The 42878-nt window shown below is 41.8% G+C and carries 35 protein-coding genes; 22 read left to right on the top strand and 13 right to left on the bottom strand.

Annotated elements, in window-relative coordinates; all coding sequences use genetic code 11:
- Window positions 1-730 (top strand): fibronectin type III domain-containing protein (locus G395_RS30400; RefSeq protein ID WP_169720080.1); only part of this gene is annotated, 730 nt, incomplete at its 5' end.
- 1020 nt (window positions 731-1750) lie between these two features.
- Here G395_RS30400 and G395_RS0125045 read toward each other — a convergent pair.
- The 7 genes from G395_RS0125045 to G395_RS32460 form a co-directional block, all read right to left on the bottom strand.
- On the bottom strand, window positions 1751-2941 hold the full coding sequence (locus G395_RS0125045; protein ID WP_026632554.1) for a glucuronyl esterase domain-containing protein: 1191 nt from the start codon (window positions 2939-2941) through the stop codon (window positions 1751-1753).
- A gap of 28 nt (window positions 2942-2969) precedes the next feature.
- The gene (locus G395_RS0125040) at window positions 2970-4829 is read right to left on the bottom strand and encodes a RagB/SusD family nutrient uptake outer membrane protein (protein WP_035361999.1); all 1860 of its coding nucleotides are present in this window, start codon (window positions 4827-4829) and stop codon (window positions 2970-2972) included.
- Between the two features lie 13 nt (window positions 4830-4842).
- Window positions 4843-8253 (bottom strand): SusC/RagA family TonB-linked outer membrane protein, encoded by a 3411-nt coding sequence (locus G395_RS30395; protein ID WP_211237801.1) that lies wholly within the window; start codon window positions 8251-8253, stop codon window positions 4843-4845.
- Window positions 8254-8474: 221 nt separating this feature from the next.
- Entirely contained in the window at window positions 8475-9563 is a 1089-nt protein-coding gene (locus tag G395_RS30390) for a FecR family protein (protein WP_051350392.1), read from the bottom strand.
- A 70-nt stretch (window positions 9564-9633) separates the two neighbouring features.
- Window positions 9634-10242, bottom strand: a complete 609-nt coding sequence (locus tag G395_RS0125025; protein WP_026632552.1) for an RNA polymerase sigma factor — start codon at window positions 10240-10242, stop codon at window positions 9634-9636.
- A 30-nt stretch (window positions 10243-10272) separates the two neighbouring features.
- Window positions 10273-10500 carry a serine hydrolase gene (locus tag G395_RS33155; protein WP_374754390.1) on the bottom strand — a complete coding sequence of 76 codons (228 nt, stop codon included), beginning with the start codon at window positions 10498-10500 and terminating at the stop codon, window positions 10273-10275.
- The gene (locus G395_RS32460) at window positions 10427-10663 is read right to left on the bottom strand and encodes a hypothetical protein (protein ID WP_169720079.1); all 237 of its coding nucleotides are present in this window, start codon (window positions 10661-10663) and stop codon (window positions 10427-10429) included. Before G395_RS32460 ends, G395_RS33155 begins: the two co-directional genes overlap by 74 nt.
- Before the next feature lie 337 nt (window positions 10664-11000).
- Between G395_RS32460 and G395_RS30385 the strand changes: the two genes are divergently transcribed.
- The 3 genes from G395_RS30385 (at window position 11001) to G395_RS0125000 (ending at window position 15015) form a co-directional block, all read left to right on the top strand.
- Window positions 11001-11627, top strand: a complete 627-nt coding sequence (locus tag G395_RS30385) for a recombinase family protein (RefSeq protein WP_051350391.1) — start codon at window positions 11001-11003, stop codon at window positions 11625-11627.
- Between the two features lie 637 nt (window positions 11628-12264).
- The gene (locus G395_RS0125005) at window positions 12265-13227 is read left to right on the top strand and encodes a hypothetical protein (RefSeq protein WP_026632549.1); all 963 of its coding nucleotides are present in this window, start codon (window positions 12265-12267) and stop codon (window positions 13225-13227) included.
- 279 nt (window positions 13228-13506) lie between these two features.
- Window positions 13507-15015 (top strand): DUF8370 family protein, encoded by a 1509-nt coding sequence (locus G395_RS0125000; RefSeq protein ID WP_026632548.1) that lies wholly within the window; start codon window positions 13507-13509, stop codon window positions 15013-15015.
- 188 nt (window positions 15016-15203) lie between these two features.
- Here G395_RS0125000 and G395_RS31375 read toward each other — a convergent pair whose 3' ends face one another.
- Window positions 15204-16295, bottom strand: a complete 1092-nt coding sequence (locus tag G395_RS31375) for a toxin-antitoxin system YwqK family antitoxin (protein WP_157486813.1) — start codon at window positions 16293-16295, stop codon at window positions 15204-15206.
- A 158-nt stretch (window positions 16296-16453) separates the two neighbouring features.
- Between G395_RS31375 and G395_RS0124990 the strand changes: the two genes are divergently transcribed.
- Window positions 16454-17023, top strand: coding sequence for a hypothetical protein (locus tag G395_RS0124990; RefSeq protein WP_026632546.1), 570 nt, complete (start codon window positions 16454-16456; stop codon window positions 17021-17023).
- Between the two features lie 48 nt (window positions 17024-17071).
- Here G395_RS0124990 and G395_RS0124985 read toward each other — a convergent pair whose 3' ends face one another.
- Window positions 17072-17626, bottom strand: coding sequence for a hypothetical protein (locus tag G395_RS0124985; protein WP_026632545.1), 555 nt, complete (start codon window positions 17624-17626; stop codon window positions 17072-17074).
- Window positions 17627-17987: 361 nt separating this feature from the next.
- On the opposite strand from G395_RS0124985, the gene G395_RS0124980 reads away from it, so the two are divergent.
- From G395_RS0124980 to G395_RS0124945, 8 genes are all read left to right on the top strand, one after another.
- Entirely contained in the window at window positions 17988-18920 is a 933-nt protein-coding gene (locus G395_RS0124980) for an Rpn family recombination-promoting nuclease/putative transposase (protein WP_026632544.1), read from the top strand.
- A 426-nt stretch (window positions 18921-19346) separates the two neighbouring features.
- Window positions 19347-22196 carry an NACHT domain-containing protein gene (locus G395_RS0124975; RefSeq protein WP_026632543.1) on the top strand — a complete coding sequence of 950 codons (2850 nt, stop codon included), beginning with the start codon at window positions 19347-19349 and terminating at the stop codon, window positions 22194-22196.
- Window positions 22197-22702: 506 nt separating this feature from the next.
- On the top strand, window positions 22703-22936 hold the full coding sequence (locus G395_RS0124970; RefSeq protein WP_026632542.1) for a hypothetical protein: 234 nt from the start codon (window positions 22703-22705) through the stop codon (window positions 22934-22936).
- A gap of 104 nt (window positions 22937-23040) precedes the next feature.
- Window positions 23041-23340: a hypothetical protein gene (locus tag G395_RS0124965; RefSeq protein ID WP_026632541.1), complete on the top strand. Its 300-nt coding sequence runs from the start codon at window positions 23041-23043 to the stop codon at window positions 23338-23340.
- A 373-nt stretch (window positions 23341-23713) separates the two neighbouring features.
- Entirely contained in the window at window positions 23714-24202 is a 489-nt protein-coding gene (locus tag G395_RS0124960; RefSeq protein ID WP_026632540.1) for a hypothetical protein, read from the top strand.
- Window positions 24203-24269: 67 nt separating this feature from the next.
- The gene (locus tag G395_RS0124955) at window positions 24270-25427 is read left to right on the top strand and encodes a DUF3800 domain-containing protein (protein ID WP_026632539.1); all 1158 of its coding nucleotides are present in this window, start codon (window positions 24270-24272) and stop codon (window positions 25425-25427) included.
- Window positions 25428-25727: 300 nt separating this feature from the next.
- Window positions 25728-25979 carry a hypothetical protein gene (locus G395_RS0124950; RefSeq protein ID WP_026632538.1) on the top strand — a complete coding sequence of 84 codons (252 nt, stop codon included), beginning with the start codon at window positions 25728-25730 and terminating at the stop codon, window positions 25977-25979.
- Window positions 25979-26377, top strand: coding sequence for a hypothetical protein (locus G395_RS0124945; protein WP_026632537.1), 399 nt, complete (start codon window positions 25979-25981; stop codon window positions 26375-26377). Before G395_RS0124950 ends, G395_RS0124945 begins: the two co-directional genes overlap by 1 nt.
- Before the next feature lie 175 nt (window positions 26378-26552).
- On the opposite strand, the gene G395_RS33150 is transcribed toward G395_RS0124945, so the two are convergent.
- From G395_RS33150 to G395_RS0124935, 3 genes are all read right to left on the bottom strand, one after another.
- Window positions 26553-26768 (bottom strand): aspartate/glutamate racemase family protein, encoded by a 216-nt coding sequence (locus tag G395_RS33150; protein ID WP_051350390.1) that lies wholly within the window; start codon window positions 26766-26768, stop codon window positions 26553-26555.
- A gap of 149 nt (window positions 26769-26917) precedes the next feature.
- A complete protein-coding gene (locus G395_RS31365) occupies window positions 26918-27265 on the bottom strand; it encodes an aspartate/glutamate racemase family protein (protein ID WP_051350389.1) in 348 nt (115 codons plus the stop codon).
- A 332-nt stretch (window positions 27266-27597) separates the two neighbouring features.
- Entirely contained in the window at window positions 27598-28338 is a 741-nt protein-coding gene (locus G395_RS0124935; protein ID WP_026632536.1) for a hypothetical protein, read from the bottom strand.
- A gap of 114 nt (window positions 28339-28452) precedes the next feature.
- Between G395_RS0124935 and G395_RS32605 the strand changes: the two genes are divergently transcribed.
- The 9 genes from G395_RS32605 (at window position 28453) to G395_RS0124880 (ending at window position 42424) form a co-directional block, all read left to right on the top strand.
- Entirely contained in the window at window positions 28453-29754 is a 1302-nt protein-coding gene (locus tag G395_RS32605; protein WP_026632535.1) for a hypothetical protein, read from the top strand.
- Between the two features lie 69 nt (window positions 29755-29823).
- Window positions 29824-30243, top strand: coding sequence for a hypothetical protein (locus tag G395_RS0124925; RefSeq protein WP_026632534.1), 420 nt, complete (start codon window positions 29824-29826; stop codon window positions 30241-30243).
- A gap of 98 nt (window positions 30244-30341) precedes the next feature.
- Window positions 30342-31613: a glycosyltransferase gene (locus G395_RS0124920; protein ID WP_026632533.1), complete on the top strand. Its 1272-nt coding sequence runs from the start codon at window positions 30342-30344 to the stop codon at window positions 31611-31613.
- Between the two features lie 664 nt (window positions 31614-32277).
- Window positions 32278-33510 carry a hypothetical protein gene (locus G395_RS31360; RefSeq protein WP_157486811.1) on the top strand — a complete coding sequence of 411 codons (1233 nt, stop codon included), beginning with the start codon at window positions 32278-32280 and terminating at the stop codon, window positions 33508-33510.
- Between the two features lie 75 nt (window positions 33511-33585).
- Entirely contained in the window at window positions 33586-35259 is a 1674-nt protein-coding gene (locus G395_RS30365) for a vitamin K epoxide reductase family protein (protein ID WP_051350387.1), read from the top strand.
- 939 nt (window positions 35260-36198) lie between these two features.
- A complete protein-coding gene (locus G395_RS31355) occupies window positions 36199-37743 on the top strand; it encodes a TlpA disulfide reductase family protein (protein WP_026632530.1) in 1545 nt (514 codons plus the stop codon).
- Between the two features lie 147 nt (window positions 37744-37890).
- Window positions 37891-38628: a glycosyltransferase gene (locus G395_RS0124890; RefSeq protein ID WP_026632529.1), complete on the top strand. Its 738-nt coding sequence runs from the start codon at window positions 37891-37893 to the stop codon at window positions 38626-38628.
- A 39-nt stretch (window positions 38629-38667) separates the two neighbouring features.
- A complete protein-coding gene (locus G395_RS0124885) occupies window positions 38668-41088 on the top strand; it encodes a peptidase domain-containing ABC transporter (protein ID WP_026632528.1) in 2421 nt (806 codons plus the stop codon).
- Between the two features lie 40 nt (window positions 41089-41128).
- Window positions 41129-42424 (top strand): HlyD family secretion protein, encoded by a 1296-nt coding sequence (locus tag G395_RS0124880; RefSeq protein WP_026632527.1) that lies wholly within the window; start codon window positions 41129-41131, stop codon window positions 42422-42424.
- Between the two features lie 82 nt (window positions 42425-42506).
- On the opposite strand, the gene G395_RS0124875 is transcribed toward G395_RS0124880, so the two are convergent.
- A partial coding sequence (locus G395_RS0124875) for an integrase core domain-containing protein (RefSeq protein ID WP_026632526.1) occupies window positions 42507-42878 on the bottom strand: 372 nt, incomplete at its 5' end.

Here is a 42878-nt window from a genome sequence, read left to right as displayed (position 1 = left end):
GGGGTCAACGGTGTATGCCGCTACCGCTGGCGGGTTATCGATTTCGTCCGACGGGGGCAACAGCTTTACCAACATGACTACCGCCAATGGGCTGGCGGATGATTATGTGTATGACGTGAACGTGATGGGCCAAATGATATATGCCGCTACCCCTGGCGGGTTATCCGTGTGCAGTGCTGATCCAATGCCGGTCAGCCTGATATCCTTTACGGCCAAGGCCCAGCCTAACCGTAAGGTGAGCTTGGCCTGGTCCACCGCCATTGAATGGGACAACGGTGGCTTTCTCATTGAACGCAGTAAGGACCTGCGCACGTTTGAGCAAGTGGGCCAGGTAGGGGAACTGTCGCCCAACAGCAGCAACCGTAAGGATTACCAGCTTATCGACCAGTGGCCTTACCAGGGCACCAGCTACTACCGGCTTACCCAGATTGACCTAAGCGGCAAGAAGACGGTATACTCGGCCGTTTCAGTGGTCATCCGCGATGATGCCTATGGAGTGTACCCCAACCCGGTGGTTGGCGGTGATGAGTTTACACTTCGGCTGGACGAGCCTGAAACGGCGAACGTGGGCTTCTATCACGTGGGTGGCGGCTGTTTTCCCTTGCAAAAGACGGGCGTTCATGGTGGTAACCTGCTGCTGAAAACGACGCCCCAACTATCCGCGGGTGTTTACATCATTACCGTTGAAGAACGGGGCCAACTGCGACAGCACCGCCTATTTGTCGAGTAGTGGCGCGGACTATCAAGAATGGGGGCAGGTGATTCTTCAATGAGTTGTGACAAACTGCGGGCGCAGGAGAAGTCCGACCTACCGGCAAGTGGCAAACGGGTTGCAACGACCGAAGCGGATCAGATTTCAAATTGCATGTTTTAAATCTACAGAAAAGTAAAACAGGGGCCAAAGGCCCCTGTTTTACGCAACTCACCAAATCTTACTTATGTTTCCTGAGCACCATCCACTTGGAATACGGATTCTCTCCATCCAAAAACCGCCCAGCATATGTCGCGCATTCGACCAGCGTATTTTTCGGTAAATAAACTGCATCTGTAATGCGCAGGTAGGAGCGCTCTCTATCTTCCAGTGCGCCATCTCAACGCATCCACTTTACGCATGTACTGATCTCCCATTTGATGAGTTAGGCGTATAGCCTAAGATGATTTTGGACAAAACATCTACAAGGTTTTACAACCAGAAATTAATTCAATTCGAATGACAGCCGGATAATCCGAATCAATGAAGCGCCCTAAAGCATTGAGTTCCTTTGTTTAAACGACCCGGACACAACTGGATTAGGAAAACCACCCTTTCCACCGGTGTCCGGTGCGGTCGCCAACACTTTATAATTAAGATGAAAGTCAAACGGGATTCCCAACCTTTCAAAGACAAACGAGAAAAGGTTATTTGAAAACATCAAACGCGGACCTGATCATAGCGATCAGGTTTTTTAATGCGTCGTCAATAGATAACATCTATAAGACTTTCTATCGAAATTATTCGGTGGTTTTTATGTACTCTCAGCGCCATGTGATTTTCTTCCCGTTTGGTTTTGATCAATAAAGTGATAGGGAAACATCATTGATACTGCAGTTAGTTAACTAGCGTATACTCCATAAGGATTTATCAAGAGTTAATACAGTGAATTCACCAAATAATATTTGTTAATGACAAGATGATTATGTTCAATAGGTTTCAAGTTTAATAATAAAATAGGCTGCCTTAGTCATATCGAGACAGCCTATTTCACGTACTCTATTTTTTGCCGTAATGGGCATCAGCGAACTTTACAAATTGTGCCCAGTCGTAAAACGTTAGGTCGTGCTTGCCCGTGCGGTTGTGGTAACCCATCGGCGGCAGGTTGATCGGCGTATCCAGGGCTGGCGGCTGCTGGGGCAGTTGTGATTTCAATTTGTATAATGCATACACCGGCTCGGCGTGCTTCATGGCCAGGAATGTGCCGGTGGGATCTGCCCAAAGGTCCTCAGAAGCATTGGTTGCGTAAACCAGACGCGGAGCAATCAGCGCGATGAGCATGTGCTGGTCTACCGGCAATGCCTGCTCGTTGTTGTTGTACTTTTTATAATTGTTATTAAACCAATGGGGAAACGTGGTATTGATACGCGCTACCGTTTCGCCAAAATTCCTTTTCGACAATGCGGCGCCTGTGTTACCCGAGCAGTTAGAGAAGCTCATCGCGAAACGCTTGTCCTGCGCCGCAGCCCAAAGCGAGGTTTTGCCGCCCCGCGAATGGCCCACGACACCTACCCGTTTGGCATCAATAGATTTGTCGGTTTGAAGATAATCCATGACGCGGCTGGCTGCCCAGGCCCATGCACCGATGGCTTTCATTCCATTATCTGCCTGTGCCAGTTCCGGATAGAGCCGGAGTACGCCATTTTGATATTTGTCCTTATTATCGGGCGCGGCGTCGCTGTAGTGGAATGCGGCAATGGCATAACCTGCCTCGATCACCTGCTCGGCCGGCCAAAATCCGCTGATTGAGTCGCGGGAAGCAAGCGTGTTTCTCGGGCTGCGGTTGTTGATCAATAAAAATGCAGGTGCCGGCTTTTTGACATCGTTTGGTACAAACATCACCACATTGATTTTGACCGATTCACCTTTCTCGGTCACTGTGACTTCTACTTCCTTCAAAGTAGCTTTGCCGGCCATCGCTTTCCGGTCCTGGCGGGCTACTTTGAAATCGATTTTATCAAATGAAGCAGGCAGTTTACCGTAGACATGATCCTCGAAAAGGCCCAGGATTTCCGGCCGCCGCTTCTTTTCCCAGTCTTTAACGGAAGTTATCTTTTTCCCATCCTGCCCTTCGAGTGCGTCCGGCAACGTGTAAGTGCCTACTTTGCTTTCGTTGTAATTCTGGGCTGCCGCTTCTTGCAAGGCCGTTGCGCCAATGCTCAGTGCGAGTATGATGAATAGTTTTCTCACGATTGAATGTTTAAATGTTCAAGGGTTTCTACTGTGGCAGAGTCGTCAATGCGGGCACGTTCCGCTCAGCACCCGGGTAGCCGATATTCTGATTGATGACCCCTTTCGTATTCGCATTGATTGCCGCCGCAGGTACGGGCCACAGGATGTGGTGGACGCTGATCTTGTATTCTGCCCAGCGGTGTCTGACGCCTTTATTGTAAAAGTTGTTTTTGGCAGTTATCCAATCGTAGTAGAAGTTAACTCCGGATTGCTTCACGTTGGCACCCGCGCCGCCCGGACCGCTAATACCGACAAGCGCATATTGCTTCCCGAAATACTCGCAGTTTTTACCTGTCTTGGCGTAAGTATAGGCGATGCGGGTTAGTTCCACGTGCCTGTTTTCTTCAAAGTACAGTTCGCGCGCACGCTCATCCACGATCGCGCCGATATTGATGTCTGCCGCCGTCATTGGATCGGCGCCGGCTCTGGCCCTTACGACATTCAGCATGGCTGCTGCCGAACTGTTGTCGCCCGCCCAGTAATGCGCTTCTGCCATCAGCAAATACACTTCCGCCGAACGGTAAATGTACATGGGCGTTTGCCCGCCCCAGTTCCAGTCGCCGGACAGCGGATCGGGCACGAAGGTTTTGAAATGAGGCCACTGGTACCACGACCGGATCGAATCTTCCACCGACATAGCCGGATTTTTCACAAGGTTCTTTCCGTAATAGGCATTACCGCGGGCTTTTAATGCAGGATCATTGTACCACATGTCGGCCGGACTTTTCCAGCTGTCACGGTTATAAACACCTCTTAAATCCTTCTTTTCTTTCTGCGTCCAGATCGTGTACTGATAATAATTGGTCGAGCGCGCACGGCCGATGCCACGTCCATAAATCGAATTAATCTCATATTGCTTTTCGACATTAGGCGTGAAGACAATGCCAGTCAGCCCATCGGGAGTAGTAACGCCCACGATCCTTGGAAGCAGGTTCCGCGGGAGCTGTGAAGATACTGATCCTGGAGAATTCGGGAAATTGACAATGTACATTAGCCCTTCTTTATTGCTCATATCCAGCTTCGCCTCCACGCTGTGCAAATCATGCATCAGGTTGGTGTTGGGTTTGGATTGATTTGTGGTGAACCGTTGCGTCACCAAGGGATGAAGTGCCGCAATCTGCTTTCCGATCTCAACCGCTTCATTGAAAAGGCCAAGCGCAATATTCACCTTCATTAGCAGCGTACCGCAGGCCGCCTTGCTAACCCGGCCTCTGTCGACCACCTCCGGCACATTTTGGTAAGCCCAGTCCAGGTCTTCTTTGAGTTTTTGCAAAATCACCCAGCGATCTGTTGAGTAGTAGTCCGTTCTAGGTTCAGCAACTTCTGCCATCAGAAATGGAACATCTCCAAATTGATGTACCAGTTTGTAATACCAATAGGCACGGTGAAAATAAGCCTGTCCTACAATGCGTTTTTTTTCGGCTTCGCTGGCAAATGATGCGTCGTCAGCCCTGGAAATGATTATGTTGGCATACTGAACAGCCTTGTAGCCATTCTCCCAATACCACCCTACCCGCGTAAAATCGGTGCTGTTCAGGTTAGCATCCGGAAGCAGTGATTTGTCCAGGTCCATCTGCGGACCGGCCTTATCAGTCGTGCCTTCTACGGCAATGTCCGAAAGGATCATTTCGGTGATCGCCGGCATGGCATCGCCGTTATATTCGGCGCCCATTTGTTTTTCGCAAGCGGCCAACGCGGCGTCCAACCCTTCTGCATCGATATAAGTGTTTTCAGGCGTATAAAATGATAATGGTTTGGGTTCAAGCCAGCTGTCGCTACAGCTGGTAAGACCAAGCACGCAACACGTTGTGAGAATGCGGGTAATTGAGTTAGTTATATTCTTCATAACAACCAGTACTTTATAATGTGATGTTAAAACCTAAGTTGTATGTACGCGGTGTGACTGTCCCGCTTTCCGGATCCCAAAAATTCCAGTGCGCTGCAAATACACCCGCATTCTGCACGCTGGCCGACACGGTGAGTTTTTGGATACTGGCCTTTTGGATCAGCTTCGAAGGGATGTTGTAGCTCAGCGTCACGTTTTCAACCCGCAGGAATGATTTGTTCACAAAGTTGCGTCCAATATTTTTCGACCCGATACGAGCATAATCATTAATCGGGTTGGTAGCGGTCCATCTAGGGAAATCGTAATCAGAAGTTCGGTCTGGAAAGGCATAATTATTGGCAGCACGCTGAAATTCGCCATAATAGCCCAAGTTCGAGTACATCATCACCGAAAGCCGCAGGCCCCGGTATTCAGCCTCATTGCGCAGCGACCACCTGAACCGCGGTGTCCTGTAGCCCTGGAACACCTTATCGTCATTGTTCATAATGCCGTCGCCATTCCCATCCACATATTTGAAATCGCCAGGTTGCAGACCGTACCTGAGCGCCTCTTCTTTCTCATCCAGCTGCCATACCCCGTCCCGTTTAAATTCCCAGATCCGGTCGGGGTCCTGCCCGATGAACCAGCCATTGGTAGGGTCGTCGGATTCTCTCTGCGAAACTACATTTCCGTTTGCATCCAATACATTCATCATGTCGCCGTAAAGCGAGGCGATCTTGCGACGGTTGAAGCTCATATTTGCCGTGGCATTCCAACTGAATTCTCCCTTTTGAAGCACTACCGCATTTAATGTCAATTCTGCCCCGTGGTTACGCACCTGCCCAAGATTGCTCATCACACTCGAATAGCCGGTGATATTAGGCAATGCGCGAGAAACGAGCAGGTCGTTCGTACGGGATGCGTACACTTCCAGGGTACCGTTGAGCCGGCTTTTGAAAAGACCGAAATCAAGGCCCACGTTGTATGCGGCCGACCGCTCCCATTTCAAGTTATAGTTGGCCATGCGGGTCACATAGATCTCCGAGGTGCTGTATACTTTTCCAGTCTGATCGATGTATGGCCGCAGTCCGGATGTCATTTTGGCCAGCGCCTGGTATTGTCCGATCTCGCGGTTCCCATTTTCACCCCAGGTGAGCCTAAGCTTCCCGTAGTCGAGCCAGTTAAGTGATTTGAGAAATTTCTCTTCTGTGAATACCCAGCCCAGTGCAATGGAAGGGAACACTGCGCGGGGATTTTTCTTTCCAAACGCGGAATACCCATCACGACGGACGGAAGCGGTGAGCATATACTTGTCCTTCAACGAGTAGAACGCCCGGCCCATCAATGCGTCACCGGTCTGGATTGAATCTCCACTAACAACCGTGGCGACTGTACCCGCTTGCAAGTTGTGGTAACCGAGCGCGTCGTTGGGTGAAAAACTACTGGCGTTTGCTGTCGTCCCCCAAATGCGTGCTTTTTCCGCATTGACCAACCCGGTAAGCTCTATACGGTGCACCTTGTTAAATTCTTTACTCCAACGAAATATGTTGTCGAGCTGCCAGTTGAAGCGCTTGCTCGTTGCTCTTTGGGAAACACCTCCGATTGCGCTCCATCTGTCTCCCTGGGAGGAATAATGGTTATAGTATTCGTACCAGTTATAATACGGGGAGAAATTCATGTTATATTCTATCCCGAAAGGCAACTGAATTTTGGTGAACAGCGTAGCGATTACATTTTGCCGTCTATCAATCCGGTCGGTGTACAGGTTATCGTAAAATGGGTTCACTGGGTCCAGGCCTGTCGGGCGCCTGCGAAATTGGCTGGTTGGATCGTCGATGTTATTGGAGCCGTAGGGTGAGATCATGGTCATCTGACCCCAGTCGGCAGGCAGGTACCCCTCGTTGCGGGTAGCGAATTGCGTGTTGGCGCCCACGGTCAGGAACGGCGTGATCTTCGCCTCTACATTCACACGGGCCCGCAGGTTTTTGTAGCGGTCGCCCACCACAATACCTTTCCGGTCGGTGTAGCCAATAGAGAAATATTGCGAAATGTGATCAGTCGCGCTGGAAATCGAAACATTATAGTCTTGCTGAAAGGCCTTTTGAAACACCAGCTCGTCCCATTTCGTGATTTTGCCCGCAAAATAGTTTTCCATTTCAGGGGCAGTAAAATTCAGGCGCGAGAGCCACTGCGTCCGCAGTTGGTCGTCGGTCACACTTGCCAAAGGCACTTTTTGGTCGTAGTTATACCAGTCCAGCTGATTGATACCGTTCAGCCCAGACGGATCAGCAAACATCTGCGGGTATTGCGCCAGATAGGCTTCCGAATTGCGGCCTTCGTTGTAATCCTGACGAAATTTCAAAAAGCCATTTTCATCCAAAATTTTAGGGCGGCTTGCAGACACGGCCAGGGCAGTGTTGGTCGTAAAATTAATGATTGGCTTGCCTTTCACCCCTTTTTTGGTTGTGATCACGATCACCCCGTTGGCAGACCGGGCACCATACACCGCGGCGGCGCTTGCGTCTTTCAATATGTCGACGGAGGCAATGTCGGCCGGGTTAATGTCGGCCAGCGCACCTTCATAAATCACATTGTTTAAAACGATCAAAGGGTTGTTACTGGCTGTGAGCGTCCCCTTGCCCCGGATAGAAAGTGATGCATCGGCCTTGGCGTTAGTAGCAATGCCGATATTCAAACCAGGTGCATTACCCCGCAAAATGTCCTCTACGCTGCGGGGTGCCTGACCAGCCAGGTTTTCCGTTTTTATGCTCGATATGGCGCCGGTCAAATCTCGCTTTTTGGATGTTCCGTAGCCCACAACCACCACTTCTTCCAATGATTTAGAATCCGTCTGAAGCTTCACATCGATCGTCTGTTTGCTGCCGACGGTAATTTCTTGCGTCACAAATCCAACATAGGAAAAGACTAGCACAGCCTGCTCATCGGGCACATCAAGATTGAATTTTCCGTCGATGTCACTGAGCGTCCCCCGCTGACTTCCCTTCACGACAATGCTCACTCCGGGCAAGCCTTCTGCGTTATCGTCCCTGACAGTCCCGGAAATGGTAATGTCCGCGGGCATAGCTACGGAAGGTTTCTGTCCCGCGTTCATCCCGGTCCCGCCCGATTTGGGCAGCAGTACGATCCGGTTGTCGCTAATGCGGTAAGTGATGTCAAGTGGTTCAAGAAACGAATCCAAAATTTGCCTGACCGTTTGGTTACTGGCTACTAGTGACGCGGTCCTTCCGGCCTGGATTACCTCCGGACTGTACATAAACTTAATCCTGGTTTTCGCTTCGAGCGTCGCGATAATCTCCTTCAATGGACGCCCTTCCACGTTAATGCTGATCTTTTGGTTGAGCAGCTCCTGTGCATTGGATTCATTCGCGTAGGCCAATCCGGCCAGACAGACCGTGACCACAAATTGAACAATCGAAACTTTCATGATTTCTGTGATTAAACCATGTATGGATACTTTTCTTTTCATTATTTTTGACTGTTTTCGAAAATTCTTGAGAAAGATTGGACAAAACAATTCCCCTCATTCTTGTCCCAAGAATGAATCCATTAGCTGGTTGAAGGAACCAAGCCGGTAGTGTTGGAGCACTGCCGGCTCTTAGTAAATGATCGTTTTATATTAGTCTCGTCATAGCTGAATTTTTAGGGTTAAAATGGTGACTGCTGTTTCTGGCATCCCGCACCGGAGATCAGGATCTGCCCATCGGCAATTTTGTATTGGGCCTGAATGATCTCGCAGATCAGATCGAGCTTTTTATAGAGCGACTCCTGCCTGAGATCGGCGGTAACCGAGCAATGAGCGAACACCTGCTGATCAAAGGTGATCTGGACGCCGTAGTATTTTTCAAGCATCTGGTACACCTGTTTCAGATTCGTTTCCTGGAAAACAAAGTCCTGCTCCTGCACACGGGCACTTACCGGCTGCGGATTTTCCACCAGCGTTTTTACTAATTGTTGGTCCTGCTGATTGAAGACTGCTTTCTGATTGGGTACCAGGACTATTTCAGCAGAAGAAGTGGTTGCGGCATCAGACGCAGCGGGTTGCCTTGATACGGTAACTTTTCCCGTCACAACCGAAACCCGTGTTTCACTATCCTTTTCGTAGGCAGCCACGTGAAAGCTCGTTCCCAGGACTTTGGTGACCAGTTGCCGGGTGTTGACCACAAAGGGCTTTTGAGGATTTTTGACTACCTGGAAAAAAGCGCCGCCAACCAGGTATACATAGCGGATGCTATCACCGAAGTTTCGACCATAGCGTAGCTCGCTTTGAGTGGCTAGCGTCACCCTACTGCCGTCCGGTAATGTGATCGTTTTTGGGCCCGACTCCTCGTTGAGAACCGTGGTCTGCGTGTTTAAGCCCAATCCAATATCCTTAACCTGGCTTACCGTCCTGCTGTCCAACAGCCACCATCCGATACCGAGCATGATCACCACCGAAGCCGCCAGCCTCAGCCACATAAAATTGAATACCGAACGCTTTTGAGACGAAACAGAAATTTCCGCCAGTATCCTGTTTTTACCATCAAGTATTTCTTGGTCAGTGAAAATATTGGATGTTTCGGCAGTCATGCTAAGTACCAGCAACCGGGCTTGTGCAACCAGCTGGCGGCGCACCGGATTACCTGCCTGCCAATGCTCCCAAAATGTATCCCCTTCATCGGTTTTACCAAAAACCCAGTTTCGGAAATACGAATCTTGCGACAATTGTTCAACATCGAGCAGATCGTAGTCTTTCATAGAATATCTTTTACTTCTCAATGAGATAGAGACATAAAAAGATATTGGTACTGAAAAAAAGCAGAAAAAATTAGGCAAAAATTGAAATAGCCCAAATAAAAGCTATCGTCCAGCTTTTGCGTACGCTCTTGACGGCTTCGTGTACAAGGTTCACCGCCGACCGATAGTTAATGCCCATGGTTGCGGCGACCTGTTCATAGGAAAGTTCTTGGGTATATTTGAGGTACAGCGCCTCCCGCTGCCTGTTGGTGAGCTGATCCAGATGAAATTGCAGCTTTTTCACATTATGTTGCTCGTGTTCCCGGGCGATCATCATGGCTTCGATGTGAAAGCCATCATCGGCCCGAACGTCATCATCCAACGTTTCAACGCCCGTCAGCCACTTCGACCTGCTCTTTTCGCGGATGATATTTTTTCTTAATGAGGCAAACAAATAACCTTTCACCGACCCAACGTCAGCAAGGCGGTCCCTGCTGTTCCACAAGCCTATGAAAAGATCATGCACGCAATCTTTGACAAACTCTTTATCGGGGTACAACTTGTAGCCGTAGCGAAGCAATAGCGGATAATACTGGTCTAGTAGCCGGGCGAATGCATCCATATCGCCAGCTTTGAATGCCAGCCACTGTTCAATTTCACGGGTATTTGTTAAGGCGGTGTCAGCTACAACTTCTTTCAATGCACTGGGTTTACAAGGTGCTACTCGTAGTTAAAAGGTAAAAGCAAGACGCCTTCTGATTCTACGTATGAAGCACATCAACGAAGGGTTTACGACCCGAAAAGGCAGGAATCGGTTAATATCGTCATCGAGGTTAAAATAGCCTTTAGCATTGATTTGCATGATGGCGGCTGCGGTGACTGTTTTAGATATTGAAGCGATATGAAAGACAGTTTCTGCAGTCACAGGTTTTTTTCTGATCGATGTCTTGAAAACCATAATGACGCATCCAGACAATGTTGTCATTCTCAATTTTGGCGGCGGCAAGTCCGGGAATACGTAATTCCTTCATCTGCATTTCAATCAGAGAGTCTACTTCTATCTGGGCCTGTAAGGTGTGGCACAGTAAAAGAAACACGGAGAAAAGTATACGATGCTTCATGAAGATTTGAGGCGTCATCGAAAGCTGAAATTAAACTGTGGTCAGTGCAAACGAAAGTTACAAGGAAAAATGACGCTTTGTCTTTTTGCCTAACCGCACGCCGGCAGCCGCCCCAGCTTATTTGCGTTCGAAAGCAGTCCGAGCAGTTCTCTCCAACTATACGATCTTGCCCCTTCAAAAAATCCGGTGGTTTTTCTGTACTCTTGAACACTTTGAGTTTCTCTCCCTTTTAGTTCTAAAAAGTGCCTTTTTCCACACTTTGAAATTACAGTTTAGTGGTACACTAAAACAAATTACTGTATATTGCAAGCTACCACGTTAAACTGTACTATTTCAGATGGTGATTGGATACATAAGGGTTTCGAAGACCGAACAGAATCAAGACCTACAATTTGACTCCCTCAGAAAGGCAGGTTGTGAGAAAATCTATCATGAAAAAATATCCGGCGCATCCTTGCAAAGACCGGAATATATGAGGATGATTTCGGAGCTTCGAAAAGGGGATGTCATAGTTGTTTGGCGAATTGACCGGCTGGGTAGGACAACTTATGAGTTGATCAAGCTTATGGTTGAGTGGAAAGAAATGGGAGTGGACTTCCGGAGTATTTCGGAAGGGATTGACACTTCTACCAAAATGGGTAGGCTTTGGTATATGCTTAGTTCGGTGTTTGCTGAAAATGAACGAGAGATCTTGACGGAACGCACCTTGGCTGGGATGGAGGCAGCAAGGGCGCGCGGCAGGGTAGGAGGGCGTCCAAAAGGGCTAACTAAAAAATCTAAGGAACTGGCAAGCTTGGCAGCTACTTTGTATCAAAGCAAAAAATATACTACTCTTCAGATATGTGAACAGTTGAAGATAGGAAGTAAGGCAACACTTTATAACTATTTAAGACATGAGGGTATCGAGATTGAAGGTTGGATACGGCCAAAAAAAAATATATCTGAGATTTGGAGCGACCAATAATCTGAAGGTATTTGTCTCTATTTAGTAGCATAATTAAATTAGTTATGTTTGCTGAGTGATTGAAATATGGACAATTTAAAATTATTTAAGCATCTTAGCGGTTGTGTCCAGTTTTTGTGCGATAGGCATCACATTTTATCAAGCTTATTTGCAACGAACTCAACAATACGCATCGGTCATACCAATACTTGACTGGTATCATACGGGCCGACTAGATGACAACATGAGAGGCTCGGCTGCGACCGTAGCTAATTCTGGGCTTGGGCCAACTCTGATTGATAGCATCCAGTATTACTATCAAGATAAACGCTATTACGATATGTACAGCCTTATCAAAGAGATGAAGGCAAAAGCGCATATTAGGGACTCAACTTTATTAATAAGCGATTTATGGGAAGACAAGGTAATTCCGCAAGGAGAGAAAATTTATCTGTATCAAACCACCAATCAGGCGGTAGTAAGCCAATGGCAGCAACAATGTCAATTTATAAGTTGTGTGATCTATTATAGGTCAATCTATGGGGAGCATTGGGTACTTGATCCCCGTAAGCCTAAACACAGCCGTAATCGAAAATTGAACTGATGGTATCAAGATTTTATTCATAAAACTTACTCCGACACTGAAAGCCTGGAAAATATGAAAAAAATTCTCCGTTTAATGATTTTTGTTTTTTTCTCAATTCAAGCACAAGCACAAGAGAAAACGTTCTTAAAATCAATTGACAAAAAATTATGGATACCCTTCAGATGGACGAGTGACAGTTTGGGTGGACGATTCTTTGACCGTTTGTCGATCAATATTGATGGTAAAATCAACAATGTACCTTATCCCCTCGAACTACAATTTGATACGGGGGCTTCCAGCAGCATTTTGTATGGCAACACGCTTAAATCATTGGTTAAAGTACAACCCAGCTTAGCCGCTCAATGGCCTGAGTTAAAAAGCGATACAGTAAACCAGTGGACACAAATCAATGTTGAGTTATCCATGCCACTCACCGGCTCCCGAGTAAGCAAAGCCTACGTAATGAATCGCTATGGTCAAACCGTTTCGGCTGAAGAATTCAAGGAAGGCAAACCAATTCATATCGGTTCATGGGGATTGGATGCTTGTTTAGGAAAGATCGTACTTCTTGACTTTCGGAATCAACGTATTGCTTTCTTAGACCAATCCGTCAATGAAAAACTGGTCAGTTTTGTACCATTTAAATTGGAGAAAAACCGGATCAAAGTTCCGCTTACCATTAATGGAAAGGAGTTTTACTTTCTCTACGATTCGGGTGCCAGTTTATTTCCCATCATGACGGTTAAAAAGGGTTGGGACTCCATTAATCCTGTAGCGACTAGTGATACGATTAAGGGCGTCAGTACATGGGGAAAATATTATGATGTATATGGAGCCCCTCTTGCCGCTAAAGCTTATCTGGGGGATACCCCACTCAGCTCTAAGACAATCTATTACCACCCTGATCCGGATAAGTATCATGAGCCCATTTTTGATGAAGCGGGCGTGGTTGGCAGTATCGGCAATAGCTATTTTTTTGATCAGATTCTAGTCATTGATTTTAGAACCAATCGATTTGGCGTAGTAAAGAAATAATATCACGATTACCATTTTAAATTAAGCTCTCTTTGAACGCATAGCTTTGAGATGCTTTAGCGTACCCTCTCCAGTAAGTTGCACCAAGCTGACAGAGGAAGCTATAACGAATTACTAGCATTGGCACGGTCATAGTTTCGCGTCTGTCAAATAGTTACATTTTCCTTTGCTGGGTGTTAGAGTCTCATCATAAAATTATTTATATTGTTAGAAATGTAATACTTTCAGCAGCTCGATTGGTAGGATCCACGAATAACTTATTTAACGTCGATTTACATCATGGTATATTTTTCAGACTATTTTGGTGTCAATCCTGACGATTTAGAAGAATATGGTGCGTTTGATATATCATTGATTAACGATCTTCCACTTTTTATTGACCCGTTTCTACTATATGGAAGTGAAAAACCGGAGTACGAAGCCTTGCATGACGGTATTCTTAAATATCTTTCATTTCTTCAAGCAAAATCAAAGCGAGGCGCTATTACTGACTCAGAAATAATTTCTTGGTATAAGTTCTCCGAAGTCAAACAGAACTGGCTGGGATTCAGTTTGTTCGGAAATAGCGGTAGTGGCTTAGGTGAGAAATTTGGTCGTGCCATGTCTTCCTATATGCATATCATCTTCGATAATTTATACGAAGAAAATATTTCTCAAACGTCGCACTTAGAAAAGGCTGCTCTCTTTCAAATAGGCGTCGGCAAAGACAATATCAGTGATTTTACTTGTAATCTTATAAAATCATACTTGCTCGACTACACGGAAATATTTGCAAAAAGATATTTACAAAAGGATCAAGTGAAAACTTGTACAGTTCATAAGGCTTATTTCAATTATGAAGCTGAAAGATGGATGGCTAAGGGATGTGTATTGCCAATATATAATGGCGATTATATCATTTTAACTCCACGTGATATACTGACCAAAGATGATAACTGGATAAATAGCAATGACTTACGCGGAGATTTTACCGGAATATGTACCTCAATTCCAAATATCCAGCTCCGCGATGAAATTTTTAATTTCTATCGTACAAAGCTTCCCGCACCGATATTTGTTGGAAAAGGGAAAAGGCGTAGGCAAAAACCCGTACCACAAAAAGATCTTGCTCATGCGATTAACGAAACAATTGTCCAGTTCCCGGAAATTATAGATTACTACATCAAAAAAAAGGAAGAAGATTCAGAAAGCGCAATTAGTATTTCGGACGAGAAGGTTCAGGAGGTAGAGACGATTTTTAGTGAAAATGTTAAAAAGCTTATAAAGTCCTTAACAGAAGAGACAAACTTCTATGGTTTCAAGCCCCAAAGCTCGTTTTCGGAGGCGTTATCTAGGGTTGAATTCCTGAAGGATGTAATTGAAAACAAGGACGGTTATAGATTGTTTTATTATAAGGGAGAACCGATTAAGCGTGAGGCGGATCTGCAAGTAATTTACAGACTTACCTGGTATTCATCGCCCTATGACGTTAACAGAGAAGTAAATAATGGGCGAGGGCCAGTTGATTATACTGTCTCTTTTGGATCAAAAGATAAGGCTTTAGTCGAGTTTAAACTCGCGTCTAATTCGAAGCTCAAAATGAATTTGGAAAACCAAGTGAAAGTTTATCAAGATGCTGCTGATACTAAGAAAAGCGTAAAAGTTATACTTTATTTCGATGACTCAGAATATGCCCGGACAATGAAAATACTCAAGGAATTAAAGCTAGAAAACGATAAAAGCATTGTTTTGATAGACGCGAGTGATAACAAGCCGTCTGCCTCTAATGTGCGAAGTAGTACAGTATGAAAATTTTTGTCTAAATCTCACTTAAAAAATCCTAAGCTTGTAGCTAAATATACCAAATAATATTTTGTTGTATAACAGGCTTTATGTTTAGTGCTTATCGGTGGCTCGGCAAATTGCAAGTCAGGTAGGTGGTTCAAGAGTTAGCTTTTTCGATCGCACAAGATTTTCGGCTCAACCACTCTAGCACATCACTTTTTCATCCAGATACTTGACTTGATTTGCTGCCCGTCTTGATCGTAGTCCCATGATTTGCTCGGCGCACCGTTCTCGTCGTACTCCTGATAGTGGCCATAATCCTTACCGTCCCTTGTATAGCTGATTCCCTTTACGGTCCCATTCTTATGATAATAAATCCGGGTCACTACACCGGGTTCAGGATTATAAATTGATTCGTGTCTGATAATTCCAAGCCGGTCAAACTCTCGAAACACAACTTCTCGCCCAAAAGAATCAAATACATTTTCATGTTTGACTTGAAAGCGCCCATACACAAATCGCAATGAGTCCTCGGATTTATAAAAGTCCCTAATTAATAAGTTTTTATAGGATTGGTCAATTGTTGAATCATAGTAAACCTTTGTCACATTTCTGGGCTGTCCACGCTCAAAATACTTTCGGACGTAGAGCTGCCCGGAAGTATAATACCAAGATGCTTCGCCTTGCAAGGAATCATCTAGATAATTCTCTTTCCCATAAATGCCGCCATTAGGATAGTAAACTGTTCTTTTCCCATTTCTAAGGCCGTTTAAATAATTTTCTTCTAACTCTTTCTTCCCATTAGAATAATGTTCAACATAAATTCCGTCTGTTTTGAATCTGGTTTTATGTCCGTACAATATCCGAAGTTCGTCCAGCTGCCGGAAACCTCGCTGAAACTGCCAATCCCGTAGCCCATCCTTGGCTTTAAATTGGACGTTCCGGTCACAGGGGAACATTGCAGGAGTTCCATTGGGCACCGTTGCAAAAACCAGCCACTCTTCTCCAATGTCGACGCCTATATCACAAGAAGTATTGACTTGATTTTCAATAATTTGGGCAGTTACTTGGCCCTTGAATTGTTCGATAACCTTGATGCTTAGAAGACTTTGAAGCCCAATCGCATTTGGATCGGAAGGTTTGATAACCTGCTCGCTATTAATACGTACCAAAGCAATAAAATTGTACTTTTTCAGGTCATCTAACTGCATTGGCCGGTCAAAATCGGTTAGGCAACTGCATGCAAAGGATGATCGCCAGAAAACTGTGAAAATGAACAGTGAAGTTATTTTGAGTAATTTCATTATTTGAATTTGTATTAATCCAACTTTTGGTATTCCTGTCTATAAGATTGGTTGGCAACATACATTTGTAACTAGCAATTGCCTTATAAGGGATGTTTTCAGTAATAACTCAGAAAAGTCGCTTTTTACTGTTTGTAACGATAAACTTCTCTTTATTCATGAGAAATCTTATAGTTTTAGCATTTGCAATCATTGGGCTTGTATGTAAAAGTGCCAGCCAGGAACTTCCGCCCTGTAAAGAAGTTAAACAGGTTAAAATTGATACGGATCAAAGAAAGAAGAGAATCCTGTCCGATTACATAGATTATTGTGTTAAAAAGGAGTGGAAAAACGACAAAGGGATTGTTATGCTTAGGGAATTCAGAAATGAGCAAGGCCTGGATTGCTGGCTGCTTATACCCTCGATTGATGATAGTTATAAGGACAACCCACCCGAGCGCTTCGCTACTTTTCAAGGGGACATCATTTTGGTTTTCAGCGCTGATTCATTGCAGAACGTTATACCTGCGGAAGGAAACAAAAATCAGCTTAACCAATGCCTCGAACAAATAATAGGTGACCGTGTTTATACAAGGCCAACTCTTAAAGGCCGCTGGACAGAAGGTAGGAGGCCATTTACAAATGAAAAGGTCACAGAAGGGGCACACAGGTACTTTGGAGGCAATGGCGGTACGCTTATCATTGTCTTTGACGCAGATGGTACCTACAAAAAGGTGCTGCCGGTGTAAGCCGCCGCTGGTAATGTATGTTGTGTTTACTGCTTAGGCAGTGGAAAGCTATTGGACCTTTTTTTCAATGTATCCACTTGCGTCCATTCTTACTTGCAGTATATCAAACATTAGCACTGCAAGTTTGGTGAGTATCGTATCACACGACTGGCTGGGCTCAACGGTAAATTCAATTCCTGACGACTCTTCAAATAGCTGAAAGCCTAGTGACGATATGTTTTTCTTCATATAGGGTTGGTAGACGTAGTAATGTGCTCGCTGCATTTCACTTTCCGTAGGTATTTGGCAATAGAGACTGTTATTATCAAGCCTGTGAAAATGCAGGTAAAAGTCTGAGCCTTTTACAAAAATCAATGAAAAGCTTGATATTTGGTTATCGTTCAACTCAATGATTGCGTCCACCAAATGCTGCGTATCAAGTGAGGTTGGGTTTCTGTTGAGGCGGTTGAGCCGCTCGATTCTCCTTTGAATGCGCCAAATCCCTTTTTGATAGTAATGGGCGTATTTATAGTCCTGAAATCGAAGACACTCCTGCAATTCTTCGTCCAGTACCGACATTTCAAACTCCAACTCTTGGATAAGCAATTCAAATTCTGTCAGCATTGGGCACCCAGATATCTAAATGTGTTAAAGCACTCAATTTACTTCACCCATGCTTATTAATCAAAATGGACACACATTATAGATGATATTTTCAAAAATGGGTAAATGAGGTTAATAAGGCATCTAAATCCCTGTCACAATACCTCTATTTTTTTGGAATCTTAATTGTACATTATGGCATTTTACAAACGGACGTTCTTAAAATGCCATATCTCGCTTCCATTCAGTTTAATAGAGCATAATGGTGCGACCTGTCGCCACATTCAGGTTAGCGGTATATCTGGATATGTCTTCGTTAAGATGTCAAGAATGCATGTTGCTTCGGCTGTATAGAGTAAGAGTCAATGCTTATCTTTGTCTCATGAGTGAGCATACATCAAAGCACGATACATTCCTTCGGTCTATCATGGGTAATCAGCAAATTGCTCTTGATTATTTTCATTCTTGCTTGCCTGAACAGATCCTAGAAAAACTAGATTTTTCAACACTCCGGCAGCTTCCCGACACATATGTGTCAAAGGAGCTGAAAAAATCTATTTCAGATATTGTCTACGCATGCAAAAAAGCTGATGGGGAAGAAGAGGTTAAAATTTCACTTTTGATCGAGCATAAAAGCTATATAGACAAATACACGGCGATTCAGATCGGCAGCTACATCTTTTCAGGCTTATTAAAGCAGATTGCAGAAGGGGAGAAGCCATCCCTGATTATCCCGATCCTGCTTTACCATGGCAAAGCCCGGTGGGAATATAAAACTTTGTCATACTTATTCAATGAACTGGAACCGGAGCTATCACGGTTCGTCCCGGATTACCAATACGTTTTTCATAATCTAGGTGAGATTCCTGATGAGCAAATCCAAGCGCTGAATAACAAGTTTCTGGCCGCCTCGCTTCTCGCCATGAAATACAGCGTCTTGAAAGATCGCCTTAACCCATTAATTCCTACAATATTGAAGCTGGCCGGCGAGATAGATCAGAACTTGCAAACTAGCCTGATTGTTTATACATTCGTAAACAGTGAGCTAAGCGAGCAGCAAATCGTTGAACTGATAACATCGTTGCCCACACAAATCAAAGAAACAGTTATGAGCACGTTGGATATTTTTGTTGAGAAAGGTCGTAAAGAAGGCCTGAGAGAGGGTAAGTTGGAAGGTAAAATCGAAGGCCAACAGGAAAAGACTGCAAACGCAGTTCGAAACCTGATCAAGCAATCTTTGCTAACGGACGAACAGATTGCTTCTGCCCTTGAAGTGACAGTTAACTATGTAGCCGACATTCGCAAGCAGTCTTAATTCTTAAAGAAACTGTGCCCTCACTTCTATTAAAATGTCTAACTTTCCGTTGTGATAAAAACTGGCTTACGCAAACAGATACATTGTGTGTGGACCCATCCTCACCTGGTATAGGACGTAACTTGCTACTGGTCTAACACAAGTGCCTGGATTTATTACTGCTAGGAATTTTAAGCTTGGAGTACGGCTTTGCTGGTGTGCTTGAAATTCATTTGCAGCCAGGCATCCTAATTTTCCTTCTCTGTTAGTATGTCTTAATTGAGCGCCATGCCTCTGAATTAACTATAACCTTTCTTGAATGTAACATTGTTGCCTTTTCACACAAAGGGTTGTTTCATTTTCGAGGTAACTCGACTATACAAATGATGGAAAGTAATTTACATTCAAAAGTCACTTTAATCAAAAGTCTCTATAAACCTAATAAAAATGATTTTTGAAACAGCGACGTTGATAGCTTTCGGTGGATGGCTTGGTGAGAAACTTGCAGATAAAGGTTTCGACCATATTTATGAAAAGTTATCCAGCATTGACGAAGACAACAAATTCTATGAGGTAGTAAAAGCGACTTCCGAAGAAATGGCAGAGGACTATCCAGATGTCCTTGGTGGTTCGGTGTTTCACTTTTTTAAACAAGAACAGATTTTTAGCGAACTGATAAAATTCCTGTTTATCGATTCTAATGTAAATGAAGACACAATAGCTCAACAGTTTGACATTGAGACACTTCCAACTAATTATATTACGTCTTTTGTGAAGAAGCTTAGGGCCAATCTCTTGAATCATACGGATTTCAGAAGTATTTTGGTTAGCAAAGAAATTCATATTTCCTGTATTGGAATTGCAAACGACGTTTCTGAAATATTAAGGTTGACGACACTGTCTCGTCAGGCTATAACGGATATATCTGAAATATTACGGGTTCATTTCAAAAATGAATTTGACTATAAGAGTTTCAGACAAAAATATTTTAACAACGCAGAAAATAATTTATCTCAAGTTCATCACATTGGGCTTGGAGTCGATCTAAATATCGAAAAAGGCCGCCGAAAGCTTATTCACCAAATTTTCGTTAAACCAATATTCACTATATCGAATTTTGATAAAAATAGACCTCACAAGGAGATTTTATTAAACCTTAGAAAAGATAAAATCTCTTATCAAAAATTATTATCGATCTCGCGTAACCTAGTGATACTTGGAAACCCGGGAAGCGGAAAATCCTTCTTAATAAAGTCGGCAATCTGTTCTATCTTAAATTCAGGTATTTCGGAATTTGAAAACAAAGAGATATTTAAATCTATACCATTTAGAATTGAGCTAAGAAAGTATATCGCCCTAAAAAAAGAACGACATTTTACCTTGATTTCGTATCTGTCATTGCTTCTTGAACAAGAATACTCGATATCGAATATTACACCGGAGACTCTTGAGATGATCATATCAAGAAAAAAATCCATTTTCTTCTTTGATGGACTTGATGAGATTTTCGATGTCAATGATAAGCTAAGTGTCAAGAATGATATCGAGAATTTTGTTGATAATTTCCATAATGTTATATCCATTACAACATCAAGAATTGAAGGCTATGAAGAAGCGCCGTTTAATCCAGAAAAATTTGTTGAAATTATAATAGAAAAATTTGATGAAGATCAAATCAAAGCATATTTGGAAAAATGGTATGAGATTGAAGAGGATGTTATTGAGATTAGAGAAAAAGAGATCTCTGATTTTATGAGTAAGCGTAGGGGACTTGATGAAGAACTTTTAGCAAACCCTTTACTTTTGTCTTTGATAGTAATACTATACCGAAACAATTTGAAGCTTCCAGAGTCAAAATTAGAGATCTATCAGAGTTGTACTAGTACACTAGTTGATAAGTGGGATACTAGTAAGGAACTCGAAATCGATCTTGATGACGATATACTAAAACGTAAGGAGCCAATATTAGCTGATCTTGCTTATTGGCAATATACAGAGGTCAGTAAAGAAACGCCTCTCCGAATAACTTATGAGAGAGCAAAAAATATTGTTGGGCATTGCATGCAAAATAAATTGAAGTTGGTCGATGAGTTTACCATGGAAAGCAATGCTGAAAAATTTATGAATTACATTCAAAAAAGGTCAATATATTTTGATAACAATTTTACTCATAAGACATTTTTAGAATATTATACTGCCTACTGGATCTATACAAATATTGAAAAAAAACATAAAAAGGATCAGCGGAATATAATAATTAGTAAATATATTGATGCTACATTTTGGCATATTGTGTTAGAATTATTGATAAATTTAATAGATAAAGATCAGGCAGATGATGAAATGATGGATGAAATGATTGAAGAGCAATTGTTTCATCCCGAAAAGTCAATTAATTTTTTAGTTTCTGTGCTTCCAACAATTAGAAATGTTAGTGCAGGTGTCATTGAAAAGGTAGTTGCAGCGGTTGTTGATGTTTTACTAAGACACAATGCATTTGAAGGTCGAAATTCGTTGTTTGACAAACTTAGTGACCTTATCCAAATCCCAAGGTTCACTCTTATTGTGTTACGGATAATTGAAGATCATGCTGATGAACATCCAGAAAGTATGCTCATCGCATGCCAATTAGTGCTTCAACTGTTTTTTTTTAAAAAAATGTCAAATGATGCAGAAGCCCTGCTTTCAAAATTTGATGTTGAAAAGCTAAGAATGCAGGATCGATTCATATTTCTAACTTATCGATGGGGTAAAAATAATTTCAACGAAATTGATGGACTTGATGATTTGAAAGAGTTTGTGAAGTATTTTGGAGTTGAAGGCAGCTTACACTTCACGCCAATGATTTTTATGGGCGCTCGTCTGGTTCCTTTTTTTGACAGTTACTTTGCCACTTTGGTAACAAAAGGAAATTTGAACAATATAGACAATGAAGTAAGAAACATTCTTGAGCTAGGTTTTCAAAGAGAGCAGATATTACAGGCTGCCTTCTCCGGCTCGATAAATCTTGTAGATATGGAAGTATCTAGGCTTATTCCAATAATTGATAGAGTCCTTTGTGAATCGATTTTATTGGACACAGAGATGTTCTTGGTGGGGTTGGGTCTATATCTTGATGACCTTGTAGATAGACCAAACGCTGAAGGTGCAGTAGATACGGATAGTCTTATTAGTACGAAGCTGAAAGAAGTAATATTGCGATATCGCGGATCAAATGAAAATGTACTGGGTATGCTAGTAAAAGAATACGACTTGAACCCAAATATTACAGGGAGAAAAAAAGTATCTTTTGACTAAACATCTCATTAGGCTTGTATTTTAAAGATTGCTCAAGTGTCTCGGCTATTTTTATGTCGATACCGCCCCATAATTCAAGTTTATAATGATGTCGTTTCTTAAGCGCGATGCTATACCCAAGAAGTCTAGACGACTCATGTAGCAATATGGTTTATCATATTTCATAAGTAAACTCAAAGCAAACGCAGAACTATACTGTTAGGCGGGCTCTTGGGGTTAGTTGACACATAGAGCAATGTTTAAATTATCTGTTATTTTGACATTTTTATGTTCGCGAAAACGATCAATTAAATGAAAAGTATGCTGCTGTGCCTAACCAGTCTGTAAACTTTTGACATTTTGTTTCATGTTGCTGTTTGCAAAATCAAATTTCATTTATTCGAGCACTCGACGAGTTAATTGAAACAAACCTGAATTCACCAATGTGAGCGTGAAGGTATATCCTATGTTACAAAATTTTACTGCTCAAGGATTTTTCTTGCAGACATTCCTGTCTAATTTTGGGTATGAATGAACCCATCGTGCTTCCAGTCGAATATCTTGGCGCAACTATTGAACTGCCGCTGACAATTATCACACATGGGTACACTTATCAGCTTCAAATTGACATCGAGGGCAAGAAGCTCGTTTTTGAAAAAGATGATCAGGGTGAATACCGGGTTATTGATGATGCAAACGGACCAGGCCATATTAACAAAAGTCTTGTATTAGCTATTCTAACTACACTTAGAGAACTTTAAGCCATTACCAGCTGCTGTTGTTTCAATTTGAGCATCGGTGCGAATTCAGGGTTTAGCCTAGATTTATGTAGGTTATGCTTAATTAATTACTTCAAAGAAATCCGATGATAATAGTTGGTTTGATAAAAACCCAGGATCCGGCCACGCTGATTGACCCCATAACCTTGGAGTCAGTAGAAGCGTTATATGAATACCTAAGCAGGGTTTTGAAGAAACAAAACTTTGCCCTTTCAACGCCGATTACTATTGAAATGCTCACTGAAGGCTTGAAGCTGGAAAAGCCTTTGCTTATTAATTTTGGCGAGCGTAGTGTGTCTTTGATGATTGGAGAAGAAGATGTAATTATGGCTAACACCTCCCGGTTTATACACGTGGGCTTATTGCAGGAGCTTGCAGATCTGTAAGGTTAACTGTCAAGGATAGCTTTACGATTGAAATCATCAGGAAGTGTTATTACCTACCCTTTGTAGACTTAAAGTCGGGACAAATTCGGTGTCCTATTCAATTTCTGTTTTTCCATTTAGTTTGATTGAAGGCTTCAACGGCAATTAATCAGTTATCAAAAAAGCCCGCATTTGACTGTACTATCCTTGACTTAGCGCTGGTTTGCGAGACTAGCCTGCCAAAATCAAAAATGCTGCATGAAACCAATTAGTAATTGCTAAACAAACGCCTGGTCATACTACTTATGCTGGCACCACTTTGACGAAATTATATTTTGTTTGGCATCTGCTTTATATATTGCACATTCCGTTATTCACCAATCCAAACCCATTAATGAAAGCTAAAAATATCCGCTTCTTTTCCGTGCAGGAAAATGAGCAAAAAGCAGACAAGAAAGCAGCGGCAAAATCACTTCCCAAAGGCTATATTTCCGCTGCCGGCAAAATTGTATTCCCATCAGTGGCCATCGAAGAGCTGGGTATCGAACCTGATACAACCAGGTTCCTGGTAGGAACTGATGACGGTAAGCGCAAGATCAAAAATCTGTACCTGGTGCCGACAGAGCAGGAGAGCGCTTTTTCAATTACACGCTCCGGCCGTGGCTACTCCTTGCCATTGGAATTAATCCTAAGCAAAGGAGGCATTGACTACAGCAATCACAAATATGTTTTCACAGCTTCCATCTTCCAGCATGAGGGCTCAGTTGGTTACGCATTGGAAATCTCACCCGAGCAGGCATCTGAAAAAGTACCGTATACCGGCAAACCACGGGGACGCAGGCCAAAGGATAGTCAGCAAACAGCTGATCAGCCCGCAGAATAATCAAAAGTATTTTTGCCGGTAAGCGCTAAACGTTAACCACTTTTGCCGGTCTCCGGCCTAAGCCATTATGCATCATCATACAGCCTTTTTAAGTGAGTGGGGCAACAACACACTTGACTTTTCCAAAAAGGGCCCCTCCGGGATCTTGCCAACAACCCATTTCATCGTGACAGCACTTATCATCGGCAAGGCAGACGTTGAAAATGTCCTGGCAGTGCTTAAAGCGATTAGTAAACGTCACTTCGATGGTGGACAAATTGACTCAGAAAAGACCGGCAATAACCATCTTAAAAGGAAAGAAGTGCTGGAAGACCTGGAAGAGTTGCCCTTCCAGGTGTTTTCAGTTATCGTCGATAAGCGCCAGTTGATAGGGGAGGGGCTCCGCTACAAAGGCTCCTTTTTCAAGTTCCTGCATGGGTTGGCTGACCGGGAGTTGTTCCGGATATTTCCGGACTTGGAAATGGTTGCCGGCCGCACCGAGGATGAGACCTTTATGAAAGGCTTTATTACTTATGTGCAGCAGAACCATATTGCCAACCTTTTCAATGAGTCCTCCTTTGGCTTTGTGGCCTCTGACGATAGCCCGATTGTCCAGCTCGCCCATTTTATTGCAGGGACGCTCGCGCGCTGCTACGATGAAACGGTAATCACTGATCAAAGAGGGGAGTTCATAGAAATCCTTAAACGGAAGGTCTTAACCATCAGGTTCTGGCCAGATGCCTTTGCGCATAATTTGATTAATCAGCCGCAGCCAGGACCCGGCTTCAATCCGCTTTTGTCCGAGCTTAGTGTGAACCTGGCCAATGATTTCCTTCATCGTAAATCCGGTGACAAAGCTCCACAGGCCATCGACCAGGTAAGCAGCCTGAGCTACCTGCTTTTTCATTTTCGGCATATTAGCCCCACCCGTTACATCACCAGCTTTGAGCTTATGGAGCATATCAGGGCCAGAAGGGGAAAGAACGTTTCGCTTCATTATTTTCAAACAAAAGTGATTGCCCCGCTCCGGGATGCGGGTGTGCTGATTGCCAGCAGCTCGCGTGGCTATAAGCTGCCCGCAAGCCAGCAAGATTTGTATGATTTTGTAGGCCATAGCAACACCATCATTGAGCCGATGCTTTCGAGGGTGAAACGGTTTCGTGACCAGATCCATATGGCCACTGACGGCAAGATCGATGTGCTGGCTGCCGATGAGTACAAAGTAATCCGTAAAGTGATTGATTAATAAAAGTCGTCATCGGAGGATTATTGCAGTAAGTCGTAAACAGGTTGATAGGCGCGTTTTCTGCTTGATGACACATTTGCCAAGCCAACAAAGCAATGGTTTGTTCGAATCAATGAAAAACACTGGCGCTCACCTCCGCGTATCCCTGCTACCGCGAGTGAAACAATCACAAGATCATAATTAAACATGCAAGTCCTGAGATTATTCAGGAACTGCCGTTAGTTAAATCAATCCCACCGGCGGCTAACTGGATTCGTGCATTGGCTTTGGTATATCTTAAATAGCCAGAAATTCACTGGTATGACCGATTATCAATTTATCCAGGAGATCCAAGCATTCAAGCTCGACCATTTTATGGCTTATATGGGATGGATTGGAAACAAGCCCTATAAGATTTATACACGCGAAGATCCGTTGCTATTCTTTGTCTATGATGAATACACGGACAGGCTCTTTGAATTCAAACTGAGGGATCCGGGAAGGTTAAATAAAGCGACCATTTACGATTGCCTCATTACAGCTTACCTGGCCTTGCCAGAAAAACAAATGTAATGTTCCTGAGAGCAATGTATGCCCGACTCTATATTATGGTTAATTTGACCGGCAGAATTTACAGCTCTTTAAAAGTCGAGCAGTATGAAGTCTTCAAAGCTAACCTTCCCAGGACCATGCAATACATACCATTGACCCAGCTCAGAAATGATGAAAGTGCCTGTAAAGCAATCTTCGAACTTGTAACAGCAGGGTGCGGGCCCACAGAGTTTGGCTACGTGGAAGACTCCGAGCTCGGATATATAACCTTATGGGAAAAATATGGAAGCGGCAGCACACGCCATATTCACATATCCAATGATGGCTCCATAGAACACTATTTCGGTGATGAGCTTGAACCTGTCGGCAATGTTTTTAAGCTGGTTGATCAAATCAGGATGCTAGGTTATTCTGCTTGATGACAAATTATATGACTCTGAATGCATTCAATAATGGTTTTTTTGGACAGACCTGTTGTTATCTTTCTTCAACCCTTCTAAATTGGATTCAGAAGGGTAGGATCCAGCAATTAGTTAAGCTGTGGATTGGATCTTTGATGTAGTATTTCCGACAACCGCTATTCAAACAGATCTGCTAATTACAGACAGATTGTTCTGCCGCAGCCAAGGCATGGAGCTCCATCATATCAAACAGTGGAACGGAGCTATCTGCCTGTGACACCAAAAGCTCCATTTCGGTACAACCCAAAATGATACCTTGCGCTCCGAGAATAATTAAATCTTGCAGGATTCGCCTACATTCCTGCCGGCCCGGGGCCAAGACCTTTCCCTGAGCGAACTGTTCACCCACAATATGTCAATAATGCCTTGATCTATTGAATTGGGGGCCACTACTGTGAGCTCGAATTGGTCCAGCAAACGTGCTTTGTAGAAATCGGTGTCCTTTGAGGAAGCACTACATAACAATCCAATCTTGACTATTCCTTGCTTTTGGATGGCCTACCCGGTCGGTTCAATGATATGCAACAGTGGTACTGCAACTCTTTCTTGCAACTTGTAAGCCATACTGTGCAGGCTATTTGACAGAATAATGATTACGTCTGCACCGTCCCGCTCAAGCCGCAGGGCGGCATCTATCATTATTTGGAGAGCTTGTCCTATTTGGCCACGATTTTGATATTGCTCAATTAAACTTGCATCGACAGGTATCATTAAAGTTCTAGCAGCATAAAAATCCCCTAACTGATCGCGCGTAGCTTGATTAATGAGGCGATAGTACTCTGCCGTAGGTCTTGAAGTCAGGCCACCGATTAGGCCAATACATTTCAAAGAGATATTGTCAGCCATTAGTCAAGTAATGTTTGAATAAAAAACTCGATACAATTGACCCTCAGTAAATTATGGTTAAAAACCGCCGCACGCCAACTTATTAAAAATGCCATGATCCTGTGGAACTGCTGTATCTTCCAGGTCTGCTTGCGAAAATGACTGATCAAACGCGAATAAAGGACCTATTAATGCAAGGAGAGTAATAAGATACTATCGAATAATTCAGCATAATGCCAGTAACCAGTCGTTATACCAGAGTAATAACGTTTTACCTCAATATGAGCATTACTGTTCTAATTGTGGTCAATTGTTAACAGTGGTGTCAGCTTTCTGCTAAGTTTGATGTATCTCTATGTAAAAAGATGAGAAAGATTTCCTGGCCATTCAGTAAATCCTCGATCTGAAATTGGCTCATATGTCAAATAATGGTTAGTAAAATGATGGTTGTTACTTGTATTATTCATGTTGATGTGTATTAGTGGATGGACGCAAGCTGCACCCATAATCAGCCGTTTCAAATGATCGCCGTTACTTCCACCGTATCCTGGCTCCAAATAACACCAACCACCATTTTTTTGAATCTCCTGTCGTTTTGCAAGCAAATGAGATTTTAAAACTTCACTCGAATAGCTTGTACAACTTAGAGGGAAATCATTCATGATGCGATCAACATATCCCGTTCGATTTACGCCCAAAATGCGATTGTATACCGCATAATCAAACAAATTGGTATGTTCTAACAACAACTCTTGACAGATTACTAAATAATCTTGCGGGTATAGCACGTCATGTTCATGTAAAGACACGAAGTCACTCGGGAAGCAGTCCATCCCTAACGTAATCTTTTCTATAATGCTTAGATGGCCAAGGTTACGGATACTTTCAGGTGCTATTACATTAGTAATTAATGACATGTCTTCCTCCATTTCTAAAAGGAATGTTACAGGTTTACAACTCACCACAATTCCCTTAGTCTTTAATGGTAGGTTTTTCGCAAAGACCATATTCTTGAAGTAATTAAGCGATGCCTTAAGTACTAGTTCGTCAATTTCATTGTGTGTATAGAAGATGGCTGTATGAGTCTGTAACATATATTTTATAAATATTTTAAGAATTTTTTCTACAATTTAGTAACCGTTTGTTGCATTATTAAAATTAAATTAAAATATTTATTAAAAAATTCACATTCATCATAACAACTCTCAATGGATCGCAAACACTTTATCAAAACTTTCGCTACCATGGCAGGCGGATTAACACTCGTCAACTGTAGTAATGACTTGATCACAGAAATGGTTGAAGAAACCGACTTGTTGGAAGACATTTCTATTGAAGACGCTAAATTATGGTTTGAAAATGACTACCTCCCACAGCTCAGGCAGTCCCAAAGAACGAGCGGGGATCGAATCCACAAACGGAAGGCCGCTTGGGATAGGGCGCAGAAGCCCCAAAACAAAAAAAAGAAGGAGTATGTGTGGGTTCCTATTGACTATGAAGATGAGGCAAGGCCAGGAATAGTTGTCTATGATGAAGAAACACTTTTCAAAAAGGAACTAAGTAAGTATTATCTACAGCCAGTCATCGAAGGCTTAATAGTGATCAAGGTAGGGAAAAAGAATCTGGCTTTCTTGGCTCAAATTGCCTATGATATGCAAGAGGTTGCAGCAAATAACTTTGTTATTGATAAGTCGAAATTCACTGGTACACTGCTTAAGGTCGATTGGGATGACAATCTAATTAATGGGGTTACCTATGAAAAGGGTATTCCAATGAAGGGATTTGCAGATGTCAATGAAAAATCCAGTAACGAAAGAACGCAAACTTGTTACTATTTCTTACAAGGTACAATGAATACCTGGTATGTAAATTCATACGATGAGTTAGTTATTGTTGTCCATAACGTATGGTCAGGCTGGTGCGATGGCAGCGGCTCAGCAACCGGAAATGGCGGCTTCGGAGGGTTCGGAGGGGGATCCACAGGAGGAGGCGGATCCGGAGGCGATTATCCTGGTAGCGGCAGCTATTATGACCCATACGTCCATAGCGATGCCGGGAATATACAATACCCACCACCGCTGCCACAGATTTATAATTTCAATGTTAGCAATGCTATCGCAGCTCCGGGAAATGATCGCCTTGTAATGAACAACAATCTCAAGGAGACAATGTTTGCAATCAATACAGTAGCGAGTATTCAGGGGATTACCTGGGAAAAAGCGTCAGCACTTATAAAATCTATTGGTGGAAATATTAACAACTATACACCTACTATTGTCATAGCAGGCAAAACATTCAACGTAATTTCCTTTTCATTGGGTGGTGTTGGGCTTTTAACAAGTATTCCGTCAGCATACATAACTTTGACCGATGGTCAAATGAACTGGGCAGATGCACGAGCTGCCGTATCAGTGGTTGCTACGACGGCCTCTATATTTGCTAGTGGATGGGTAGCTGTAAGTCTGGGCACCATTTCCTTAGGAATTATGATTTATGAAGAAAGCTTATAAAAATGATTATTAAAAATAGAAACAGTAACGCAGTCAGGGAAACTTGAATGCGTTACCTAAATTTTTTTTATGCTCAAACGAATTCTAATTGACTTACGAGATTTTTGTTACCACTATGCAAAAAGAGAAGGTGGCGAAGCTTTAGCCGAAAGCGAATATATTTTTAAAATGATAGGAGCTTTATTTTTATATTATTTCGGTTTTGTAATTTTCATAACAATTTTTGTCAGACACTTTTATTCTATTCAAGATAATCCAGAGTTATCCCTATTACTTCGTTTTGTTATCGGAGTAATGTTGTTCGGAATACCGGCATGGCTTCTAGTAAAACAAATTTTAATTTTCATAAAATCAACACCTATCCCCAAGGATCTAAGCCAGGACGAGTATACTAGAAAAAAAATAGTTGCTATTTCGATTTACTTAGCCGGAATTGTCTTTTTCTTGGCATCATTTATCCTGCCAACATATTTAATAGGAGGAACCTAATCTAGGCGATTCGGCTGTTAAACAAAACCAAAATACTATTAATCAAAATTAGTTGAGACCTTCTTTTTGATGAAATCGGATGGGTTAAATTATAAACCATGACATATTCTATTATTCTGTTACAGTGTGCTAACAGAGGCGGTCATTTCGGCCAAGGAAGCTTCACAAATGCATTAATGCCTCACTTTCAAGACAATCCAAAATTTGAACTTACTGTCGTATTAACAGACACTGCTGGACTGGACAAGGCAAAGAAAAGTGTAATAAATGAAATAACTACGTTTTCAATTCCAAGCTTGTTAGGTCAGAAACGGCTCTCAAGCGAGCCGGTACCTGAGCAGAAATTTTATGCACTTAAACTTGCTGGAATAATATATGAACATATATACCAAAAGCCTAATCCCGTCATTTGGGTAAACACTATTGATTACTTGAATGTTTGCTCGGAACTTAGGAAGTTACTTCCTATAATGAAATTGTTTTACGTTCATCATTCGTTTAGTTGGAAATACCTTCTTAATATTTCTGACAGTCACTTTAAAACTCTATGGACTGAAAATAAGGCATCGCTTTCGTCAAAACCTTTTGAAATGACAGAATATCAGCGCCGTATGGTCCTGCTTGCTGACCAAGCGGTTGCTGTTACCCATCACGCCCGAAATTTTTTTATAGATGTACTGGAAATACCAGAAAAAAAGATCAGAACCATATACAATGGGAGCAATGAAAGCAATTTCAGTTATGACAAAAAACGCTCCTTGCGCCAAGCCTATGGCTTCAGTGATGATGATTATATTTTAATACTCTGCGGGCGAATCACACCGGATAAGGGTGTTGCTCAGGCGCTTGGAGCATTCACACAACTAGCAAAGAAATATTTAACTTTGAAAATTGTGATCATCGGAACTGGATATATAACAGAATTCGTCAATTTACCCGCCCCATATTGGAACAGAGTTGTCTACACCGGCGAAATTGATCGACTTTTAGTCTCCGATTTTTATTCGATGGCTGATATCGGACTTATACCATCGTTTCACGAACAATGTAGTTTTACTGCCATTGAAATGCAGTTTCATCAACTTCCGCTTGTTGTTTCCGATACTGATGGCTTGAGCGAGCTTTTTACTGATGAACACGATGCTCTCAAGGTTTCTATTACCATAGACGAAAATGGTTTAAAGAAAATTGCTGCGCAAATACTTGCAGACAAAATTGACCGATTGCTATCTGATTCAACCCTCAGAGAATACCTTGCTGAAAATGCCTTGGCAAAGGCGATTAATATACACTCGCTTTCAAAAATGCGCCAAGAATATGATATGCTAGTTGAAGAATTATTTTTTATGGATATCACCGCAGGATCTTAGGGTAGAATAAGTCCACAGTACCCACGTTTCCAACTGGTAGTACTTCATTCTTGTGAATCCGCGAATTCAGTGTTTCTCAATTCAATGAAGCTCAAACATTTTTCTCCGTCAGTATGCAATACTCCGGCTACATCCAAATTCAATCATGATCGAATTCGGTTAGGTGCGCCATAGAGACCTATGTAGGCGGACACAATAGAGCCAGCCTATTCGAGTTTAGGTGAAACGAGGGACTAGCCGACCGTTTGGGATATTCTTCAAACTGAGGGTTACTATAAAGTGGCAACACATCTTTATAAAGCTACCTCATTGCTTTTAACGACATAGTAAGTGCAAAATCTGAACGGTCAAACTTCATTTAAATTAGGATATTGCTACTACAAAATTAACCCTATATTGAAGCTACCTTGTTACAATTAAAGAAAAGAACAAAATATTACTATTTGTTTGTTTTTTTAAGTAACTGTTGTTTACTTTGAAAAACTCTTCGCACAACGCAGCATTACATTGATAGCGGCATAACGATTTAGTCACAATCAAGGCAGGTCATAATAACGGTTTATTTTACGACTAGCAAGTCGTAAATCTGTTCACCATATAGTACGTTTTCATTACTTGTTAACCTAACCTGGTGTTTATGCAAATACCTACGTATTTAATAAACTTGAAAACAAGGATAGATCGTAGGGAGCATATCCTTAACGAATTCAAAGATAAATCCGAGTTTACCGTACGACTAATTGAAGCCAAGCAGCATCGCTTAGGCACAATAGGTCTTTGGAAAAGCATCACACATATTATTAATGATGCCAAGGTTCAGGGGTATGAATATATACTGTTATGTGAAGATGATCATCAGTTTACAGAAAGCTACGATAAGAGAAAGCTAATTAACGCTATACATCTTGCTGATCAACAAAAGGCGGAAGTACTACTCGGAGGGGTAAGCTGGTTAAGCAGTATTTTCTCTATAAAGGATCATCTTTGCTGGATTGAGGCCTTTAATGGAGCTCAATTTATGATCCTATTTAATAGATCTTTTGAGAGAATGTTAAATGCCACATTTTCAGAAAACAACTGCGCAGATATCAAAATATCCGAATTGTTCGATCGAAAGTTTTTAATATTCCCATTCATATCTGTACAAAAGGGATTCGGTTATTCAGATGTGACTCCTAAAAATGCTGATTTACACTTCCTTTCGCAATTATTCGTTGATGCCGACCATTCTATTCAATATATGCTTGAAGGTGAAAGGTTCTATAACTCGTCTATACAAGGTAAAAAGGGTTTAGTTTCTGACTATGATTATGATGATGTTAGCATACCAACGTTCGTTAGGCAAACGGATTTAAAGGATAACAATACAAAAGGCGTATTCGGAGAGAAGAGTGAATTTGATATACAGCTATTAGAATCTCGACAGATTAACGATACATTACATACCGAACTGGAATACCTTCGAAAAGTAGTGCAACTTAGTATAAAACAAGACTGTGAGGTGATATTTTACTGCTCGTCTTTGAGTCGCCTCTCCCGAGAATATAGAAAAAAGGAATTCTTGAAGGGAATTATCAGTGCCTATTTAATGGGAGCAAGTTTGATTTACACATCTCACGAAGGCAGTTTTAATCATGCGGTTCCAATATCAGACTCACTACTTTGGATAGATAAATACTCATCAATTTGCGGGATTATAATATTTAAAAGGATGTTCGATTCTATCTTATCGCAGCCTGCCGAACACGATGAATCCCTGCAGGATTTTATATCGAGATTATCATCAAATAAGCTAATTATGGCATCACCGCTGTTCGAACCTCAAGGGAATAGTTTAACAAGTTCAAGACTGAATGTAATAGTTCGGAATTTCCTGCTAACTTCTGAAAGTAATTGAAATGCTAATGAAGTAAGTTTCATAGTTTTACTTCTCTATTTCTAAATTTTTATTTTCGAAACAAATCATACACAAATGCAAGACTTTTTAGCGAGATTATTCGAGGCTAAGGCTAACGGCCCCCAGATAGCAGCGTTATTAGTGAAGCTCCTTGGTGTTAAGTTATCAGAAACAACGCTAGTCTCTGGTATAGAGGAGCACCCTTCTTTTCCAAGCCTCCTGAGTATAAGTGACGTCTTGAACAGATACGGAATAGACAATATTGGAATACGGTTTGAAAATGAGAAAATCTCACAAATTCCATTGCCATTTATAACACAAATAAGAGGGCAAACTGGTGAGGGCAGGTTTTTTACCATTGTTTCCAAATCAGGTAATGGTAACGTGAAATTTTTTGACCCTGAGAGTCACAAATGGTCTTTGATTGATGAGGATAAGTTCTTAGAGCGATGCTCCAACGTCGCGCTAATCGCTCAGGCTAACGAATTGGCCGGAGAAAAGGAATACGAGAAAATTCAGAAAAAGGAAAAGATAGGTTCTGCCATTCGGTATATAAAAATATTATCTCTGCCGATAATAATAGTAGCATCCGCATTCAGTTCATTATTATACGATGGGTTGGTAGCTATGCTTCCATTTCTTTACCTAATCATAACGCTTGCAGGAGTATTAGCGGCCACTTTGTTACAGTGGTATGAGCTTGATCAACACAATCCCATCTTGCAGCAGATATGCCACTCCGGGAAAAAAGTTAACTGCGGCGCAGTTTTACAATCAAAGTACTCGAAGATATTTGGAGTCAGTTGGAGCACAATCGGTTTAAGTTATTTTACAGGCCTTGTATTGATGTTGTTATTTTGGGGAATCGGTAGCAAATCATCTTTGGTTATAGCAGCTTACATCAATATTCTCGTAGCTCCATACATTGTATTCTCTATATTGTATCAGTGGAAAATTGCAAAGCAATGGTGCGTGATGTGCCTTTCAGTTCAAGGTATACTTCTTTTACAAATTACGATTGCAATCCTCGGAAATTGGTATAGCTTAACTGAGATATCATATAGGCCGGAACTTTCATTTCAAATACTAGCTGCATTTATGTTGCCATTTTTCCTAATTATATTAGTACTACCAACACTCAAAAAGGCTAAAGAAAGTAAGCGACTGCATACGCAGTTACAGAGACTCAAACACAGTCCTCAAATCTTTGACGCTTTACTCAAAAGGCAGAAGGAACTTACGGAAAGCGCCGAAGGATTAGGGATAAAAATAGGCAACCCAGAAGCAAAATATAAGGTAATAAAGGTATGCAATCCATACTGCGGCCCATGTGCGAATGCACATAAGCCGATGGAAGAACTATTGGATAACAATTCTGATGTGCAAATACAAATATTATTTACCGCTACAACCCTCGAAGGGGATATCAAAGCTGCTCCTGTGAAACACCTACTAGCAATAGCAGAAGATAACGATGAAACAATTACGAAAAGAGCACTGGACGACTGGTATGTCGAAGAGAATAGAAATTATGTAAATTTTGCTTCCAAATATCCCTTGAACAAAAACCTAGATTTACAAGCAGGAAGATTGGAAGCAATGCATTCATGGTGCGAAAAGGTTAAGGTAGATTTTACACCAACGTTTTATATTTCTATGCCGAATGATCAAAAAGGTGAATCAGAAAGATACTATCAGCTACCGGATATCTACACGGTATCCGATTTGAAACATTTTCTTTTAATATAACTGAGGCGAACCACCAAATTGAATTTAATATGGCACTTCTGAAGTATATCAAGCGCTTACAATACATGGATTATATGATTAGGAGGAAGGCTACCGGAGACCTGGCCCAATTCGCATCAAAAAATCGGTTATCAAAAAGGTCAATGACTGATATCATATGTGAAATGAAAGAATTAGGTTTTCCAATCAGATATGATAGGTACCGGAGGACTTACTTCTATGATGAAGCTGGTGCAATGGTTAAACACCTATTCAGTAAAAATACGCAACTATTGACTAGATCTCAGGTAGAGGACATAGGTAATGACAATTTATGTTTTTCTGAAACGTCAATTTTCGAGGTTTGTCGCAGTTGACTTCACATTAATATTCATTTTACTAAAAAACTACTTTTAAATTTGGCAATTTTTTTTGATAGCGAATATAATGCTACCAGATGCTTTTCTTTTGTAGTGTTAAATAAATCTCTCAACTAATTGTCTAACAAACATGAGAAAGCTAGAACTAAGAGCACTTGATCTAGGTGCTACCGAAGTGCTGACAAGAACAGAATTGAAAACGCTACTTGGTGGAAGCGATCCGGGCGGTGGTGATACCTGTCAAAATGCATGTGGAGGAAGTACGGGTGGTACATGCGAGCAGGGTTATCAATGTGCCTCGAAAGAGTGCCCTGATAATAAAGAATTGATGCATACTTACTGTAAACAATCCGGTTGATCTGGTCAACTTATTGAAGCATAATATGCTCAGATTCTAGGATTTTATGTTCTTGACACAATCTGCTGTTAACAGTTTTGTTACCAGCAGATTGTGCATTTGAGGTTTATTAAATGTCGCAGTAATGTCCATAAGAAATTCAATGACATCTTGATTAGTTTAGGTCAACTTGACAAACACATTGAATAGTAGCTCGCTACTTATTAACTAATTATCAGTAATATGAGAATACGAACATTCAAAATTCGGCACTTGGTATTTACATTGCTTTTGTTAGTACTTTGTACGGCTCCAAAAGTTTTTTCACAAATACCAAAGCAAAAGGGACCAGCGTCAGCGGCGGAAATTCAACGTGCACTTAATGTAGTTGAATCTAACCTTGATAGTATAAAAGCGCATCGAACTTTCATATATGCGATGGGGTTAAGTAACCCACTTCTTCTAGAAAAATATAATATGTGGTTGCAGAGATACCCCACAAATGTTAACATTCCACTTGCTGTTGGTACTGTATTTCATAATGCTGAGATGCCCCAGGCAAAAGAATACTTGTTAAAGGCTGCAGAGATTGACGGGAACAACGGAAAGATATGGGCAATGCTCGCGGCGGACGCCGGGATGAGGGGAGAAGGTGATATTGAAATTAAATATATAAAAAAGGCGGCAGATGTTGATTCGTCAAATGTCGATTATGCGTATGGCTACCTCACATCGTTTGAGAATGGCGATCCGAATATTTACAGGGATAAAGTATTTGACTTTGTTAGACGATTTTCATCAGATGATCGTGGCGCTGTTGCACTATACTGGTTAGCGGAACGTGCCACCAATCTCGATGAAAGGATTCAGTATTTTGAGGAACTTAGAAAGTTGTATCACCCTAGCAAATATCCTCGAACCGCTTCTAGGTTAAGAGGGTTGGTGGACGCATACTTACAAATAGATCCTCAAAGGGCTTTAACTTTAATCAACGAAATATATAATGATGAGGATACAAATTGGAAAGTTAGAAGGCAGGTTGCTCAATCATTTATCGAAATCAAACAATTGGAGCATGCGGAAAAATACAGCGACGCTAAGATTATTCTGGATAGTGTAAAGCTGCCCAAATTCAATTACCTGAATGATTACACAGAACTAAAAAAGGCTTTTATAAGAGATAAAGTTGGAGATGTGAAAGGTGCATATGACAGTTTGTGTGTGAAGTTCGCCAAACTGCCTACCGATGCAATCTATCAGGCCATAGAGATGTACGGTAAAAAGTTAGGTAAAAACCATACTCAGGTAAAGAATGATATTGAAGCAATGAGAAATAGCACGGCAACAATTGCATTTCCGTTTGAACTCGGCCTTTACACAAGTGATAAAAAGCTATCTCTGAATTCTCTGAAAGGGAAAGTGGTTTTGCTGACATTCTGGTTTCCTGGCTGCGGGCCTTGCAAGGCAGAATTCCCACATTTTCAAGAGGTCGTAGATTCGTTTAAAGGAGATAGTTTAGTTTATATAGGGATAAATGTTTTTCCTTCACAAGACGGTTATGTGCTGCCATTTGTAAAAAATAATAAATATTCATTCATACCCTTACGTGGAACGGTCGCCTTCGCAGCCGACCATTATGGGGCACCTACTCAGCCTGCCAATTTCCTGATAGACAGGGATGGAAATGTTGTGTACAAAGATTTTCAAATAGATAACACAAATCGTCGGACTCTCGAGTTGATGATTACATCGTTATTGAAGGGCAATATCAGCCTTCGGGATAATTAGATCTAAGCAAATGGTTTATAATCAATTCTTGATGAAGAACAACAGCATATAGGGACCTTAATAATGTCGTAGGTATAAGTTCGCATTACCAATTTTGAGAAGTCCTGAAGTTTGGTTGAAAATATTAATTGTAAACTAATATCCCATATGGACGCGCACTTAGACAGTAACAATATTGTTAAAAGCCTTTGGATAGGTTCCCGGTTATCTACTCTCGAAATACTTTGTATTAATTCATTTATCCGGAATGGTCATGATTTCCATCTTTATACCTACGAAAATATTGTTAATGTGCCGTTAGGGGCTAAAGTTTTTCCCGCGAATGAAGTATTGCCGTATGGTAGGATATTTTACGATAGCCAGGGAGGGGTAGCTGCATTTTCAGATTGGTTTAGATATAAATTACTTTTTGATACTGGTGGGTGGTGGGTTGATATGGATATGATCTGCTTACAGAAATTTCAGGTACTGGAAGAATATTGTTTCGCTTGTGAAAGAGTTAATCTTAATTCGGACGAAACTACGATAACCACCGGAGTGATTAAGTCTGAACCAGGTGCAGATTTTCTCGGGGAGATCCTCACTTATATTGATCATGTATTAGCCACTGATTCAAATATTATCTGGGGCGAATTTGGTCCTAAATTATTGAATTTGGTATTATCGCGATATAACTCGAATCAATACATAAAGCGGTCCGACGTGTTTTGCCCAATTTCTTGGTATCAAACGGATCAACTGGTTTCCGGAGATTGTCCTCTTTTTCCAAAAGAAGCATTAGCCATTCATTTTTGGAATGAAATGTGGAGACGGAAAAAGATTTCTAAAGATGATACATATGGTTCGAATACCACCTATGAAACATTAAAGCGGCTTTATAATTAATGCGCTGACACATATTTCGACCATCTCTTATCTTTTCTTATGAGTTTCCCACACTACAAACAACTTGATCAAATGGACTGTGGGCCGACCTGTCTGCGTATGGTCTTAAAGCACTTTGGCAGGCATTATTCTGCTCAGACATTGAGAGATAAAACACAGATTAGTCGGGAAGGTGTTTCAATGCTTGGCATAGCTGACGCGGCTGAGACGCTGGGATTGAAAACGATTGGTGTAAAGCTAAGCCTAGACAAGTTGGTAGAGAAATCTCCCTGTCCTTGTATCCTGCACTGGGGACAAAATCATTTTGTTGTTCTGTATTCTATAAGTCGTTCAAATCATAAAGTTGGGCGCAGTTTACTAGCGGATATTTGGGGCGGGCGAAAACCTACTGTTCCGTCCGAAGCGTTCGCGGCGAGTAGTTCAAATGAAAGTCAGGTTTTTGACAATGACTCGGATCGTTCAGAGAAAATACTTTCAAATACGACTTTTCATATTGCCGATCCTGCATCGGGTTTGGTGGATTATAGTTGGGAAGAATTAAAGAGAAAGTGGCTAAGTACGAGATCAGAAAATGTTAAGGAGGGTGTAGCATTAATACTAGAACCAACGCCAAGATTCTATGAGCAAGAGGGAGAGCAAGTTAAGGGATTACAGTTTGGGCAGTTACTAGATTACCTTTGGAAATATAAGAGCCTCCTAGGTCAGCTATTATTAGGTATGATAGTTGGAAGTGGATTGTCTTTATTTTTTCCATTTTTTACCCAGGCGATTGTGGATGTCGGGATCGGCACGCAAAATCTTTCTTTCGTCTATTTAATACTCATAGCGCAACTCGTCTTAACATTGAGTATTTCAGCGGTAGACTTGCTTCGTAGCTGGATTCTCTTACATATTAGCGTTCGTCTCAATTTAACGATTCTGTCTGAATTTCTATCAAAATTAATGCGACTCCCATTAGCATTTTTTGATGTAAAGCAGTTTGGAGATATCATGCAGCGAATCGGTGATCATCAGCGCATCGAATCATTTCTAACAGGGCATGCCCTGAATTTCCTATTTTCAGCGCTAAACTTCGTGGTATTTGGGTTCATATTGGCATGGTACGACTATTCAATATTTGCCATTGCAATGGGAGCATCGGTAATATACGCAGCCTGGGTGATTCTCTTTTTAAAGAAGCGACGCAATTTGGATGCAAAACGTTTTAAGTTTTCTGCCGCAAATCAGAGCCAGATTATACAACTTATTCATGGAATGCAGGAAATCAAACTGGCAGGAGCCGAAACGTCAAAACGCTGGGAATGGGAGCAAACACAGGCTAAGCTGTTTAAATGGAACGTCAAAAGTCTTTCTTTATCACAAATTCAGCAAACGGGGGCATTATTTATTAACAATGGAAAAAATATTCTTATTACGTTTCTAGCTGCCAAGTCAGTAATTGATGGTCAGCTAAGTTTAGGTGGAATGATGTCAGTTCAATATATCCTTGGGCAGTTTAATTCTCCTATTGAACAAATGATTGGTTTTATTCAGTCCTGGCAAGATGCGCAGCTTAGCTTAGAGCGATTGAACGAAGTTCATGGGTTAGAGGATGAAGAACCTGCACATATAAGGACATCTACGGAATGGCCAAAAGATAGCGACATACAAATTGACGGTCTTACTTATACTTATCCAGGCGCAGGTAATGAGCCAGTGCTAAATGGTATAGATCTTACCATCTTCCATGGTAAAACAACTGCCATTGTTGGATCGAGTGGTAGTGGCAAAACCACTCTTTTAAAACTTTTACTTCGCTTTTATGAATATCAGAAGGGTGATATTTTCCTGAATACTTTACCTGCGAAAGGTGCCGGCAATTTCGGTTTTAAGAATAAGAAGTTTTTGCTTGAAGACGGGATGAACAAGTGGGGCAGATTAAATCTCAAATCTATTTCTCAGCGAGCATGGAGAGCAAAATGTGGTGTGGTAATGCAGGACGGGTTCCTCTTTTCGGATACAATCGCCCGAAATATTGCAGTGAATGAGGCAGTAATTGATCAGGACAAACTATTTGAATCGGCTAATATGGCTAATATACATAGTTTTATTGAATCTCTTCCCCTAGGGTATCATACTATTATTGGTGCTGATGGTAAGGGACTTAGCCAGGGACAAAGGCAGCGAATATTGATAGCGAGGGCTGTTTATAAGAATCCGCAGCTGCTACTTTTCGACGAAGCCACTAACGCACTCGACGCAAATAATGAAGCAGTAATTATGCATAACTTATCATCATTTTTTGATGGGAGAACAGTCGTTGTTGTAGCTCATAGATTGAGTACTGTTAAGCATGCGGAGCAGATCGTAGTATTGGAAAAAGGAATAATTGTAGAACGAGGTACACATAGTGAATTGGTAGCATTAAAGGGAAGATACTTTGAGCTGGTAAGTAATCAGTTAGAGTTAGCCGAAGGCTAATTATTATGGATTTTTTAGTTGAAAGGAAATAATTTTGCTTATGTCAAAAGAAAATGTTGTCACTGCCTTTGCAGAGCTTCACAGCGAAGAAGTCCAAGAGGTAATTGGCCAGCCACCTCATTGGATAGTCCGTTGGGGAATTACGCTGTTTTTTGGCTTGGTGCTTATAATGCTTGCTATTTGCTGGATTATACGTTATCCTGATATTGTAACGGCAACTTTTACTTTAACTAGTAAAAATCCACCGCGTGCAATAGTAATCCGGAGTGAGGGAAAGCTAGAAAAACTCTTGGTTCAAGAAGGCAGTATAGTACAAGTCGGAGATTTGTTGTCGTTAAGCGAATCAACAGCAAATGCTTTTCAGGTATTAGAATTAGAAAAGCAGTTGGTTAATTGGAATAAATTTATAGATAATGGACAGTGGGAGGAAGTGACAAAGATTTCATTAGGCCGATTCACCAACTTAGGCGAACTCCAAAATGACTTTCAAGCGTTTACATTAAAATTGGCTGAGTTAAGATCAGTTCTTTCGGGTGGCTTCTATCCCCAGAAACGGTCATATCTATTAAAAGATATGGAAGACCTCCATCAGTTAGAAAAAAATCTGATTGAGCAGTCGGACCTACAGGACCGCGATTACAATATGGCAAAAGAGGAGTTTGCTACACAAGAGTTATTATTCAAACAAAAGGTTATAGCAAGGATTGAGTACAAGCGGGAAAACGCGAAATTGTTGTCTAAGGAGTTTCCACTAAAAATGATAGCGGCGTCTATAATTCAAAATAGATCGTTGCAAACAACCAAAAGAAAAGAGATTTTGGAACTTGACAATGTGATTTTAGAACAAAAGAATAGTTTTATGCAAACTTTACACACATTACAGAGTGGCGTCTCAGCCTGGAAACAAAAGTATGTACTTACAAGCCCTATTGCTGGGAAAGTTTCATTTTCTGCCCCATGGAACGAACAACAATACCTTACTGCAGGGCAAGAGTTAATGACCATTGCGCCGACCTCAGAAGAGTTAGAAGGCATTATAAAAATTTATCATGCTAATCTTGGCAAGATTGAAGTAGGGCAGCAAGTTTTAATTAAGCTAGATGGATACCCATTCCGGGAATATGGAATGATTTCTGGCCAATTGTTTAAGATATCACAAACTCCCAGCTACGATAGCCTGTATTGGGGTTATGTAGCACTTCCAAATCAGTTAAAAACTGGTTACAATCAAAAATTGCTTTACAGAAATGGAATGAAAGGGACTGCGGAAATTGTAACTACTAATAGGCGAATAGCTGAACGCCTTGTTGCCACCATCCGAAATGGTGGTAAATAATAAGAAAGACGCCAATATTAGACCTAGCTGCGTATCCCATGGATGTTCCTATGGCCCATATGCTACTGAAATCGGTTGACAGTTAGCCCGTTTTCAAGTATCCAGCCGGGTATTGCACATTTCCAAAACGGATTTTTTTGTACGGGTACCATTTCAAAGGAAGCGGTCCGGTCCGGTGATGTGCCTGGTGGGGCGTCAGATATCCGAGCGATGCATGGGGCCGCATGGCGTTATAAGTGTTGATGGCTTTCTCGATCGCATCATATGCGGATGAAAAAGAAAGAAAACCCCTAATGCCAAAGTCTCCCTTCAGCGTGCGGAAGACGCGTTCGGCCATCGCATTTTCATTGGGGTCGCCACTTTGTGTCATGCTGATGGTCACGCCGTTATCTCTGAGCCGGTCAACATATTTCCATGAGCAGTACTGGACGCCTCGGTCGGAGTGGTGGATCAG

Origin of the sequence: Dyadobacter alkalitolerans DSM 23607, from assembly GCF_000428845.1 — a bacterium.
Taxonomy (GTDB): Bacteria; Bacteroidota; Bacteroidia; order Cytophagales; family Spirosomataceae; genus Dyadobacter; species Dyadobacter alkalitolerans.
The sequence above is the reverse complement of the archived record's forward strand: the minus strand, read 5'-3'. Positions and strand labels throughout refer to the sequence as shown.

Bases quoted from the DNA above. Each gene is read 5' to 3' on its own strand.
- G395_RS0125040 (WP_035361999.1), bottom strand. From the start codon at position 4,829: ATGAAGAATATAACTAACTCAATTACCCGCATTCTCACAACGTGTTGC.
- G395_RS30395 (WP_211237801.1), bottom strand. From the start codon at position 8,253: ATGAAAGTTTCGATTGTTCAATTTGTGGTCACGGTCTGTCTGGCCGGA.
- G395_RS30390 (WP_051350392.1), bottom strand. From the start codon at position 9,563: ATGAAAGACTACGATCTGCTCGATGTTGAACAATTGTCGCAAGATTCG.
- G395_RS33155 (WP_374754390.1), bottom strand. From the start codon at position 10,500: ATGGTTTTCAAGACATCGATCAGAAAAAAACCTGTGACTGCAGAAACT.
- G395_RS32460 (WP_169720079.1), bottom strand. From the start codon at position 10,663: ATGAAGCATCGTATACTTTTCTCCGTGTTTCTTTTACTGTGCCACACC.
- G395_RS30385 (WP_051350391.1), top strand. From the start codon at position 11,001: ATGGTGATTGGATACATAAGGGTTTCGAAGACCGAACAGAATCAAGAC.
- G395_RS0125005 (WP_026632549.1), top strand. From the start codon at position 12,265: ATGAAAAAAATTCTCCGTTTAATGATTTTTGTTTTTTTCTCAATTCAA.
- G395_RS0125000 (WP_026632548.1), top strand. From the start codon at position 13,507: ATGGTATATTTTTCAGACTATTTTGGTGTCAATCCTGACGATTTAGAA.
- G395_RS31375 (WP_157486813.1), bottom strand. From the start codon at position 16,295: ATGAAATTACTCAAAATAACTTCACTGTTCATTTTCACAGTTTTCTGG.
- G395_RS0124990 (WP_026632546.1), top strand. From the start codon at position 16,454: ATGAGAAATCTTATAGTTTTAGCATTTGCAATCATTGGGCTTGTATGT.
- G395_RS0124985 (WP_026632545.1), bottom strand. From the start codon at position 17,626: ATGCTGACAGAATTTGAATTGCTTATCCAAGAGTTGGAGTTTGAAATG.
- G395_RS0124980 (WP_026632544.1), top strand. From the start codon at position 17,988: ATGAGTGAGCATACATCAAAGCACGATACATTCCTTCGGTCTATCATG.
- G395_RS0124975 (WP_026632543.1), top strand. From the start codon at position 19,347: ATGATTTTTGAAACAGCGACGTTGATAGCTTTCGGTGGATGGCTTGGT.
- G395_RS0124970 (WP_026632542.1), top strand. From the start codon at position 22,703: ATGAATGAACCCATCGTGCTTCCAGTCGAATATCTTGGCGCAACTATT.
- G395_RS0124965 (WP_026632541.1), top strand. From the start codon at position 23,041: ATGATAATAGTTGGTTTGATAAAAACCCAGGATCCGGCCACGCTGATT.
- G395_RS0124960 (WP_026632540.1), top strand. From the start codon at position 23,714: ATGAAAGCTAAAAATATCCGCTTCTTTTCCGTGCAGGAAAATGAGCAA.
- G395_RS0124955 (WP_026632539.1), top strand. From the start codon at position 24,270: ATGCATCATCATACAGCCTTTTTAAGTGAGTGGGGCAACAACACACTT.
- G395_RS0124950 (WP_026632538.1), top strand. From the start codon at position 25,728: ATGACCGATTATCAATTTATCCAGGAGATCCAAGCATTCAAGCTCGAC.
- G395_RS0124945 (WP_026632537.1), top strand. From the start codon at position 25,979: ATGTTCCTGAGAGCAATGTATGCCCGACTCTATATTATGGTTAATTTG.
- G395_RS31365 (WP_051350389.1), bottom strand. From the start codon at position 27,265: ATGGCTGACAATATCTCTTTGAAATGTATTGGCCTAATCGGTGGCCTG.
- G395_RS0124935 (WP_026632536.1), bottom strand. From the start codon at position 28,338: ATGTTACAGACTCATACAGCCATCTTCTATACACACAATGAAATTGAC.
- G395_RS32605 (WP_026632535.1), top strand. From the start codon at position 28,453: ATGGATCGCAAACACTTTATCAAAACTTTCGCTACCATGGCAGGCGGA.
- G395_RS0124925 (WP_026632534.1), top strand. From the start codon at position 29,824: ATGCTCAAACGAATTCTAATTGACTTACGAGATTTTTGTTACCACTAT.
- G395_RS0124920 (WP_026632533.1), top strand. From the start codon at position 30,342: ATGACATATTCTATTATTCTGTTACAGTGTGCTAACAGAGGCGGTCAT.
- G395_RS30365 (WP_051350387.1), top strand. From the start codon at position 33,586: ATGCAAGACTTTTTAGCGAGATTATTCGAGGCTAAGGCTAACGGCCCC.
- G395_RS31355 (WP_026632530.1), top strand. From the start codon at position 36,199: ATGAGAATACGAACATTCAAAATTCGGCACTTGGTATTTACATTGCTT.
- G395_RS0124890 (WP_026632529.1), top strand. From the start codon at position 37,891: ATGGACGCGCACTTAGACAGTAACAATATTGTTAAAAGCCTTTGGATA.
- G395_RS0124885 (WP_026632528.1), top strand. From the start codon at position 38,668: ATGAGTTTCCCACACTACAAACAACTTGATCAAATGGACTGTGGGCCG.
- G395_RS0124880 (WP_026632527.1), top strand. From the start codon at position 41,129: ATGTCAAAAGAAAATGTTGTCACTGCCTTTGCAGAGCTTCACAGCGAA.